The organism is Arthrobacter sp. E70, from assembly GCF_058266945.1.
In genome coordinates this window covers 112,932-168,168 of the sequence record NZ_JBYQFR010000006.1, presented here as the reverse complement: position 1 = coordinate 168,168, position 55,237 = coordinate 112,932, and the positions used below count along the sequence as shown (strand labels likewise).

54 protein-coding genes, 3 tRNA genes and 2 riboswitches (2 of these 59 only partly in view) are annotated in these 55,237 nt (G+C 67.2%); of the genes, 34 read left to right on the top strand and 23 right to left on the bottom strand.

What is annotated here, in order from left to right; translation table 11 throughout:
• From AC3IMC_RS09675 to AC3IMC_RS09665, 3 genes are all read right to left on the bottom strand, one after another.
• Positions 1–385 carry the 5' end (the start) of an HNH endonuclease signature motif containing protein gene (locus AC3IMC_RS09675; protein WP_490918297.1) on the bottom strand. Its footprint begins 1,244 nt before the window's first position, so the window shows 385 of its 1,629 coding nt (coding positions 1–385); it begins with the start codon at positions 383–385; the stop codon falls past the left edge of the window.
• 232 nt (positions 386–617) lie between these two features.
• Positions 618–1,256 (bottom strand): VOC family protein, encoded by a 639-nt coding sequence (locus AC3IMC_RS09670; protein ID WP_490918296.1) that lies wholly within the window; start codon positions 1,254–1,256, stop codon positions 618–620.
• A gap of 122 nt (positions 1,257–1,378) precedes the next feature.
• Positions 1,379–3,385, bottom strand: coding sequence for a S8 family serine peptidase (locus AC3IMC_RS09665; protein ID WP_490918295.1), 2,007 nt, complete (start codon positions 3,383–3,385; stop codon positions 1,379–1,381).
• Positions 3,386–3,619: 234 nt separating this feature from the next.
• Positions 3,620–3,735, top strand: a riboswitch (SAM riboswitch).
• Positions 3,736–3,778: 43 nt separating this feature from the next.
• Between AC3IMC_RS09665 and AC3IMC_RS09660 the strand changes: the two genes are divergently transcribed.
• From AC3IMC_RS09660 to AC3IMC_RS09645, 4 genes are all read left to right on the top strand, one after another.
• Positions 3,779–5,104 (top strand): bifunctional o-acetylhomoserine/o-acetylserine sulfhydrylase, encoded by a 1,326-nt coding sequence (locus tag AC3IMC_RS09660; protein ID WP_490918294.1) that lies wholly within the window; start codon positions 3,779–3,781, stop codon positions 5,102–5,104.
• Positions 5,105–5,198: 94 nt separating this feature from the next.
• Positions 5,199–5,314, top strand: a riboswitch (SAM riboswitch).
• Between the two features lie 12 nt (positions 5,315–5,326).
• Positions 5,327–6,442, top strand: a complete 1,116-nt coding sequence (gene metX / locus AC3IMC_RS09655; protein WP_490918293.1) for a homoserine O-acetyltransferase MetX — start codon at positions 5,327–5,329, stop codon at positions 6,440–6,442.
• Between the two features lie 178 nt (positions 6,443–6,620).
• Positions 6,621–8,003, top strand: a complete 1,383-nt coding sequence (locus tag AC3IMC_RS09650) for an MFS transporter (RefSeq protein WP_490918291.1) — start codon at positions 6,621–6,623, stop codon at positions 8,001–8,003.
• A gap of 11 nt (positions 8,004–8,014) precedes the next feature.
• A complete protein-coding gene (locus tag AC3IMC_RS09645; protein ID WP_490918290.1) occupies positions 8,015–9,157 on the top strand; it encodes a zinc-binding dehydrogenase in 1,143 nt (380 codons plus the stop codon).
• A 3-nt stretch (positions 9,158–9,160) separates the two neighbouring features.
• Here AC3IMC_RS09645 and AC3IMC_RS09640 read toward each other — a convergent pair whose 3' ends face one another.
• Entirely contained in the window at positions 9,161–10,069 is a 909-nt protein-coding gene (locus AC3IMC_RS09640) for a LysR family transcriptional regulator (RefSeq protein WP_490918289.1), read from the bottom strand.
• Positions 10,070–10,206: 137 nt separating this feature from the next.
• Between AC3IMC_RS09640 and mmsB the strand changes: the two genes are divergently transcribed.
• The gene (gene mmsB, locus AC3IMC_RS09635) at positions 10,207–11,127 is read left to right on the top strand and encodes a 3-hydroxyisobutyrate dehydrogenase (RefSeq protein ID WP_490918288.1); all 921 of its coding nucleotides are present in this window, start codon (positions 10,207–10,209) and stop codon (positions 11,125–11,127) included.
• Positions 11,128–11,157: 30 nt separating this feature from the next.
• Complete coding sequence (locus tag AC3IMC_RS09630; RefSeq protein WP_490918286.1) at positions 11,158–12,642, top strand: CoA-acylating methylmalonate-semialdehyde dehydrogenase; 1,485 nt, start codon at positions 11,158–11,160, stop codon at positions 12,640–12,642.
• 99 nt (positions 12,643–12,741) lie between these two features.
• On the opposite strand, the gene AC3IMC_RS09625 is transcribed toward AC3IMC_RS09630, so the two are convergent.
• Positions 12,742–13,284: a hypothetical protein gene (locus tag AC3IMC_RS09625; protein WP_490918285.1), complete on the bottom strand. Its 543-nt coding sequence runs from the start codon at positions 13,282–13,284 to the stop codon at positions 12,742–12,744.
• A gap of 49 nt (positions 13,285–13,333) precedes the next feature.
• Positions 13,334–14,131 carry an SGNH/GDSL hydrolase family protein gene (locus tag AC3IMC_RS09620; protein WP_490918405.1) on the bottom strand — a complete coding sequence of 266 codons (798 nt, stop codon included), beginning with the start codon at positions 14,129–14,131 and terminating at the stop codon, positions 13,334–13,336.
• 134 nt (positions 14,132–14,265) lie between these two features.
• On the opposite strand from AC3IMC_RS09620, the gene AC3IMC_RS09615 reads away from it, so the two are divergent.
• Positions 14,266–14,916, top strand: coding sequence for an alpha/beta hydrolase (locus AC3IMC_RS09615; protein ID WP_490918284.1), 651 nt, complete (start codon positions 14,266–14,268; stop codon positions 14,914–14,916).
• A 36-nt stretch (positions 14,917–14,952) separates the two neighbouring features.
• Here the strand turns inward: AC3IMC_RS09615 and AC3IMC_RS09610 are convergent, their stop codons facing one another.
• Positions 14,953–15,186, bottom strand: a complete 234-nt coding sequence (locus AC3IMC_RS09610) for an RNA-binding S4 domain-containing protein (RefSeq protein WP_490918283.1) — start codon at positions 15,184–15,186, stop codon at positions 14,953–14,955.
• Between the two features lie 32 nt (positions 15,187–15,218).
• On the opposite strand from AC3IMC_RS09610, the gene AC3IMC_RS09605 reads away from it, so the two are divergent.
• The 3 genes from AC3IMC_RS09605 to AC3IMC_RS09595 all read left to right on the top strand — a co-directional run bounded on the left by AC3IMC_RS09605 (position 15,219) and on the right by AC3IMC_RS09595 (position 18,779).
• A complete protein-coding gene (locus tag AC3IMC_RS09605; RefSeq protein ID WP_490918282.1) occupies positions 15,219–16,208 on the top strand; it encodes a DMT family transporter in 990 nt (329 codons plus the stop codon).
• 130 nt (positions 16,209–16,338) lie between these two features.
• Positions 16,339–17,724 carry a glycine--tRNA ligase gene (locus AC3IMC_RS09600; protein ID WP_490918281.1) on the top strand — a complete coding sequence of 462 codons (1,386 nt, stop codon included), beginning with the start codon at positions 16,339–16,341 and terminating at the stop codon, positions 17,722–17,724.
• A 2-nt stretch (positions 17,725–17,726) separates the two neighbouring features.
• Positions 17,727–18,779 carry a GNAT family N-acetyltransferase gene (locus tag AC3IMC_RS09595; protein WP_490918280.1) on the top strand — a complete coding sequence of 351 codons (1,053 nt, stop codon included), beginning with the start codon at positions 17,727–17,729 and terminating at the stop codon, positions 18,777–18,779.
• Positions 18,780–18,876: 97 nt separating this feature from the next.
• On the opposite strand, the gene AC3IMC_RS09590 is transcribed toward AC3IMC_RS09595, so the two are convergent.
• Both AC3IMC_RS09590 and AC3IMC_RS09585 read right to left on the bottom strand, forming a co-directional pair.
• Entirely contained in the window at positions 18,877–19,701 is an 825-nt protein-coding gene (locus AC3IMC_RS09590) for a lysophospholipid acyltransferase family protein (protein ID WP_490918279.1), read from the bottom strand.
• A 5-nt stretch (positions 19,702–19,706) separates the two neighbouring features.
• Positions 19,707–20,474 carry an alpha/beta hydrolase gene (locus AC3IMC_RS09585; protein ID WP_490918278.1) on the bottom strand — a complete coding sequence of 256 codons (768 nt, stop codon included), beginning with the start codon at positions 20,472–20,474 and terminating at the stop codon, positions 19,707–19,709.
• A gap of 121 nt (positions 20,475–20,595) precedes the next feature.
• Here AC3IMC_RS09585 and AC3IMC_RS09580 point away from each other — a divergent pair, with 121 nt between their 5' ends.
• Entirely contained in the window at positions 20,596–22,086 is a 1,491-nt protein-coding gene (locus AC3IMC_RS09580) for a YibE/F family protein (RefSeq protein WP_490918277.1), read from the top strand.
• Positions 22,087–22,173: 87 nt separating this feature from the next.
• On the opposite strand, the gene AC3IMC_RS09575 is transcribed toward AC3IMC_RS09580, so the two are convergent.
• On the bottom strand, positions 22,174–23,388 hold the full coding sequence (locus AC3IMC_RS09575; protein ID WP_490918276.1) for a globin domain-containing protein: 1,215 nt from the start codon (positions 23,386–23,388) through the stop codon (positions 22,174–22,176).
• A 133-nt stretch (positions 23,389–23,521) separates the two neighbouring features.
• Between AC3IMC_RS09575 and dusB the strand changes: the two genes are divergently transcribed.
• The 5 genes from dusB to AC3IMC_RS09550 all read left to right on the top strand — a co-directional run bounded on the left by dusB (position 23,522) and on the right by AC3IMC_RS09550 (position 28,379).
• A complete protein-coding gene (gene dusB / locus AC3IMC_RS09570; protein WP_490918275.1) occupies positions 23,522–24,703 on the top strand; it encodes a tRNA dihydrouridine synthase DusB in 1,182 nt (393 codons plus the stop codon).
• Entirely contained in the window at positions 24,696–25,985 is a 1,290-nt protein-coding gene (locus AC3IMC_RS09565) for a deoxyguanosinetriphosphate triphosphohydrolase (RefSeq protein WP_490918274.1), read from the top strand. Before dusB ends, AC3IMC_RS09565 begins: the two co-directional genes overlap by 8 nt.
• A 52-nt stretch (positions 25,986–26,037) precedes the next feature.
• Positions 26,038–28,008, top strand: coding sequence for a DNA primase (dnaG, locus tag AC3IMC_RS09560; RefSeq protein WP_490918273.1), 1,971 nt, complete (start codon positions 26,038–26,040; stop codon positions 28,006–28,008).
• 76 nt (positions 28,009–28,084) lie between these two features.
• Positions 28,085–28,157 (top strand) — tRNA-Asn (locus AC3IMC_RS09555).
• Between the two features lie 146 nt (positions 28,158–28,303).
• Positions 28,304–28,379, top strand: a tRNA-Asn gene (locus AC3IMC_RS09550).
• A gap of 48 nt (positions 28,380–28,427) precedes the next feature.
• Here AC3IMC_RS09550 and AC3IMC_RS09545 read toward each other — a convergent pair.
• From AC3IMC_RS09545 to AC3IMC_RS09535, 3 genes are all read right to left on the bottom strand, one after another.
• A complete protein-coding gene (locus AC3IMC_RS09545) occupies positions 28,428–28,835 on the bottom strand; it encodes a hypothetical protein (protein ID WP_490918272.1) in 408 nt (135 codons plus the stop codon).
• 62 nt (positions 28,836–28,897) lie between these two features.
• Positions 28,898–29,077, bottom strand: coding sequence for a YMGG-like glycine zipper-containing protein (locus AC3IMC_RS09540; protein ID WP_490918271.1), 180 nt, complete (start codon positions 29,075–29,077; stop codon positions 28,898–28,900).
• A gap of 12 nt (positions 29,078–29,089) precedes the next feature.
• Positions 29,090–30,313, bottom strand: coding sequence for a multidrug effflux MFS transporter (locus tag AC3IMC_RS09535; RefSeq protein ID WP_490918270.1), 1,224 nt, complete (start codon positions 30,311–30,313; stop codon positions 29,090–29,092).
• 181 nt (positions 30,314–30,494) lie between these two features.
• Here AC3IMC_RS09535 and AC3IMC_RS09530 point away from each other — a divergent pair, with 181 nt between their 5' ends.
• The 6 genes from AC3IMC_RS09530 (at position 30,495) to AC3IMC_RS09505 (ending at position 35,853) form a co-directional block, all read left to right on the top strand.
• Positions 30,495–31,346, top strand: a complete 852-nt coding sequence (locus tag AC3IMC_RS09530; RefSeq protein WP_490918269.1) for a phage holin family protein — start codon at positions 30,495–30,497, stop codon at positions 31,344–31,346.
• 152 nt (positions 31,347–31,498) lie between these two features.
• Positions 31,499–32,122: a CDP-alcohol phosphatidyltransferase family protein gene (locus tag AC3IMC_RS09525; protein WP_490918267.1), complete on the top strand. Its 624-nt coding sequence runs from the start codon at positions 31,499–31,501 to the stop codon at positions 32,120–32,122.
• The gene (locus AC3IMC_RS09520) at positions 32,122–33,030 is read left to right on the top strand and encodes a DMT family transporter (protein ID WP_490918265.1); all 909 of its coding nucleotides are present in this window, start codon (positions 32,122–32,124) and stop codon (positions 33,028–33,030) included. Before AC3IMC_RS09525 ends, AC3IMC_RS09520 begins: the two co-directional genes overlap by 1 nt.
• Before the next feature lie 110 nt (positions 33,031–33,140).
• On the top strand, positions 33,141–34,337 hold the full coding sequence (locus AC3IMC_RS09515) for a glycosyltransferase (protein ID WP_490918263.1): 1,197 nt from the start codon (positions 33,141–33,143) through the stop codon (positions 34,335–34,337).
• Between the two features lie 75 nt (positions 34,338–34,412).
• Positions 34,413–34,486, top strand: a tRNA-Ile gene (locus AC3IMC_RS09510).
• Positions 34,487–34,662: 176 nt separating this feature from the next.
• A complete protein-coding gene (locus tag AC3IMC_RS09505) occupies positions 34,663–35,853 on the top strand; it encodes an acyl-CoA dehydrogenase family protein (protein ID WP_490918262.1) in 1,191 nt (396 codons plus the stop codon).
• On the opposite strand, the gene AC3IMC_RS09500 is transcribed toward AC3IMC_RS09505, so the two are convergent.
• Positions 35,850–36,473, bottom strand: a complete 624-nt coding sequence (locus tag AC3IMC_RS09500) for a murein hydrolase activator EnvC family protein (protein WP_490918261.1) — start codon at positions 36,471–36,473, stop codon at positions 35,850–35,852. The two genes, AC3IMC_RS09505 and AC3IMC_RS09500, sit on opposite strands and share 4 nt — an antisense overlap.
• Before the next feature lie 452 nt (positions 36,474–36,925).
• On the opposite strand from AC3IMC_RS09500, the gene rpsB reads away from it, so the two are divergent.
• The 6 genes from rpsB to AC3IMC_RS09470 all read left to right on the top strand — a co-directional run bounded on the left by rpsB (position 36,926) and on the right by AC3IMC_RS09470 (position 41,901).
• Positions 36,926–37,771 carry a 30S ribosomal protein S2 gene (gene rpsB, locus AC3IMC_RS09495; protein ID WP_490918260.1) on the top strand — a complete coding sequence of 282 codons (846 nt, stop codon included), beginning with the start codon at positions 36,926–36,928 and terminating at the stop codon, positions 37,769–37,771.
• Positions 37,772–37,898: 127 nt separating this feature from the next.
• Positions 37,899–38,735 (top strand): translation elongation factor Ts, encoded by an 837-nt coding sequence (gene tsf / locus AC3IMC_RS09490; protein WP_490918259.1) that lies wholly within the window; start codon positions 37,899–37,901, stop codon positions 38,733–38,735.
• Between the two features lie 117 nt (positions 38,736–38,852).
• Positions 38,853–39,590 (top strand): UMP kinase, encoded by a 738-nt coding sequence (gene pyrH / locus AC3IMC_RS09485; RefSeq protein ID WP_490918258.1) that lies wholly within the window; start codon positions 38,853–38,855, stop codon positions 39,588–39,590.
• A 126-nt stretch (positions 39,591–39,716) separates the two neighbouring features.
• Positions 39,717–40,274 (top strand): ribosome recycling factor, encoded by a 558-nt coding sequence (gene frr, locus AC3IMC_RS09480; RefSeq protein ID WP_454483167.1) that lies wholly within the window; start codon positions 39,717–39,719, stop codon positions 40,272–40,274.
• Positions 40,274–41,194, top strand: coding sequence for a phosphatidate cytidylyltransferase (locus AC3IMC_RS09475; RefSeq protein WP_490918257.1), 921 nt, complete (start codon positions 40,274–40,276; stop codon positions 41,192–41,194). Before frr ends, AC3IMC_RS09475 begins: the two co-directional genes overlap by 1 nt.
• A 122-nt stretch (positions 41,195–41,316) precedes the next feature.
• Positions 41,317–41,901, top strand: a complete 585-nt coding sequence (locus AC3IMC_RS09470) for a DivIVA domain-containing protein (protein WP_454483163.1) — start codon at positions 41,317–41,319, stop codon at positions 41,899–41,901.
• 23 nt (positions 41,902–41,924) lie between these two features.
• On the opposite strand, the gene AC3IMC_RS09465 is transcribed toward AC3IMC_RS09470, so the two are convergent.
• From AC3IMC_RS09465 to AC3IMC_RS09450, 4 genes are all read right to left on the bottom strand, one after another.
• Positions 41,925–43,373: a sodium/solute symporter gene (locus tag AC3IMC_RS09465; RefSeq protein WP_490918403.1), complete on the bottom strand. Its 1,449-nt coding sequence runs from the start codon at positions 43,371–43,373 to the stop codon at positions 41,925–41,927.
• Positions 43,374–43,443: 70 nt separating this feature from the next.
• Positions 43,444–43,842, bottom strand: a complete 399-nt coding sequence (locus tag AC3IMC_RS09460; RefSeq protein ID WP_490918256.1) for a DUF485 domain-containing protein — start codon at positions 43,840–43,842, stop codon at positions 43,444–43,446.
• Positions 43,839–44,555, bottom strand: coding sequence for a LytR/AlgR family response regulator transcription factor (locus AC3IMC_RS09455; protein ID WP_490918255.1), 717 nt, complete (start codon positions 44,553–44,555; stop codon positions 43,839–43,841). The genes AC3IMC_RS09460 and AC3IMC_RS09455 overlap by 4 nt, the downstream gene beginning before the upstream one ends.
• Positions 44,556–44,588: 33 nt before the next feature.
• Positions 44,589–45,770, bottom strand: a complete 1,182-nt coding sequence (locus tag AC3IMC_RS09450) for a sensor histidine kinase (protein WP_490918254.1) — start codon at positions 45,768–45,770, stop codon at positions 44,589–44,591.
• Between the two features lie 196 nt (positions 45,771–45,966).
• Between AC3IMC_RS09450 and AC3IMC_RS09445 the strand changes: the two genes are divergently transcribed.
• Positions 45,967–46,347 (top strand): DUF485 domain-containing protein, encoded by a 381-nt coding sequence (locus AC3IMC_RS09445; RefSeq protein WP_490918253.1) that lies wholly within the window; start codon positions 45,967–45,969, stop codon positions 46,345–46,347.
• Entirely contained in the window at positions 46,344–47,960 is a 1,617-nt protein-coding gene (locus tag AC3IMC_RS09440) for a solute symporter family protein (RefSeq protein WP_490918252.1), read from the top strand. The genes AC3IMC_RS09445 and AC3IMC_RS09440 overlap by 4 nt, the downstream gene beginning before the upstream one ends.
• Positions 47,961–48,113: 153 nt before the next feature.
• Here the strand turns inward: AC3IMC_RS09440 and AC3IMC_RS09435 are convergent, their stop codons facing one another.
• The 4 genes from AC3IMC_RS09435 to AC3IMC_RS09420 all read right to left on the bottom strand — a co-directional run bounded on the left by AC3IMC_RS09435 (position 48,114) and on the right by AC3IMC_RS09420 (position 50,529).
• On the bottom strand, positions 48,114–48,758 hold the full coding sequence (locus AC3IMC_RS09435) for a hypothetical protein (protein ID WP_490918251.1): 645 nt from the start codon (positions 48,756–48,758) through the stop codon (positions 48,114–48,116).
• Positions 48,759–48,765: 7 nt separating this feature from the next.
• Entirely contained in the window at positions 48,766–49,170 is a 405-nt protein-coding gene (locus tag AC3IMC_RS09430; protein WP_221383836.1) for a DUF4383 domain-containing protein, read from the bottom strand.
• A gap of 134 nt (positions 49,171–49,304) precedes the next feature.
• On the bottom strand, positions 49,305–49,892 hold the full coding sequence (locus AC3IMC_RS09425; RefSeq protein WP_490918250.1) for a hypothetical protein: 588 nt from the start codon (positions 49,890–49,892) through the stop codon (positions 49,305–49,307).
• A 163-nt stretch (positions 49,893–50,055) separates the two neighbouring features.
• Positions 50,056–50,529 (bottom strand): Lrp/AsnC family transcriptional regulator, encoded by a 474-nt coding sequence (locus AC3IMC_RS09420; protein WP_490918249.1) that lies wholly within the window; start codon positions 50,527–50,529, stop codon positions 50,056–50,058.
• 194 nt (positions 50,530–50,723) lie between these two features.
• Here AC3IMC_RS09420 and pdhA point away from each other — a divergent pair, with 194 nt between their 5' ends.
• From pdhA to AC3IMC_RS09405, 3 genes are read left to right on the top strand one after another with little or no spacing between them, the layout of a single operon-like run.
• Positions 50,724–51,893 (top strand): pyruvate dehydrogenase (acetyl-transferring) E1 component subunit alpha, encoded by a 1,170-nt coding sequence (pdhA, locus tag AC3IMC_RS09415; protein ID WP_490918248.1) that lies wholly within the window; start codon positions 50,724–50,726, stop codon positions 51,891–51,893.
• On the top strand, positions 51,893–52,903 hold the full coding sequence (locus AC3IMC_RS09410) for an alpha-ketoacid dehydrogenase subunit beta (protein WP_490918247.1): 1,011 nt from the start codon (positions 51,893–51,895) through the stop codon (positions 52,901–52,903). Before pdhA ends, AC3IMC_RS09410 begins: the two co-directional genes overlap by 1 nt.
• Positions 52,904–52,911: 8 nt before the next feature.
• On the top strand, positions 52,912–54,294 hold the full coding sequence (locus AC3IMC_RS09405; RefSeq protein ID WP_490918245.1) for a dihydrolipoamide acetyltransferase family protein: 1,383 nt from the start codon (positions 52,912–52,914) through the stop codon (positions 54,292–54,294).
• 35 nt (positions 54,295–54,329) lie between these two features.
• Here the strand turns inward: AC3IMC_RS09405 and AC3IMC_RS09400 are convergent, their stop codons facing one another.
• The gene (locus AC3IMC_RS09400) at positions 54,330–54,974 is read right to left on the bottom strand and encodes an SACE_7040 family transcriptional regulator (protein ID WP_490918402.1); all 645 of its coding nucleotides are present in this window, start codon (positions 54,972–54,974) and stop codon (positions 54,330–54,332) included.
• A 176-nt stretch (positions 54,975–55,150) separates the two neighbouring features.
• On the opposite strand from AC3IMC_RS09400, the gene AC3IMC_RS09395 reads away from it, so the two are divergent.
• Positions 55,151–55,237, top strand: partial view of a carboxyl transferase domain-containing protein gene (locus AC3IMC_RS09395; protein ID WP_490918244.1) — the 5' end (the start) only. Its footprint extends 1,521 nt past the window's final position; only the first 87 of its 1,608 coding nucleotides appear in the window; it begins with the start codon at positions 55,151–55,153; the stop codon falls past the right edge of the window.

Below are 55,237 nucleotides of genomic sequence, written 5' to 3'. Positions count from 1 at the left end.
ACTGGTGGACGAACGCCCCTGCTGCCGCGGAGCTGATGGTCAGGACCCCGGCGATCTCCTCCACCGCGGACATCTCGGCGTAGGTGCGTTCCGGCACGGACGCGTCCGGCGGGGTCATCGCCTGCTGGATCCGGAGGCACTCCGAGGCATCCTGTGCTTTCACCGCGGCGAGCTGGCCCTCCAGGCGGGACACGAGTCCTAGCCGCTCCAGCCGGATCTCGTACTGCCGCTGCAACACATCTACCCCGTCATCGCGACCATCAGCACCAGCGGCAGAACTATCACCGGAACCTAGCCCATCCTCCTCCAGGAACAGCGCATCAAGGGCAGCAACAGAGGCACGAACACCCTCCATCCCCGCCACTGAACCGCCGCTGATTCCCATACGAACATCATCCAGCAGGGGTCCGACATTGTTAGTTGAGCCGCCGCCCGGCCCCAGCAGGACCGTCGCGAGGCAATTTCCCGCAGGCCGCCGTCGTACTCATTGTCTAAATGAATTCGGCCGCCATTTGGTGGTGACGCCGTTGTCACCACCAAATGGCGGCCGAAGCTGGTCCAGGCACAAGCCCGGGTAGCCATCCCCACACGGATGCGGGGATGGGGTGGCAGGAGGGTCAGATGGTGACTGCCCCGTTGGCGGTTTCGAACGTCACGGACATGATCCCCGGAGTGCCGTGCGGGGCAACCCAGTCCACCGCGACGTCTTCCAGCGGCCGCTCCACGGGCTCGCCCAGCCATTCGGTCACGCGTTCTGCGGAACCGGCAATGGTCAGGGAGCTCATCTTGACGTTGCTCGCGTAGGCGTTGGACGGATGCAGTGAGGGGTCGCCCTCCCACTTGAGCATGTAGGGAACCTGGGGGTCGGCGATAAGGCCCAGGATGCCGATCTGCTTCCAGACCAGCTCGCGGCCGTCAGGGAACTTGCGGTTTCCGTTGACGGCGGCGCGGCCCAGGCGCTCTTCGAAGGGGGCGAGGTCGTCCACTTCGACGCACCAGCCCATCCAGCCGCCCCCGGCTGCCGAACGGGCACGCACTGCCTGTCCGAAGGGGGCTTTGTCCGATGCCGGGTGGTCCAGGACCTCCACAACTTCAAGGTACTTGTGCCCGGCGAGCGGGATGATCATATTCCGGGTTCCGAACCGGGGGTGGACCCCGCCCTTCACTGCCTCAACGCCGAGGGCAGATGAAATACGTTCGGTAGTGGCCGCGAGGCCATCGTGTTCACAGGCGTAAGAGACGTGATCCATGCGCATGCCAACATCTTGGCACTTTGTGATCCGGCTCTCAGCTAAGGGTACCCTTACTGGATTCGGCCTCGGTTGCCGGCGCCGGATCTTCCGGCGCCGGCAGCTTTTTGTTGAGCCCGTAGGTCCTGTCAGGCGTACGCGATCCCCACGCTTCCCGAGCGCCAGGTGATCCGGCCGCCCTGGAAGTCCTGGGAATAGGCGCCGCCACCGGCGGGGTATTCTCCGGTGGTCGGGTAGCCGAGGCGGCCGCCCTCGGAGCCCTGGCCCACCCAGGCGGACCTGATGCCGCCGGTAATAACGTGTGCGCCCGCGGCGGGAGACCACACCACCTCTCCGCCCTGGAAGTACTGCTTCGCGCCGCCACCCACGAGGCCGCCGATTTCGTCGGTTGTGGGGTAGCCGAGGCCGCTGGCCGGGCCGCCGGCGTTGTCCCACGTGGCGCCGATGCCGCCCTTGGTGATGTGGGAGCCTGTCGCGGCGTTCCAGGAGATCTTGCCGTACTGGAAGCCCTGCATGACGCCGCCGGGAATCGGTGCATACTCGTCGGTGGTGGGGTAGCCGAGGCCGCTGAGCGGGCCGCCGGCGTTGTCCCAGGTGGCGCCGATGCCGCCCTTGGTGATCCGGGACCCCGTGGCCGCGTTCCAGGAGATCTTTCCGAACTGGAAGTTCTGCATGACGCCACCGGCCATCGGTGAGTATTCGTCCGACGTCGGATAGCCAAGGTCGCCGTCCTGCGCGCCGCTGCCCTTCCACGTCGTGTTGATCCCGTTGACAACCGCGAAGGCAGCCGAGCCGGGCAGGTAAGCGATGATTCCGTGCTCGAACTCCTGGTACGAGCCGCCGAACCGCTGGTTCGTAACCTCATTGGCGATAGGAAGCCCCACGATCCCGGAGACTTCGGCGTACTTGTCCGCTATGGGACCCTGGACGGCGTACGTCCCGGTGTTCGCCGTCGGCGGCACTACATGCAGCAGGCGGTTGGGTGTTCCTGCACTGGCATTGGCGATCGTTCCGGTGACGGACGAGGAATTCAGGGCCGAGGCAACCTGGGAAGGGGTCAGTGACGGGTTCTTCGCCAGCAGGAGCGCTGCTGCGCCGGCCACGTGCGGGGTTGCCATGGACGTCCCGCTGAGTGAAGCGGTAGCGGTTGAGGAGGTGTACCAGGTGGACGTTATACCCACGCCCGGGGCGTACAAATCCACGCAATTGCCGAAGCTGGAGAAGCTTGCCTGCCGGTCCGAGGAATCGCTGGCAGCGACTGTGACGGCCGCCGGCAGGCGCGATGGGGAAGTGGTGCATGCATCGACGGCGCTGTTCCCGGCAGCAACAATCGCAGGAATGCCGTCACTGATGACCGCCTGCACCGCGGCGTCGAGGGTGTTGCTCGCCGGGCCGCCAATACTCAGGTTCACCACGGCCGGCGCTCCGTCGCGGTGGTTTGCAACGACCCAGTCGAGCCCTGCAATCACGTCCGAGTAGAGGCCGCTACCGTCGCAGGCGAGTGCCCGCACCGGAATGAGGGTGGCGGATTTTGCCATACCGTAAACCGAGCCCGCGATGGTCCCGGCCACGTGCGTACCGTGGCCGCTGCAGTCGCTTGTTCCGAGCCCGTCATTCTTCGCGGTCCACCCTTGCGCAACCCGGCCGCCGAAGTCGACGTGCGACGCGAGGATCCCGGTGTCCACCACGTAGACGCTGACGCCCTGCCCGGACGCCGGGGGCGTGTAGGTCCCGGAAAGCGGAAGTGCCATCTGGTCGGAACGGTCCAGTCCCCAGGGCGCATTCCGCTGTGTCTCCGAAACCGTGACGGCATAGTCGGGTTCCACGGCGATCGCCCGTCCGGAACGGATCATGGCGGCGGCCTGCGCGGCCGTCGCCTGGACGGCTGCGCCCTTCAGCACCGTTTCAAACGTACGGACGACGCCGATGCCCTGGGCGCGTAGGGACCGCACCTCGCCGGCAACGTCCGTCCCGGCCGCGAAACGCACGAGGTAGCGCCCGTTGTCGCTGGCTTCGGGTGCGGCAGGAGCCGCCGACGCCGCGGGCGGGGACACCAGCCCGCCTGCCACGGCAACGAGGCCAACAGCCAAGGATGGCAGGACGGTGCGGAGAGCCTGGCGGAACAACTGGGGCAACGGAATCCCGATCCTTTTGTGCGTTGGAGAACTGTGCTGTGGAACTTTCCCACAGCGAATCTATCCGACAGGCCGGGGACAACAGCCGAACCTCGGTGAATCCTGCGGGTTCCCTGTGGAACTTTGGCGAAACTTCCGTGGAGGCAAGGGAAAGACCACATCGGCGGGACGACGCGGGACCATGTTCGTCACAATCCTGTTCCCCACGGCCGCTCTGTTCCTACACTGGGCCCAGGTCATGAGTGCCAGCGCCAAGCCCCGGCTCGCTGGCCGGCAACCCTCCATCCGCGGTGGGGTGCCCCGGGTGAGGACCTGGTTGTCCGGCGCCGGCCGGACAGCAAGCGCGGCCCGAGGTGCTCCCAGCATGCCGGGCCCATGTCAAAGGAGCCTTGAATGTCCAACGGATGGTCCTTCGAAACCCGCCAGATCCACGCGGGGCAGGAAGCGGACAGCGCCACGGGTGCCCGTGCGCTTCCTATCTACCAAACCACGTCCTTCGTCTTTCCCACGGCAGAAAGCGCCGCCAACCGCTTCGCCCTGGCCGAACTGGCGCCCATCTACACCAGGATCGGCAACCCCACCCAGGATGCCGTGGAGCAGCGGATCGCCAGCCTCGAGGGCGGCCTCGCCGCGCTGCTGCTGAGCTCCGGGCAGGCGGCCGAGACCTTCGCCGTCCTGAACATCGCCGAGGCCGGCGACCACATCGTGGCCAGCCCCAGCCTTTACGGCGGCACCTACAACCTGTTCGCCCACACTCTCAAGAAGTTCGGCATCTCCGTTACGTTCGTGGAAGATCCGGACAACCTGGACCAGTGGCGTGATGCCGTGCAGCCGAACACCAAGCTCTTTTTTGGCGAGGTGGTGTCCAACCCCCGCCAGGACGTCCTGGACATCGAAGGCATCTCCGGCGTCGCCCACCAGGCTGGCGTGCCCCTCATTGTGGACAACACCCTGTCCACCCCGTACCTCATCCGTCCCCTGGAGTGGGGAGCAGACATCGTGATCCACTCTGCGACGAAATACCTGGGCGGCCACGGATCGGCCATCGCCGGCGTCATCGTCGATTCCGGCAAGTTCGACTTCAGCAAGGATCCGGAACGGTTCCCCGGCTTCAACACCCCGGACCCCACGTACAACGGCCTCGTCTATGCCCGCGACCTGGGGGAGGGCGGCGCGCTCGGGGCCAACCTTTCCTACATCCTCAAGGCCCGTGTCCAGCTGCTGCGCGACCTTGGATCGGCAGTCTCGCCCTTCAACGCCTTCCTGATTTCCCAGGGCCTGGAAACGCTGAGCCTGCGCGTGGAACGCCACGTGGCCAACGCCACCGAAGTGGCGCGCTGGCTGGAAGGAAGGGACGACGTCGAATCCGTCGCCTACGCGGGGCTGCCCTCAAGCCCCTGGTACGAACGTGGCCGGAAGTACGGTCCCAAGGGGACAGGCGCCGTCGTCGCCTTCAATCTGGCCGGCGGCGCGGAAGCGGGCAAGCGCTTCGTGGACGCCCTGGAACTGCACTCCCACGTGGCCAACATCGGTGACGTCCGCTCGCTCGTCATCCACCCGGCGTCGACCACCCACAGCCAGCTCTCGCCGGAACAGCAGGCGGTTGCCGGTGTGACTCCGGGGCTGGTCCGCCTCTCCGTGGGCCTGGAGCACATCGATGACATCCTTGCCGACCTCGAAGCGGGCTTCCGGGCAGCCAAGGGCGCAGCAGAGGCCTAGCGCACAACGCAAAAACATGCACCGGCAAGCCGGGGAAGTCACAACCAGTCACACTCTTGGTCCGGAGCGGGGTGTATTTCGTACACTCGAACCAGGTCATGAGTGCCAGTGACAGCCCCGGCTTGCTGGCCGGCAACCCTCCTTCCGCGGTGGGGTGCCCCGGGTGAAGACCTGGCCTGCCGGTCAGACGACGGCGGGCAAGCGCGTAGAAGAGGTCCTGCCATGACGGTTACCGTCGCCCGTACCACCATCCCCGAACACGGAATTGTCCGCTACGCCTCCATTGGAGGACTGGAACTGGAAGCCGGGGGCTACCTGCCCGACGTTACGCTGGCCTACGAAACCTGGGGAACACTGAACGCCGACGGCAGCAACGCGGTCCTGATCGAACACGCCCTCACCGGCAGCACCCACGTGACCCGCGGCGACACCGACGAGGAAGGCTGGTGGGAGCAGCTGGCCGGGCCCGGCGCACCGGTTGATACGGACAAGTTCTTCGTGGTGTCCATCAACATCGTGGGCGGCTGCTACGGCTCCACCGGACCATCCTCACCTGCCCCCGACGGACGTCCCTGGGGTTCTCGCTTCCCGCTGGTGACCCTCCGGGACAGCACTGTGGCGGAGGCCCGGCTGGCGGACCTGCTGGGAATCAGCAGCTGGTATGCGGTCCTTGGCGGTTCCATGGGCGGTGCCCGCGCCCTGGAGTGGGCCGTGACCTACCCCGAGCGTGTGCAGCGCTGCGCAGTGATCTCCGTCGGCGCAGCCAGCACGGCCGAACAAATCGCGTTCGCCCAGGCCCAGACCCTCGCCATCCGGCAGGACCCGAACTTCAACGGCGGCGACTACTACGGCGGTCCCTGTCCGGAAGACGGGCTGGCGCTGGCGAGGCGCATCGCCCACATCACCTACCGGTCAGCGGCGGAACTGGAAGGCCGGTTCGGCCGTGCTGCCCAGGCGGCCGAGTCGCCGCTGCAGGGTGAGGTCCTCGCTGCACGGGGCCGCTACCAGGTGGAAAGCTACCTGGACCACCAGGGCAACAAGCTCGTCCGGCGCTTCGATGCCAACAGCTACATTGCGCTGACCGAGGCGCTGATGAGCCACGATGTCTGCCGGGGCCGCGGGACCCTGGCCGAGACGCTGGCCGCCGCCAGCGCCCGCTTCTTCGTGGCCGCCGTGGACTCGGACCGGCTCTACTTCCCGTCCCAATCAAGGGAACTTGCACAGGCACTTCCGGGGGACGTTGACGTCCACGTCATCCAGGCCCCGATCGGGCACGACGGGTTCCTGACCGAAATCGGGCAGCTCGGACACCAGCTGCGGACCACTTTCCTCGTCTAGCGCAGCCCCCGTTTCCCCGCCGCATGTGCAATTATGCAGAGGCCTTCTGCACTAATCGGCGTTGAGGTTGCACCGCAGGCAGACCATACTCGAAAAATCCGGCATTCGTGGTGTGCATCACACCCGGCTGCCTTCGACTGGTCCCAGTGGTGTCGACGACGACGCCGAAGGAGTTCGCATGAGTACGGAAAGCTCCGCCGCAAGGCGCACAGAGGAAACCGATGTCAAGGCCTCAGGCCTGAGGAAAGTGGTAACGGCGTCCATGGCCGGAACGGTCGTGGAATGGTACGAGTTCTTCCTCTACGCCTCCGCCGCCACGCTGGTCTTCGGGAAGGCCTTCTTCCCCAACGCCGGCACGGAACTGGACGGCATTATCGCTGCCTTCCTCACCTACGCCGTGGGCTTCGTGGCCCGCCCCATCGGCGGCATCGTCTTTGGCCATTTCGGCGACAAGTTCGGCCGGAAGCAGCTGCTGCAGCTGAGCATCATCCTGGTGGGTGTTTCCACGTTCCTGATGGGCTGCCTGCCCACGTTCGCGCAGATCGGCTACTGGGCGCCCGCGCTGCTGGTGTTCCTCCGGTTCGCCCAGGGCTTCGCCGTCGGTGGTGAATGGGGCGGCGCCGTCCTCCTCGTCGCAGAGCACAGCCCCAGCAAGTCCCGCGGTTTCTGGGCCAGCTGGCCGCAGTCCGCCGTGCCGCTGGGCAACCTGCTCGCCACCGCCGTGCTGTTCATCCTGTCCTCCACCCTGACCCAGGACGCCTTCCTCGGGTGGGGCTGGCGCGTGGCGTTCTGGCTGTCGGCGGTTATCGTCCTGATCGGCTACTACATCCGCACCAAGGTCAACGACGCCCCCATCTTCCTGGAGGCCCGCAAGGAAGTCGCCGCCGGCCACAAGGGCTACGGCGTGGCCGAAGTGTTCCGGCGCTACCCGAGGGGCGTCTTCACCGCCATGGGACTGCGCTTCGCCGAGAACATCCTCTATTACCTCGTGGTGACGTTCTCCATCACCTACCTGAAGACCGTGGTCCAGGCCGACACCACGCGCATCCTCCTCCTGCTACTGCTGGCGCACGCCCTGCATTTCGCCGTCGTGCCGATGGTCGGCAAGCTTTCTGACCGCCTGGGCCGCAGGCCCGTGTACCTGGCCGGCGCCATCATGGCTGCCACCTGGGGCTTCTTCGCCTTCCCCATGATGGACACCAAGAACGATTTCGTCATCCTCGCCGCCATCATGATCGGCCTGGTGTTCCACGCCTTCATGTACGCCGGCCAGCCGGCAATCATGGCGGAAATGTTCCCCACCCGGATGCGCTACTCCGGCGTCTCCCTGGGCTACCAGGTGACCTCGATCGTGGCCGGTTCCCTGGCTCCGATCATCGCGGCCTCGCTCCTGGGCACCTACAAGTCCTCCCTGCCCGTGGCGATCTACCTGCTCCTCGCCTGTGCCGTCACCGCCGTCGCCGTCTTCTTCCTCAAGGAAACCCGCGGCATCTCGCTCCACGACGTGGACGCGGCGGACGCCCAGGGCACCGCGGACCTGCTCGCCGCCAACAAGAAGTAGGCAGGATCCGCATGAAGGCCGCCGTCCTGTATGCCACCGTTCCCGCCCCCGCGCCGGGGGCAGGATCGGGGCAGCCCCGCTACGCGGCTGCCCACCCCCTGGTGGTGGAGGAACTGGAGTCTCCCAAACCCCGTGCCGGCGAGCTGGGCGTTGCCATCACCTACTCCAGCCTGTGCCATTCGGACCTGTCCGTGGTGGACGGCTCCCGGGTCCGCCCGCTTCCCATGGCGCTCGGCCACGAGGCGGTGGGACGCGTGCTGTCCGTGGGCGAGGGCGTGGTGGACGTGTCCGTGGGCGACCATGTGGTGTTGGTCTTCGTCCCCAGCTGCGGTGACTGCCGGGCATGCCGGTCCGGCAGGCCCGCCCTCTGCCACCGCGCGGCAGAGGTCAATGGTTCCGGTGACCTGCTGCACGGGGAAGCACTGTTGCGGACGCCCACGGGGGAGCGCATCAACCACCACCTCGGTGTCTCGGCCTTCGCCGATTACGCGGTGGTGGCGCGGGAGTCGGTGGTGGTGATCGACGACGACGTCCCGGACACTGTCGCGGCAATGTTCGGTTGCGCCGTGCTCACCGGGATGGGCGCCGTGCTGAACACGGCCGCCGTCCGCCCCGGTCAGTCCGTGGCGGTCTTCGGCCTCGGTGCTGTCGGCCTTTCCGCCGTGATGGCGGCCCGTATCGCCGGCGCCGCCAGCGTGATCGCGATCGATCCGAACCCCGGCAAGCACCAGCTGGCCCGCGACGCCGGTGCCACCGCCGTGGGAACACCGGAGGAGGCTGCCGGGCTGATCGCGGAAGCTGCGGGCGACGGCGTGGATGTTGCCATCGAGGCGGTGGGTTCGGCCGCCGTGATCGCGTCCTGCCTTGAGCAGGTCACCCGCGGCGGGGCGGTGGTCCCGGTGGGACTGCCGCATCCTTCCGCCCAGCTGACGGTGCCGGCCCTGCAGTTCGCCGGTGCCGGTAAACGGCTCCTGGGCTCCTACATGGGCGATGCCGTGCCCGGGCGCGACATCCCGAAATACCTGGGCTACTGGCGGGAGGGCAGGCTGCCGGTGGAACTGCTGCACACCGATACCCGGCCGCTGGCCGAGATCAACGAGGGCCTGGACGCGCTCGCGTCCGGGCAGGTGGTGCGGCGGCTCTTCCAGGCCTGAGGCCTAACCCGCCAGCAGCGCGGCGCGGTCCTTCACTTCCTCTTTCAGAGCGGCGATCACCGCCTGCACTGCGGCCGAGCGGAGCGATTCCGGGCGCGCCACGGCCCAAATGGGCAGCTGCCGCTCGAAGTCGCCGGCCAGCACCGGAACAAAGTCCGGCTGGCCGGCGACCATGAAGTTCGGCAACAGCCCGATGCCCGCGCCTTGCCGCACCGCCTCCACCTGCGCGAACACGCTCGTGGCCTGGAAGCTGGTCCGGGGCATCGGCAGCTGGGAGGACCAGCGGTGCCCCAGCTCCTCCACCTGGAGCGCGGACTCGACGTAGGAGACGAAGCCATGCTGCCCGACGTCGTCGAGCGTTTCCGGCAGCCCATGCCGCGCCGCATACCCGGCGCCGGCATACAGGCGCAGATAGTAGTTGCTGAGGAAGATAGTCTGCGCGGTGGCGACGTCGGCCCGGCCCACCACGATCTCCAGGTCAACGCCGGACCGGTTCTGGCTGACTTTCCGCGTGGCGCTGAGCATCTCGATGTTCAGCTGGGGGTTCTGCTGCTGCAGCCGCACCAGCGAAGGGGTGACGAATACGGCCCCGACGCCGTCCGTGGTGGCCACCCGGACCAGGCCGGCCAGGGCGCTCTGGTCCTGGCTGATCACGCCGGACAGCGAGCCCAGCGTGTTTTCGATCGCTTCCGCCGCCTCCACCGCAGCGGCCCCCAGCTGGGTCAGCTCCCAGCCGTGCGGGCTCCGTTCCAGGGTCCGGCCACCCAGCTGCCTGTCCAGTGCAAGGATCCGGCGCGAAATGGTGGTGTGGGTGGTACCGAGCGTTTCCGCCACAGCGTTGAACCGGCCCAGGCGGGCCACCGTGAGCAGGATGAGCAGGTCATCGGGGCTTGGCAGCCGTCTCGTGTCCACGCGGGACCCTTTCCTCAATGTGCATCAATGCACATGGCGTCTGTGATTTTTCCCCTTGATTGCACTCTAGCAGGGTGTGATGGTTGACACAGAACTGCCGGCAGCAACGCCGGAATGGAAAGCAAAGGAGCTTAGGCATGGCAGTCATCGGTTGGATTGGTTTGGGCAACATGGGCGGCCACATGTCCGTGAACCTGGCGAAGGCCGGGCACGACGTCCGGGGGTTCGACCTGAACCCGGCGGCGTTGGCGGCCGCAGAGGCGGGCGGCGTTAAGCCTGCGGGCAGCATCGCCGAGGCGGTCGAGGGCGCGGATGCTGTGTTCACCATGCTGCCGAAGGGCGAACATGCCCGGGCGGTCTACCTCGGCGAGGACGGCGTCCTGGCCCACGCGGACACCGGCACCCTGCTCATCGATTCATCCACGATCGACGTTGCCTCGGCCCAGGCACTGCACGACGCCGCTGCTGCCGCCGGTTTCCGCTTCGTGGACGCCCCGGTCTCGGGCGGCATGAGCGGCGCCGAAGCCGGGACGCTCACCTTCATGGTGGGCGGTGAAGAGGGTGCGGTTGCGGATGCCACGGGCTACATCGGGCCGATGGCCGGCAACATCATTCCCACCGGTGGAGCAACCACCGGCCAGGCCGCCAAAATCTGCAACAACCTGATGCTCTTCATCAACCTTGCCTCCACCGCCGAGGGTGCCGTGCTCGCCGACCGGCTCGGCCTTGATAAGCAGGTCTTCTGGGACATCGCTTCGGTTTCCTCGGGTGACTCCTGGGCGCTGCGGACCTGGTACCCGGTGCCCGGCGTCGTTCCCACCGCGGCCTCGAACAACGATTTCGCACCCACCTTCACCACTGAGCTGGCCAACAAGGACATCGGGCTGGCCATCAGTGCCGCCGAGGACACCGGCACGCCCCTTGAAATCGGCAAGCACGTCCAGCAGCTGTTCCAGCGGCTCATCGACGCCGGTGACGCGGGCAAGGACTGCTCGATGATCATCAAGCTCGTGGACGGCTCGCTCGAAGCCCCGCAGCAGACCTCCGCCGCCAACTAGACCTCAAGCACCCCAGGAAAAGAGACTCCCTTGGAAACCATTCCCCACTACATCAATGGCGCCCGCGTCAGCGACGCCGAGCGCTTCGGTCCCGTCTACAACCCCGCCACCGGCGAACAGGAGAAGCAGGTAGCCCTCGCCTCCGCGGCCCGGACAGAGGAAGCCATCGCTGCCGCGCGTGCAGCGCTTCCTGCCTGGCGGGCCACCAGCCTGGCCAAGCGCACCACCATCTTCTTCCGCGTCCGCGAAATCCTGACCCAGCGCAAGTCCGAACTCGCCGCGATCCTCACCAGCGAACACGGCAAGGTCCTCTCCGACGCGGAAGGCGAAATCTCCCGCGGCCTGGAGAACATCGACTTCGCCACCGGCCTGTCCCACATGCTCAAGGGCGAGCGTTCCGAGCAGGTCTCCAGTGGCATCGATGTCCACTCGGTCCGCCAGCCGGTGGGCGTCGTCGCCTGCATCACCCCGTTCAACTTCCCGGCCATGGTGCCGCTCTGGATGATCGGCAGTGCGCTGGCCTGCGGCAACACCGTGCTGCTGAAGCCCAGCGAGAAGGATCCGTCAGCCGCCGTCTTCATCGCGGAGGCCTTCGCCGAAGCGGGACTGCCCGCCGGCGTGCTGAACGTGGTCCAAGGTGACAAGGAAGCCGTGGATGTGCTGCTGGAGCATCCTGACGTCAAAGCGGTGAGCTTCGTCGGCTCCACGCCCATCGCCCAGTCGATCTACCGGCGGGCAGCGGACCACGGCAAGCGCGTGCAGGCCCTCGGCGGGGCCAAGAACCACATGGTGGTGCTTCCCGACGCCGACCTGGACATGGCAGCCGACGCTGCGGTGTCCGCCGCCTACGGCTCGGCCGGCGAACGCTGCATGGCCGTCAGCGTCCTGGTGGCCGTGGGCAACATCGCGGACGACCTGGTGGGCGCGATCACCAGCCGCATGGCCGGACTCACGATCGGCCCGGGAACCGACCCGGCCTCCCAGATGGGCCCGCTGATCACCGCGGAACACCGGGAGCGCGTTGCCTCCTACATCGCGGGGGCAGAGGACGAAGGGGCCACCGTTGTGGTTGACGGGCGCTCGCAGCAGTTCGATTCGAACGGCTTCTTCATCGGCGTGAGCCTGGTGGACCACGTCAAGCCCGGGATGAAGGTGTACGACGACGAGATCTTCGGCCCGGTCCTGTCGGTCGTCCGCGTCGACACCTACAGCGACGCCGTCCGGCTGGTCAACGAGAACGAATTCGGCAACGGCACGGCCATCTTCACCCGCGACGGCGGGGCGGCGCGGCAGTTCGAGTTCGACGTCGAGGCCGGCATGGTGGGCGTCAATGTCCCCATCCCGGTCCCGGTGGGTACCTTCTCGTTCGGCGGCTGGAAGAACTCGCTGTTCGGCGACACCCACATGTACGGCCCGGACAGCATCCGTTTCTACACCCGTGGCAAGGTGGTGACCACTCGCTGGCCGGACCCGTCCACCTCGGTGATCGACCTCGGCTTCCCGCAGGTGGACTAGCTTCCCGCAGGTGGATTGAACAGGCCTGATAAGCGGGTCGGTTAAACAGATCGGGGACCGGAAAAGCCGGTCCCCGATCTGTTTAACTCGTCAGCGTGGCTAGCCGTTCATGATGTCGCCACGGCGCTGCATGTACTCCTCCATTGACAGCTCACCGTTGCTGTACTGCTGGTCGAGTTCGGCCAGCTTCCGCGCCCGGAAGCCCTGCGGGGCGGCAGGCGTCGGGGGAGTGGCCGGTCCCTGCTGCTGGAACGGTGCCTGCTGCTGGAACGGTGCCTGCTGCTGGAACGGCGGCTCCTGGGGAACGCCGTACTGCGGGTCCGGCATCGGCGGCTGCCCGTACTGGTACGGCGGCGGTTGCGGAGCGTCGATCGGCCGAGGTTGGCCTGGCTGGCGGAAGCCGCCGGAGAAGTAGTCCTGCTGGGTGTAGCCGTCGCGGGGCTGCTTGCTCTGCGGCCCCGCCGAACCCGGGAACTGGCCCGAACCCGGGAACTGTCCTGGCCCCTGGAATCCGCCCGGCCCCGGGAACTGGCCGGGGAAGCCCTGGTCCCGGTCCCGCCGGGCCATGGAGCGCCGGTACATGCGCATGGCCATGGGGACGACGAAGGACAGGATGATGATCCAGAAAAACAAGCTGCTCACGGTGCCGCGCCTCTCGTGTGTGGTCCTTCCAGCCTAACCCCGCAGCGCCCTACCGGCGGCTGGGCTCAGAGGTTCCCACCGGACCTTCGCCCGAACCCAACGGAACACCCGGGCCGAAGACGGGACCCGGCGTCGGACGTTTTGCGGTGATGCCGTCACCGGAGGACTGGTGGCGCAGGCGGCGCAGCACCCACGGGACGAAATATTCGCGCGCCCACACCAGATCCCCGCTCCGTGCCTCGCGCCACGTGCGCGGCGGCAGCGGCTTGGGCTGGAGCGGCTCCAGGGAGTGGGTGACGTTCAGGGCATCGAGCACCATGGCCGCAATCGTGTGGTGGCCCAGCGGGGAAAAGTGCAGCCTGTCCAGGTCCCACATCTGCGGGTCGCCCAGCTGCCGGAGCGACCACATGTCCGCGATGACGGCGTCGTGCCGTGCGGCCACGGTCCGCAGGTTCTCGTTGTAGATGGCCACCTTGCTGCGGATCCTGCTGAGCACGGATGACCCCGTGTCCGGGCCGTTGAAGAGGACCACGGTGGCGCCGCCCATGGACAGGATCTGCACCACGGAATCGAGCTTCTCGGCCAGGGCGTCGGGGTCGCCGCCGGGGCGGATCAGGTCGTTGCCGCCGGCGGACAGCGTCACCAAATCCGGCTTCAGTTCCAGGGCCGGGGCGAGCTGCTGGTCCACGATCTGCTGCAGCAGCCTGCCCCGCACCGCAAGGTTCGCGTACGCGAAGTCCGGCTGGGTCCGGCCCAGTTCCTCCGCCACGCGGTCCGCCCAGCCGCGGAAGCCGCCGGGGCTTGAGGGCTCGGGATCGCCGATGCCTTCGGTAAAGGAGTCACCCATTGCCACGTACCGGGTCCAGGGGTGGGAACCGGCGGGAGGGGTGCTTGCGTCAGTCACGGTCCTATCCTGCCTTCCGGTTTGCTGGCTACGCCAACGTAGGTTGCTACTTTCCGGTAACTGTAAGAATGGAAACCATGACTGAAGCCCAAGTATTTCCTGCCCCCGTTGTCCTGTGGTCCCACCCGGAAGACCAGCGTGACGGCAAGCCGCTGCTGGTGCTCCTGCACGGCTACGGCGCCAACGAACAGGACCTCCTGAGCCTGGCGGACCTGCTGCCGGGGGACTTCGCCGTCGCGTCCGTCCGCGCACCCATCGCCATGGGGCCGGGCTTCACCTGGTTCCCGCTCACTGCGTCCATCGACTATTCCCTGGAGCAGGTCAAGAAGGCATCCGCCTACGTCCTCGACTGGATCGACACCATCAGGGCCGGCCACCCTTCGGTTACGCTGCTCGGGTTCTCCATGGGCATGGCCATGGCGACCACGCTGCTGCGGCAGCGGCCCACGGACTTCGCAGCCGTCGTCGGACTCTCAGGCTTCGTGGTGGACGCGGAGGGCGACCCCTCATTCAAGGACGATGAACTGGACGGCACCATCCCGATGTTCTGGGGCCGGGACCAGCAGGACCCCGTCATCACTCCGGACAAGATCGAATACACCATGGGCTGGGTCCGCAAGCACGTCAAGCTCACCAAGGTGCTCTATACGGGCATGTGGCACGGCATCAACCAGCAGGAGATCGGGCACGTGGGCGAGTTCCTCACCCACGAGGTGCTCAAGAAGTAGGAAGAACGACAGCGGACGGCCGGCTTCCGGGGAACGTCAGCCGGCCTCCGGCGCGACGACGCGGACGCTTTGGCCGTTCACGGTGACGATGTCGCCGTTGTGCAGCTGGCGGCCGCGGCGGTCCTCGATCCCGCCATTGACCTTGACCAGCCCGTTCTTGATGAGCTCCGCCGCCTCCACGCCATCCTCCACGAGGTTGGCTAGCTTCAGCAGCTGGCCCAGCCGGATCATGCTGTCGCGGATGGGAACGTCGTCGATGGGGTTGCTCATAGAGCAATAATGCCTGAACTAAGGTGGATCCAATGACTTCCCCTTCGCGCCTGCCGGTACTCGCAGGCCTGCCCCTGGCCGTGGGCTCCGGCCTTGCCATTCCCGTCCAGGGGCGCATCAACGGGGCGCTGGGTGCCCGCCTCCATGACGGAATCGCCGCCGCGGCCGTGAGTTTCAGCACAGGGTTGCTGGTCATGATCATCATTTCCCTGGTGCTGCCACGCGGCCGGGCCGGCCTGGCCAACATCCTTCCGGCCGTCCGAAACCGTGCTTTTCCCCGCATCTACGTGATGGCCGGCGCTATTGGTGCCCTGTTCGTGTTTGCCCAGTCCTTCACGGTGGGCATCCTCGGCGTGGCCCTGTTCACCGTAGCCACGGTCACCGGACAGACGGTCAGTGGGCTGCTGGTGGACCGGCTGGGCATCGGGCCGGCCGGGAAGAAATCCGTGACGGGCATCCGCATCATCGGCTGCATCCTGACCATCGCCGCCGTGGCCTGGGCGGTGTCGCCCCGGTTCAGCAGCGGAGGCACAGGAGACGGAGCGGCCGGGCTGCTGCTTCCCCTCCTGCTGCCGGTGGCGGCCGGCTTCCTCATGAGCTTCCAGCAGGCCATGAACGGCACCGCCACCGTGCACTACGGCACCCCGATCACTGCCACGCTGGTCAACTTCGTCGCCGGCTGCATCGTGCTCTGGACGGCGCTCGCCGTGAAGACGGCGGTGGCCGGCCCCGGAAACCCCCTGCCTGCCGACTGGTGGTACTACCTGGGCGGTCCCATGGGATGCGTCTTCATCGGCCTCGGGGCGCTGCTGGTCCGCAGCCTCGGAGTTCTGGTCACCGGCCTGGGCATGATCGCCGGCCAGCTGCTGGGCTCGCTGGCCCTGGACCTCGTGCTGCCCGCGCCCGGCACCGTCGTGGCCCCCGCCACCGTGCTCGGCACGCTGCTCACGCTGGGTGCCATCGTCCTGGCCACCCTGCCCTGGCCCCGGGGAGCGCTGCGGAGGCGCCGGCCGGTAGGCTAGGACACGCAGCTTTTGACGCATCTTCCCCGAGCCGCCCCGCCCGTTGCCCCTGTGCCGCAGGCATGCAGCAGCCGGGGCCTGACAACCGCGGACCGCACCCAGCGGCCCTGTAGAAATTGGAGTTACCCCCATGGCAGCAAAATCCGTCCTCGACCAGGTCATTTCCCTCTCCAAGCGGAGGGGCTTCGTGTTCCAGGCCGGTGAGATCTACGGTGGTTCGCGTTCTGCCTGGGACTACGGGCCCCTCGGTGCCGAACTGAAGGAAAACATCAAGCGCCAATGGTGGCAGTCCATGGTCCGCGGCCGGGAGGACGTGGTGGGCCTGGACTCTTCCGTGATCCTGCCCCGCCAGGTGTGGGAAGCCTCCGGCCACGTCGAGGTCTTCTCCGACCCCCTGGTGGAATGCCTCTCCTGCCACAAGCGCTACCGCGCCGACCACCTCGAGGAAGAATACGAGGAAAAGAAGGGCCGCCCCGCAGAGAACGGCTTGAAGGACATTGCCTGCGCCAACTGCGGTACCCGCGGTGAATGGACCGAGCCGCAGGAATTCTCCGGCCTGCTCAAGACCTACCTGGGCCCCGTGGCCAGCGAGGAAGGCCTGCACTACCTGCGGCCCGAAACCGCCCAGGGCATCTTCGTGAACTTCAACAACGTGCTCACCACCTCCCGGAAGAAGCCGCCGTTCGGCATCGGCCAGATCGGAAAGTCCTTCCGCAACGAGATCACGCCCGGCAACTTCATCTTCCGCACGCGTGAATTCGAACAGATGGAAATGGAATTCTTCGTCGAGCCCGGCACCGACGAGGAATGGCACCAGTACTGGATGAAGGAGCGCATGGCCTGGTACACCGGCCTGGGCATCCGCGAGGAGAACCTCCGCTTCTTCGAGCACCCCAAGGAAAAGCTCAGCCACTACTCCAAGGGCACCACGGACATCGAGTACCGCTTTGGCTTCCAGGGCTCGGAGTGGGGCGAGTTGGAAGGCATCGCCAACCGCACCGACTTCGACCTCTCCACCCACGCCAAGGCCTCCGGCACGGACCTGAGCTACTTCAACCAGGCCACCAACGAGCGCTACACCCCGTACGTCATCGAGCCCGCGGCCGGCCTCACCCGCTCCTTCATGGCGTTCCTGGTGGACGCCTACACCGAGGACGAGGCCCCCAACGCCAAGGGCGGCGTGGACGTCCGCACCGTGCTGAAGCTTGACCCGCGCCTGGCCCCGGTCAAGGCCGCCGTGCTGCCGCTGAGCCGCAACGAGGACCTGTCCCCGAAAGCCAAGGACCTCGGCGCACAGCTGCGGAAGAACTGGAACATCGACTTCGACGATGCAGGAGCCATCGGCCGACGCTACCGCCGCCAGGACGAAATCGGCACCCCGTTCTGCATCACCGTGGACTTCGACACCCTTGAGGACCAGGCCGTGACCATCCGCGAGCGGGACACCATGAGCCAGGAACGCGTCTCCCTGGACAAGGTGGAAGGCTACCTGGCCGCACGGCTGATCGGCGCCTGAGCATGGCCATCGACTACCGCGAATGGCGTGACGGCGACGACCTCGCCCTCCTGGAAATCTGGGGCGACCCGGACACCGCACAGGCCCGCCAGTTCCGCGGCGCCCTCGCGCCGTCCTCCAACGGGACGGGCGGGACCCCGTGGCGCCGCTGCATCGTGGCCGAGGACGTCATCGACGGCGTCGGCATTCCCGTCGCCGCCGGCGTCGTCTATGAGGCGTCCCTGCACCCGGAACGCCTGTGGGCCTACGTCGAGGTGGCGCGCGACCACCGCCGCACCGGCATCGGCGCCACGCTGCTGACCATGCTGCGCCGCGAGGCCGCCGATGCGCCGTCCGGCGTCACCAGGCTGCGGGCCAAGGTGGAGCCCGGCACCGCCGGCGCCGCCTTCGCTGAAGCCTTTGGGCTCAAACCCATCCAGCGCTCCCGCCTGGTGATTGTGGAACCCGGCGCCCTGAAGCTTCCCGTGTTCCCGGACAAGGACTACGGCGGCCGGCCCGTCAGCGGCGAAAACGCGGGCTCCGACGTCGTCATGGACCTCGCCACCGGCTCCGTTGAGCTGACCGATGTGGTGGGGCGGTACTACACGTCCGTCCACACCTGGGATTCGCCCGGTGTGCTGTCCGTGGGCCAGGTGCAGAAACTGTTCCTCGACGAGCTGACGGGAGCCCACGGTGCCATCGTGCTGCGGGCCCAGCCGGAGTCGGCGTTCGGCGCGGGCGTGGCGCCGGGGAAGAAGGGGCGGATCCGCGCGTTCGCCGTCAGCTATGCGGCGCCTGCGGACCCCGATGCAGCACCACCCCACCTGGAAAGCCACGCCGCAGAGGGCACGGGTGCCGAAACGCCCACGGATGTCTTCGTGGGGCACGAGCCAGCCCTGGCTGCTGACGACGCAGCCGAGGCCGTCCGCGACATCCTGGCGCTCATCGCGTACCAGCACCCTGTGATGCTGGAACTGGACGACGCCATGACCGCCCTGCGTGCCGCCGTCGAACCGCTGCTGGAAAGCGGCAAGGCCCACCTGGCCGGCCCGGAAACCCTGGTGGTCTCGGACTAGAAGGCCAGGCTGGCACCAGCCCCACCCAACCAGGTAGCGCCAGGTGTCGTTGTGAACCGTCACAACGGCGCCTGGCGCTACCTGCCTGGGGCGGGGGCTATCTTCTGCGCGGCCCACGACGGCGGCCGGCCAGCACGTCTTCCGCGTCCAGGAGCTGCCGCTCGGCTTCCGTGGGGGCGCCCCCGCCAAGGTGCGCGGGCATCCACCAGGCCCCCGGTTCCGGATGCAGCGGGAAGCCGGCGATGCAGCGGTCAATCCCTGCCTGGAGGCTCCTGCGCAGTGTGCTGGTGGCCGCCTCCACGTCGACGTCGGGCTGGAACAGTGTGGGTGCGCCCACCTGGACGCATACTGGTGCCCGCCAACCGCGCCGGACCGAAAATCCGTGGCCGCGGGTCAGCAACCGGTGCCCGCCCCAGATGGATACCGGGATGAGTGGGACGCCTGCTTCCGCCGCCATCCGGACTGCCCCCGTTCTGCATTCGCGGACCGTGAAGCTCCGGCTCACCCCGGCCTCGGGAAACACCGCCAGGTATTCGCCGGCCCGCAGCTTCGCCACCGCCGCATCGTAGGCGCCGGAATGGTCGGTGTAGCCCACCACGATGTGTCCGCTGGCGCTGATGGCCGGGCCCGCGAGCCAGTGGTCCGCCGCGCCCTGGTGGACCAGGAACCGCAGCTGTGCCCCGGAGTGCTTCCACAGGAGCAGCTCGGCGACAGCGAAGTCCAGGTAGCCGAAGTGCGTCATGGCAAAGACGGCACCCGAGCCGGGCACCGGCACGCGGGAGGGGCCCTGCCTTGCTCCGGGCGGGGGAAGGTGTTCGGTGCCGGAGCTGTGCACCCGCACGCGGAAAGCCCGGCGCAGGAACTCCGCAGTCCGAACCATGGACCGGTAGAAACGGTCGTTCGACGGGGGATGCCAGGGCATAAGGGTTACAGGGTGACGTGGACCGACGATTCCGGCAGCAGCTGCGGGAAGGCCCGGGGCGGCCGGACACCCGCCCCGGTACTCTCGGCGAAGGATTTGATGACAAACCCGGTGGTGAGCGTCTCCCAAATCCGGATCCTGCGGAGCATGAAATGGCCGACGCCCTTGAGCGCCACGTACTGCATGCTTGCCGCGTCCGCTGAGGCGCGGCGTGCGAAGGCGAGGGACTGCGCCGGGCTGGTCATATGGTCGGTGGTGCCGTGCACCACCAGGACCTTCTTGCCCGCCACGCGGGCGGCCGGGGTCTCGGGACCCAGCCACGGAGCCAGGGCCACCACGGCGTCCACCTGCGGATGGTCGGCGGCGCAGACGGCGGTCAGGCCGCCCATGGAGTGGCCCACCAGGAACACCGGCACGCCCGGGTGCTGCTCCTCGATCTGCCGCAGCGCCCAGCGCGCATCCTGCAGGGCGGACATGTCCGGGCCGTTCCAGCCGCGGACGCTGTTGCGCAGCGACCATACCGCCAGGCCGTGCTTCCGGCCCGCCCGATGAATCCGCCTGGCAAAAGGAACCATCCTGGCCGGGCTCAGGTGCCGGGCCTCCACGGGTTCGCGGCTGTGCGCCTTGCCGCCGTGCAGCACCAGCGCCACTCCGCGGGTGGGTCCTGAGGCCTGCAGTACGCTGAGCACCGGCCGGTGGGCGGGGACTGCCGGTACCTGCCCGGCGGCCACCGCGCTGCTGTCCCGGGTACCGCTGCCCTGTGTTCCATGCATGCCTGTTCCGTGCATGCCTGTTCCATGCTCGCCCATGCCTGGCACCTCCCCGTCCCGATGGTCCATTTATCAAACCCTATGGCGCCGCACGTAGAGTTCAATACATGAGGTTCAACTGCTGATGGGCGCCGGTCACTCCCACGCCTCCATGGAACATTCGGAGCCGAGCCCCCAAGCGATGGCCGCCCGCAGGAAAGCTAACCGCATCCTCGCGGCGATACTCATCCCGCTGGCGCTGCTCACCCTCGCCGGTATGGCCGCCCTGTGGCCCTCCGGCAGCAAGGAAGGAATCTCCCTCGCAAACCCCTACTCCGCGGCCGCGGGGGTGACCTTCGATACGGGCACCATCCAGAACGTGGTGACCGAAGGCTGCATGCAAGGCAGCCAACAAAGTTCGGGCCAGCAAAGTTCCGGCCAGCAGGGTTCGGGCCAGCAAAGTTCGGGCCAGCAGCAGCCAGGGCAGAAGGGATCGGAGTGCACCTTCGCCTTCACCGAGCCGGACAAAGGCGGGAGTCCGGTCAAGGTGGTCATCAACCCGGACGTTGCCTCCTCCCACGGCGTCAAGCCCGGGGACCAGATCCGGTACCTGAACCTCTCGAACGCGCAGGGCGCCTCCGGTGCACAGGGCTCGCCCGCCTACATCTTCGTGGACTTCGTCCGCACCCTGCCGATCGTCCTGCTTGCCGTGCTCTACGCCGTGGTGGTCATCGCCGTCGCCCGGTGGCGGGGCCTGCGCGCTCTGGTCGGCCTGGTGGGCGCCTACTTCGTGCTGGCCAGCTTCATGCTTCCCGGACTCGTCGAGGGGAAGCCGCCCCTGCTGCTGGCCTTGGTGGGCTCGATCGTGATCATGATCGGCGTGCTGTATTTTGCCCACGGTTTCTCCGCCCGCACCTCCACCGCGCTGCTGGGCACGATCTTTGGCCTGGGCATCACGGCGCTGCTCGCCGCGTGGGCCACCGATGCCGCCAACCTCGCCGGGGTGGGCAGCCACGACGCCGCCACGCTGGTCAACACCTCCGCCAACATCTCCATCTCGGGCGTGATCCTGTGCGGGCTGATCATTTCCGGGCTGGGCGTGCTGAACGACGTCACCATCACGCAGGCCTCAGCCGTGTGGGAGCTCTACGAACTGGCACCCGGCAGCAGTGCCCGCAAGCTGTTCACCTCGGCGATGCGGATCGGCCGCGACCACATCGCCTCCACCGTCTACACCATCGCCTTCGCCTACGCCGGAGCCGCGCTTCCCATCCTGATCATCGTCATGCTGTACGACCGGCCGCTGATGGATACCCTCACCAGCGCCGAGCTCTCCGAAGAGGTCATCCGGACACTTGTGGGTTCCATCGGGCTGGTGCTCGCCATTCCGGTCACCACACTGATCGCCGTGCTGGTGGTCAAAGCCACGAGGATCGAGGCCACCGGGACAACAACAGCAACGGCGAGCACCGCATCGGGGCGCGCGGAGCACGACGACGGGCACGTCCATTCCGACGACATCGCGGACACCGGCGCGCTCGCCGCAGCCGCGCTTGAGGAACGCAGCCGGCGCGCCGCCGTCGAACCTCCCGCTGACCCGGCTACCCGGCGGGGCCGCCGGGCTGACCGCGGCTGACGCGGGGCAAGCGGGACAGGGCCGGGGGATGGGGCCGGGGGACGGGCTGTGACCGGAGGCCCGGTGCCTGGGGTACCGGTAACCGGCCTACTGGTAGTCCGCTAGCCAGAGGTCCGGGCCGAAGACTTCGTACTGGATGTCCTTCGCAGGGACCCCTGAAGCGACCAGGGCACTGCGCACCGACTGCATGAAGGGGACCGGACCGCACAGGTAGTATTCGGCGTCGGACGGCAACTGGACGTCACGGACGTTCATGAAGCCCGAATGCACCGTTCCCTCGGCGTCGCCCATGGAACCCGCCCCGTTATTGAGGAACCAGGTGGCCATCGACGCGCCCGGCAGTGCTGCGAGGTCCGCCCTTACCTGGTCCCGGAGGGCGAAGGTGTCCGGGGAATCGTCCGCGTGCAGGAACACCACTTTCCGCTGCGAATTGGACTTCACCAGGTGTGACAGCATGCCGGCCATCGGGGTGATGCCGATTCCCGCGCTCGCCAGCACCACCGGCCGGTCGGTGTATTCCAGCACCACATCCCCGAACGGTGCCGAGAGGGTGACTTCGTCGCCCACGTTGACGTGGTCGTGGAGGAGGCTGGACATCTCGCCGTCCGGAGTCCCTTCGCCGCGGACGCGCTTGACCGCGAACCGGCGGTGCCGGCCGTCATCGGCCTGGGTGAGGCTGTACTGGCGGGGCTGCAGGACGCCGTCGGGCATCTCCATGCGGATGGTGACGTACTGTCCCGGGAGCGATGGCTTCACCTCGCGTGGATCGGTGCGCTCGACGACGAAGCTCACCGCATCGGCCGTCTCCTGGACCTTTTGGGCCACCCGCCATGTGCGCCAGATGGTGTCAGGTCCCAGCCGGACGGCGTCATAGAGCCCGCGCTCCTTGTTGATGAGCATGTTGGCCATCAGCCAGTACACCTCGTCCCAGGCCGCGGCGACCTCCGGAGTCACGGCGTCGCCCAGGACATCCACGATGGCCCACATCAGGTTGTCGTGGACCACCTGGTACTGGTCCGGGGCCAGCCCCAGGGACACATGCTTGTGGGCGACGCGGGACACCAGGTGGTCCGGCAGGTGCGTGGGGTCATTGACGAGGAAGCCGGCGAAGGCGGCAATGGACCCGGCCAGCGCCTGCTGCTGCCTGCCGTCGGCCTGGTTGCCGCGGTTGAAGAGGCCGTTGAGCAGTTCGGGATGCTCCTGAAACATGTGCCGGTAGAAGCGCGAGGCGATCTCCTGGATGCTCTCGCCGACGACAGGAAGGGTCGCCTGGATCACGGGGTATGAGGTGTCCGAAAGCATGCCTGTGTCTCCTTCTAACGTCTTGCCTGGGTGGCCGTTCCCGCGCCACGCTAGCACCGGCCCAAACCCTGCAACAGGTCTTTTGGCACTCGACGGAAATCACCGATTTGCCCGGCTTTGCAACAATGGACAGGTGACTGTTGCAGCAACTCCTCCCGCCCCCAAGCTGGAACTCCCGCCCCTGAAGCTGGGTCCCATCACCGTGGACACGCCGGTGATCCTGGCTCCCATGGCCGGCATCACCAATTCCGCCTTCCGCAGGCTCTGCCGAGAATACGGCGGAGGCATGTACGTGGCGGAGATGGTCACCTCGCGCGCGCTGGTTGAACGGACCCCCGAGTCCCTGCGGATCATTTCCCACGACGACGACGAAAAGGTCCGGTCCGTCCAGCTGTACGGTGTGGACCCCGTCACCGTGGGCGCCGCCGTGCGAATGCTGGTGGAGGAGGACCGGGCCGACCACATCGACCTGAACTTCGGGTGCCCCGTCCCCAAGGTCACCCGGCGCGGCGGCGGCTCCGCGCTGCCGTGGAAGATCGACCTCTTCACCGCCATCGTCCAGACAGCCGTCAGGGAAGCCTCCAAGGGCAACATCCCGCTGACCATCAAGATGCGCAAGGGCATCGACGACGACCACATCACCTACCTCGACGCCGGCCGGATCGCCCGCGACGCCGGCGTGGCCGCCGTCGCGCTCCACGGCCGCACAGCCGCGCAGTTCTATTCGGGACAGGCCGACTGGTCAGCCATCGCGCGCCTGCGCGAGGCGCTGCCGGACATACCCGTGCTGGGCAACGGCGACATCTGGTCTGCCGAGGACGCCGTCCGGATGGTCCGTGAGACCGGCGTCGACGGCGTGGTGGTGGGCCGCGGCTGCCAGGGCAGGCCTTGGCTGTTCGGCGACCTGCAGGCCGCGTTCGAAGGCAGCGACGTCCGGCACCGGCCCAACCTGCGCCAGGTGGCCGACGGCGTTTACCGTCATGCCCAGCTCATGATCGAGACGTTCGGCGGGGACGAGTACAAGGCGCTGCGGGAAATCCGCAAGCACATGGCGTGGTACTTCAAGGGCTATCCGGTGGGCGGCGACCTGCGCGCGAAGCTCGCCACAGTGCCAACCCTCGAGGTCCTGCGGTCCCTCCTGGACGAACTCGACCCGGACGTGCCCTACCCGGGGGTGGACTCGGAGGGCCCCCGCGGCCGCGCCGGCACCCCGAAGAAGCCGGCCCTGCCCAAGGACTGGCTGGATTCGCGGGCGTTGAACGACGAGCAGTCCCGTGACATCGCCGCCGCCGAACTGGACGTCTCCGGTGGCTGAGGCCCGTACGGCGGCGGCCGTGCTCCCGGGCTACGACGCCCACGACTCCGCCCGCTGGGTGGAGGAGCCGCCCAAGAGCACCTACCGCTCCGACTTTGAGCGGGACCGCGCCCGCGTGCTGCACTCCTCGGCCCTGCGCCGGCTGGGCGCCAAGACGCAGGTGGTGGCACCGGACACGGACGACTTCGTCCGCACCCGCCTCACCCACAGCCTGGAAGTGGCACAGGTTGGCCGCGAACTGGGGCGGGCGCTGGGCTGCGACCCGGATGTGGTGGATACGGCATGCCTGAGCCACGACCTGGGCCACCCGCCCTTCGGGCACAACGGCGAATCCGCCTTGAACGAGGTGGCGCACGCCATCGGCGGTTTCGAAGGCAACGCCCAGACCCTGCGCCTGCTCACGCGGCTCGAACCCAAGGTGCTCACGGCCGGCGGGCAGCCCGCGGGGCTGAACCTCACCCGCGCAAGCCTCGACGCGGCGTCGAAATATCCCTGGTCCGCCCTGGAAGCGCCGGTGATCCACGGCCAGCGGACCAGCAAGTTCGGCGCCTACGAGGACGATCTGCCCATCTTCACGTGGATCCGCGAAGGGGCCCCCGAACGCAGGTCCTGCCTCGAGGCCCAGGTGATGGACCTGGCGGACGACATCTCCTACTCGGTGCATGACGTGGAGGACGCGATCGTGGCCGGCCACTTCCAGTTGCGCTGGATGGACAACCCGGACCACCGCGCCCGCGTGGTGGGCTACGCCAAGCAGTGGTACCTGCCGCACAACGATCCCGCCGCCATCGATGCCGCCCTGGCCCGGCTGGAAGCGACCGACGTCTGGGTCCGTGAAGCTGACGGCAGCCGCAAGTCCATGGCCGCGCTGAAGAACATGACCAGCCAGCTGATCGGCAGGTTCTGCCAGAGCGCTTTGGAGACCACGCGCGCCGTGTACGGGCCGGAGAAGCTCACCCGCTACAACGCCGAACTCATGGTCCCGGACGAGACCGTGATGGAGATCGCGGTCATGAAGGGCCTGGCGACCACCTTCGTCATGACCACCGAACACCGGCAGCCGATCTACGAGCGCCAGCGCGAAGTGCTGCACGCCCTCGTCACCGCCCTGAGCGCCACCGGCGACCGGCACCTGGAACCCATGTTCGCTGCGGACTGGCGTGCCGCCGACGACGATGCCGCCCGCCTGCGGGTGGTCATCGACCAAGTGGCTTCATTGACCGACGGGTCCGCCCTGGCCATGTACGAACGCCTGGTGGGGAGCCTGCCGTCGCTGTGGTGACGGGCATTACCTGCCGCGACCGGGCGTCAAACCGCGGGACTAGGATTACTCTGTGGCTGGGCTGATTAAACGTGAAGATATCGATGAAGTACGCCAGCGCACGGACATCAAGGAAGTAGTTGACGGCTACGTCACGCTCAAGGGCGCCGGGCTGGGGACATTCAAGGGCCTGTGCCCCTTCCACGACGAGCGCTCGCCGTCCTTCACAGTCCGTCCCCAGGTTGGCCGTTACCACTGCTTCGGCTGCGGCGAGGACGGCGACGTCATCGCGTTCGTGCAGAAGCAGGACCACAGCTCGTTCCAGGAAGCCGTGGAAAAGCTCGCTGCCCGCATCGGCTACGAGCTGCGCTACGAGGACGGCGGAACCGGGCCCAACCGCGAGGAAGTGGGCCGCCGCCAGCGGCTGCTGGATGCCCACAAGATAGCGGACGAATTCTTCCGCGCCCAGCTGCTCACGCCCGGAGCCGGCGAGGCGCGGAACTTCCTGTTCGGCCGGGGCTTCGACAGGGCAGCCGCGGAGCACTTTGGCTGCGGCTACGCCCCGCAGGGCTGGGACGCCCTCCTGAAGCACCTGCGCGGCCGCGGCTTCACCGACGCCGAGCTCAAGCTCACGGGGATGTTCAGCGAGGGCAACCGGGGCATTTACGACCGCTTCCGCGGCCGCCTCATCTGGCCCATCAAGGACATCGCCGGCGACACCATCGGCTTTGGCGCCCGGAAGCTCTACGAAGAGGACCAGGGCCCCAAATACCTCAACACCCCGGAGACCACGCTCTACAAGAAGTCGCAGGTCCTCTACGGCATCGACCTCGCCAAGCGCAGCATCGCCAAGGACCGCCAGCTGGTGGTGGTGGAGGGCTACACGGACGTCATGGCCTGCCACCTGGCAGGAATTACGACGGCGGTGGCCACCTGCGGGACGGCGTTCGGCACCGAGCACATCAAGATCGCCCGGCGGCTTTTGTCGGACGATGGCACCGGGGGAGAGGTGGTGTTCACCTTCGATGGCGACGCCGCCGGGCAAAAGGCCGCCCTGCGTGCCTTCGAGGAGGACCAGCGTTTCACCGCCCAGACGTACGTGGCCGTGGAACCCAGCGGCGCCGACCCCTGCGACCTCCGCCTCAGCCGGGGCGACGAGGCCGTGCACGCCCTGATCCAGTCCCGCCGGCCGCTGTTCGAATTCGCGATCCGCACCACCCTGAAGCAGTTCAACCTGGACACCGTCGAAGGCCGCGTCCAGGGCCTGAAGGCCTCCGTGCCGGTGGTGGCGGCCATCCGTGATGCCTCAACCCGGACGGGCTACTGCCAGGCGCTGACGGGCTGGCTGGGCATGCCGGACCCCAACGAGGTACTCCGCCTCGTCACCGCGGAAGTGAAGAACGCAGCCAAGCGCGGGGACCAGGGGCGGGGAACGGCGCCAGGGGCCCAGGGTGCCGGTGCACCCGGCCCTGGCGCACCAAACCGTCCCGGCGCCTACCCCGCCACGGGCCCTGCCGGCGGTCCGGGCGTGGCTGACGGGCCGTCCTCGGGCGCTGTACCGTCCTTCCACCGCCCGGACCCGCGGGACCCTGTGGCGTCCATGGAGCGGCAGGCGCTGGAAGTGGCGCTGCAGCAGCCCTCGCTGCTGGCCGGCGCGGTGTGGGACCGCTTCGCTGCCGCCCGGTTCGCCACCCCTGCCTTCCAGTCCGTGCACGACGCCATGCGCGCCACCGGCGCCGGGCTGACGGTGGACCCCGTGCGCTGGGTGGAACAGGTCATGCATGAGGTCCCCGAGCCCTTGCGGCCCCTGGTCTCCGAGCTTGCCGTGGTGCCGCTGCCGGCCCACACCGAGGAAGCGGTGCAGAAGTACTGCCGCGATATCCTGTCCCGTCTGTTTGAACTCCAGATCACCCGCGTCAAGGCGGACAAGATGGGCCAGTTGCAGCGCCTGGACGCCGCGGCGGACCCGGACACCTACCAGCGGCTCAACCGTGAACTGATGATGCTGGAAATGGAACGCCGGGCGCTGCGGGCAGACGCCTAGGCAGGCGGGAAGACTGCGCCGCCGGCCCCGATTTCGTTTCCGGCCCAGGTGTTTGCTAGGCTAATACCCGCTTCATTCCTCCTTAGCTCAATTGGCAGAGCATTCGACTGTTAATCGAAGGGTTGCTGGTTCAAGTCCAGCAGGAGGAGCTTCCAATCCCCGTTCCGGCCTTCCGGAGCGGGGATTTTTTCTTGCCCCCGCAGCGCGTTTCCCGGGCTGGCGGTCCCCGTTCCGCCCCGGAAATCCGCCGATTTCCCTTGGCGTTAATCGTTTGCTAATGTCGTACCTGCTTCATTCCTCCTTAGCTCAATTGGCAGAGCATTCGACTGTTAATCGAAGGGTTGCTGGTTCAAGTCCAGCAGGAGGAGCCAACGAAAAATCCCCGTTCCTCCACTGTGGAGGAACGGGGATTTTTTGGTTCAGACGAAATCCATTTCCACCTGCAGGAACCGTTCGGCCTCGGCCACTGCCGCCAGGAAAGCCTCCTGCTCGGTGGGGGACTTCCGCGGCTCGCGCGGGTTCCACTCGTGCGGGGCCGAATGGATCCGGACGAAGCCGGAGCCCGGCGGCGCGTAGAAGATGCCGAAGCGCTGCACCGGCCATTCCGGCGAGGTCTCAGGGGCCACCAGCAGGGCGGCATCGTAGGCGGGATTGAACCACTGGGCGATGGGCCTGCGGCGGTCCTCCGTGAACAGCCCTGCGGCGTACAGCGCGGCGGACTGCTGCCCTGCCTGCGCACACAGCCGGTCCCACCACAGTGGCAGAATCCGGGCGTCGCACCGTTGCCATGTGGCCGGAAGTGGCGGTCTATCCTGCCAGTTGGGCACGGACATATTTTATCGCGCGATGGCGCCGGACGGCAGGTGAAGAGCCCGGCGCGGCACAACAATCAGCGGCGTCTCCGCGGCCCCGGATTGACGCGGTACAGCAGCGCGGCACCCGCCAGCAGGCCCAGCACCATGCCGATGGCCGGGTTGCCGAGGGCGCGGCCGGCGAAATAGCCGACGACGGCGCCAAGCACGGCCCCGAGGAACAGTCCCCGTCCGTTGCGGTGCGGTTTTCGGTTCATGGCAGGCACGGACTAGTGGATGGACGGGACGGTGCGGGGACGGACCACCAGCCACAAAGCGGCGATCGCGAGCAGGATGCAGGCAGCCTGCACCGCTCCCATCGGCATGGCGCTGGTGATTCCAAGCCAGCCCACGACCGGGGAGATCAGGCCCGCCATCAGGAAGGTTGCGGCACCCAGCAGGGAGGCGGCCGTTCCCGCCTGCGACGCGTGGCTTGCCAGGGCCAGCACCTGGACGCAGGGGAACATGAAGCCGGTGCCCATGATGTAGAACCACAGCGGCACCATCACGCCCCAGAGGCCCATGCCCAGGCGGTCGAACACCACGATCAGCACGGCCATCAGGAACAGCCACGCCGTGGCGAATGCCAGGATCCATTGCGGCGGCACAATCCTGATCAGACGGGAACTGGTCTGCACGCCCGCCACGATGCCCAGGGAATTGATCCCGAACAGCAGACCGTACTGCTGGGCCGAAAACCCGAAGACGTCCTGGAACAGGAACGGGGAGGCGGAAAGGTAGGTGAAGAGGCCGCCGAAGTTGAACCCGGCAACCATCAACAGTCCCACGAAGATCCGGTCACTGAAGAGGACCTTGTAGCGCTGCCGTGCCGTCATGCCGTTGTGCCCCCGCTTCTCCGGCGGAAGCGTTTCGCGCACCAGCAGCAGGGCCGCCACGATCACCAGGCTTCCGTAGGCGGCCAGGAACACGAAGATCCCGGGCCACGGCATCACCAGGAGCAGCTGCGATCCGATCACCGGGGCCAGGATGGGCGCCAGTCCATTCACCAGGGACATCCGCGAGAACATCCGCACCATGGCATATCCGGAGAACAGGTCACGCACCATGGCCATGGCCACCACGCCGCCGCCCGCAGCGCCGACGCCCATGAGCACGCGGAAGATCCCCAGCGTGGTGATGTCCGTGGAGAGGGCCGCCCCCAGGGAGGCCGCGATGTGCAGCGCGGTGGCGAGGATCAGTGGCGTCCTGCGGCCGAACTTGTCGCTGAACGGGCCCACCACCAGCTGGCCGAAGGCAAACCCCACGGTGGTGCCGGCCAGGGTGAGCTGGACCTGCGCCTCAGTCACTCCCAGGCTCGCCTCCAAGGCAGGGAAAGCCGGCAGGTAAAGGTCGATGGTGAAGGGGCCAAGGGCGGTCAGGGCACCGAGGAGGAGGATGTACAAGAGCTTCCGGCGGCGGCTGAGGAGGTCGCCCGGATTGGCGGGAGTGGTCACGGACAACAATCCTAGGCCCGGGCCGGGCTGTTTTTTCATCGTTGTAGGCCGCGCCGTCCGGCAAGCCCGGAAGTCCGCCCTGAACCTGAATGGTAGTTTGGGTGGCGTGGACTGTGCGGCTGCACATTTCCGCGGCACAACGGAAGCAATATCGACCCATCAGACCAGTAAGGCGGCACCGATGAGCGGACGTCACAGCGGGCGTACCAGCCCGGGATTGCGCTTCACCGCGCTGCCCGGGACGCTAAAACTCCTTTTCCGGTTGGCGCCCCGCCAGCTCAATGACGAGATCGCCTTCGCCAAGTTCGAACTGAAGCGCAAAGGTGTCCAGGTCGGAGTTGCCGCCGCCTTCCTCGCCGTGGCCCTCATCTTCCTCCTCTTCCTGGTGGTGGGACTGATCGTTGCCGCCATCATGGGCCTGGCCACCATCATGCCCGCCTGGCTGGCAGCCCTCCTGGTCTCCGCAGCCTTCCTGCTGATCGCGCTCATCGGCGGCCTGGTCGGCGTCGGCAGGTTCAAGAAAGCCATGCCCCTGCTGCCGGAGGAAACCATCCGGGGGATCAAGTACGACATCGGCGTTGCCAAGGAGGGCTCCGCGTTCAATCCGGCGGTGCTCGACCCGGAAAGCCCCGAAGGCAAAGCCGCGAAGGCGGCCAAGGCCGAAGCCGCTGCCAAGGCCAAAGCCGAAAAGGAGGCCAAGGCCGCCCAGCACGACCAGGAGTACCCGCACGCCTCCGAGGCTGAACTGGCACGCCGCCTGAACCAGCGCCGCCACCACCTGACCGAAGTCCGGGATGAACTCGGTACGGAACTGGACCTGAAGACCCAGGGCCGGTACCTGCTGGCCGCCGCGCAGCAAAAGGCACGCGAAGGCCAGGTGCTCGCCGTGCGCAGCAAGGACGCCGCGGCGCAAAAGCTGGCAGGCCTGTCCGGTTCTGCCAGCCTCCGGGAGCGCTGGAAGCCACTGGCAGCCCTCGCGGCTGCCGGGACCGTCCTGGTGGTCCTGCTCCGGCGGCTCCTGCGCACGTACTAGCCCCAGCCACCGGCGCCAGCGGCACGCAGCACGCAGCACGCCACCACGGCGCAGCATCACAGGAGGCGGACCATCACACGGCGCGCACCATCACACAGTGCGCCTTATTACACAGGGCGCGACAGGAAGCGGCAGGAAGGAAAGGGGGACGGGTGAAGTTCATCGGTGCAGGCGCGCGGCCTGGCCGTCCCCAGGTGGACCACGACGCCGTGTTCACCATCCCCAACCTGCTCACCGTGGTGCGCTTCATGGGCGTGCCGCTGTTCATCTGGCTTGTCCTGGCGCAGCGGGAATACGGGGCAGGAGTCGTCGTCCTGGCAGTCATGGCCGGAACCGACTGGATTGACGGCTACGTTGCCCGCCGCTTCGACCAGGCTTCGAGGCTGGGCCGGGTACTGGACCCCATCGCCGACCGGCTGGCAATGATCGCCGTCGCCGTCACCCTGGTGATCGCCGGCGTCGTGCATTGGCTGTACCTGGCCGCACTCGTGGTCCCGGACGCCGTGCTGCTTGCCATGTCACTCTTCTTCTTCCGTGGGCACCCCGACCTTCCGGTGAGCGTCGTGGGCAAGGTCAGGACCGGCCTGCTCCTGCTGGGGACACCGCTGCTTGTCCTGTCCCGGCTGGACACCGGGTTCTCGGCCCAACTCTTCGCCGTCGCCTGGGTGGTGCTGGGCCTGGGCCTGGTAGGCCACTGGATCGCCGCCTACAACTACTTCTGGGCCATCCTGCGCAAGGGCCGGGAACACCAACAGCACGACGGCGGGACCGCCTGATGGTGTGGGTAGCCGTCGGCCTGGCGGTCCTGGGCGCGTTCTGCCTCGCCCTTGGCGCGCAGCGGCAGGGCAGCGCGGTGAAAGCGGACACGGGCGGCCTGGCATTGAGCTCCAACGGTTTCCTCCGCCTGTTGCGCAACCCCCGCTGGATGTTCGGCCTCCTCCTGTTGTGCACCGGAATGGCCATGAATGCCGTGGCGCTGGTATCCGCCCCGCTCACGGTGGTGCAGCCTATCGGGGCCATAGCCCTCGTCATCACCACCATCATTAACGCGCGGGACCAGGACCTCACCATCAACCGTGCCACTGCCGTGTCGATCGCCGCCTGCGTGACGGGATCCGCGCTGTTCGTCCTGCTCGCGGTCAACGTGACCCAGGAAAGCCACCATGTCAGCCTGGAGGACGAACTGACCATCGTGCTCCTGCTTGCCCTTGCAGTGGGATTGTTTGGGACCCTGGCGGTGATGTTCAAGCACCGGATGAACTCCTTCGTCTACATCCTGGGTGCCGGCATCCTCTTCGGTTTCGTGGCGGTGCTGACCCGGATCATCGGCAAACACCTCCTGGACCCCAACGGCCTCTTCCTGCTGAATGTGCAGTGGTACTCGGTGTTGGCCATCATCGCCGCCGGCGGCCTGGGATCATGGTTCGTCCAGAGTGCGTACTCCACCGGGCCGCCGGACCTGGTGATCGCCGGGTTGACCGTGATCGACCCCATGGTCGGCATCGCCATCGGCATCATCATCCTCGGCGAACTGCGCCCCGATGTGCATGCGGTCATGGCCATTGCAATGGGAACGGCGGCCTGCCTTGCTATCGTTGGGGTTATCGCCCTTTCCCGGCACCACCCGGAGGTCACCAAGCGCAAGAAGGACGCGCGGAAGGCCGCCGGCAGGCCGTCCCACTAGCCCGATCCCGCCCAACACCCAGCAATTCCACGAGGCCGCATGCCAATGCACCGCAGCCAGCCGTGCTGCCAGTTCCATGCTGTCCGCACCGTGACCATCAGGAGTACTCCATGACCACGCCAGCCGACCAGCGCCCCCTCACCATCCTGATCGCCGCTGACACCTACCCGCCCCACGTCAACGGTGCTGCCCAGTTCGGATACCGCCTGGCCAAAGGAATGACCGCCAGGGGGCACAACGTCCACGTCCTGGCCTGCCGCGACGGCAAGGGAAAGAGCTTCACCGAATTCCGCGACGAGGCAACGGTCCACCGCCTCCGCTCCCACAGCGTCCCCACCCACGACACCTTCCGCATCTGCTTCCCCTGGGAAATCAAGAAGGAAATCAGTCTCCTGTTCGACCGGGTGAAGCCCGACGTCGTGCACATCCAAAGCCACTACATGATTGGCGAGCACGTGCTCTACGAGGCCGTGAAGCGCGGCGTGCGGGTCGTTGCCACCAACCACTTCATGCCGGAAAACCTCAACCCGTTCCTGCCCTTCCCGCAGTGGTTCAAGGACATCATTGGACGGATTTCCTGGAAGGACATGGGCAAGGTGATGGGCCAGGCGGACGTGATCACCACGCCCACCCCGCTGGCGGCCAAGGCCATGCATGAGCATGCCTTCCTGCGCAAGGTCCTGCCCCTCTCCAACGGCATCGACTCGGCAGCCTACGAACTCCTGCCCGGCGAGCACATCGAGCCGCACCCTCACCCCACCGTGCTGTTTGCCGGAAGGCTGGCGGAAGAAAAGCACGTGGACGTCCTGATCAGGGCCATCAGCAAGACTCCCCGGGAGCTGAACGTGCACCTGCAAATCGTCGGCGGCGGCGAAGTGCGTGAGTCCCTGGAGGAGTTGGTGCAGCGGCTCGGGCTGGGGGACAGGGTCGCATTCCTGGGCCTCGCCAGCGACGCCGACCTGCGCCGTGCCTACATCCGGGCCGACTTGTTCTGCATGCCGGGAACGGCGGAGCTGCAGTCCCTGGTCACGCTGGAAGCCATGTCCGCCTCCACCCCTGTGGTGCTTGCGGACGCCATGGCACTGCCGCACCTGGTGCGCGATGGCCAGAACGGCTACCTCTTTACGCCTAACGACAGCGACGACCTGGCGAAGAAGATCACCCAGGTCCTCGAGCTTCCCAAGGACGAACAGCGTGCCATGGGCCGCGCCAGCCGCGAGATGGTGGAGCCGCACAGCATCCAGGGCACCCTCCAGACCTTCGAGGACCTGTACCGCGGCGCGTCCTTCGAGGACAAAGTGGTCTAAACCCTTTCCCGGGTTTGCTAGAGTGTTTTTGCCCTGCCGCACCGCAGCGTTTCCACGCCGCCCGCCGCGGGCATTGGGGCTATAGCTCAGCTGGTTAGAGCGCGGGACTCATAATCCTAAGGTCCTCGGTTCAAGTCCGAGTAGCCCTACGTGCGCGCAGCAAGCCGCATCAACCGCGGCCGACGATTACGTCGGCCGCGGTTTCTTGTTTAACGCGGCAATTTATTGGTTCCCGGGGCATCCTGCGGTATGTTACTGGTCAGTAACATACCGTGCGTCGACCTTGGTGCATGGTGAGCGCTGATCATCATCGAAGAAGGTATCCATGGCCACCTCTGCTGCCGATCCCCAAGATCTTCCGTACGCCGACGGCGACTTCTACGCCTTCGAGCAACTCCTCCCCGACAAGGAGCGGGACCGGCTTGCCGAGGTCCGGGACTTCCTGGCCCGCGAAGTCCGCCCCATCGCCGTTGACTGCTGGAACCGTGCGGAGTTCCCGATGGACCTCGTGCCGAAGCTTGCCGGCCTGGACCTGGTTAGCCCGGTCCGGCGCCAGGGCTACTCGAACCTCTTCGCGGGCATGCTGCACGCAGAAGTCACACGGGCGGACGCCTCCATCTCCACCTTCCTGGGGGTGCACGACGGGCTGTTCACCGGCTCCATCGAGGCGCTGGCTTCCCCGGAACAGAAGGATGAGTGGCTGCCGGAGATCTATTCCCTGAAGAAAATCGGCGCCTTCGGGCTGACGGAGCCGCTGGGCGGCAGCGATGTCGCCGGTGGAACCCGGACCACGGCCCGGAAGGACGGCGGCAACTGGGTCCTTAACGGGGCCAAGAGGTGGATCGGCAACGCCACCTTCTCCGACTGGGTAGTGGTCTATGCGCGCGACGTGGCGGACAACCAGGTCAAGGGGTTCCTCGTTGACACTTCGCTGGCGGGCGTAAGCACCGAAAAAATCGAAAACAAGATTTCGCTCCGCACGGTCCAGAACGCCGACATCCTCCTGGCGGACGTGGTGGTCCCGGACTTCTTCAAACTGGCAAACGCCAACAGCTTCCGGGACGTCAACAAGGTCCTGAAGGTGACGCGGCTGGCTGTCGCGTGGCAGGCAGTCGGCCTGCAGCTGGCGGCGTTCGACGTTGCCCGGCGCTATGCCGTGGAACGCCACCAGTTCGGCCGTCCCCTGGCATCCTTCCAGCTCATCCAGGACCAGCTGGTGCGGATCCTGGGCAACGCCGTCAGCTCCATGGGCATGATGGTGCGGCTGTCCCAACTGGAGGACGAGGGGAAGGCCAGGGATGAGCAGTCCGCGCTGGGCAAGGCCTTCGCTACCGCCCGCATGCGGGAAAGTGTTGCCCTCGGCCGCAGCATCCTGGGCGGCAACGGCATTGTGACCGACTTCGAAATGGCCAAGATCTTCGCTGACGCGGAGGCTATCTATTCGTACGAAGGCACGGCCGAAATCAACACCCTGGTCACTGGACGGGCCATCACGGGCATCTCTGCCATCGTCTAGCCGGGATGGGCCCGCCCGGCTGCGCCTGAAAGGGGCAGCAATACGGACGGGCGAAGGTCCACGACGAACTGCAGCGGATTGACGTACTCTTCACCGTCCCGGACAGCCCAGTGGATGCAGCTGCCGGCGGCCGGGCAGTGCCCGGGCAGGACGGTGCCGATCACCTCGCCGGCGGCCACCGCGCTGCCCGGCGCCAACGCGCTGTCCACCGGCTCGAAGCTGCTCCGCAGGCCGCCGCCATGGTCGATGGTAATGACGGGCCGGTCCACCACCACGCCGACGAAACTCACCGTGCCGGCGGCGGGGGACGTGACCTGCGCTCCGTCGCCCGCGGCGCCCAGGTCCACGCCCCGGTGCCCGCTGAGCCACGGTTTGGGCGGGGGGTCGAAGCCGCGGAGCACGGGCGGCCGCGGAGCCAGCGGCCAGCGCCAGGAGGGTGCGGCAACCATCCCGCGGGCCGCCGTCGTTATCCCCGGACCCATGGACATTGTCCGCCCGGATGCCGCACTGCCAGGCAGGCGGGGCGGCCCATCGAGGGGAAAACCTGCGGGCGGGTGGCCTGCCGACGCCACGGAGGCGGGCAGCAGCAGAAGGGCGGCCAGGAGGACTGGGGGTTTCATCACGCCAGCATGTCCCGGAACGGGGACTTTCGGCAGGCCATTTTCCTGCTATGTGGACAACGGCTGCGGGCCCCGCGGCCGGTCCGCCGGACGCGGGTGCCTGTAGTACACTTGACGGAGCAGTTTGCTGCGCCCTCTACGCTTCCCGAACCAGTGGTCAACGCCAATGGTGTTTTCCCTTGTCCGGACCGCGTCAACACATCTCATTCAGGAGTGTGGGGGAGCAGTGGCTGACTACGCGCATCCAGCCCTCCGGCAGCCAACGCACCAGCGTTCGCCCAAGGAGGATCGCGCTTCCTGCGGTCCGTGCCACGCGGCACGGATGGGAAGGGCGATGGATGCCAGGAGCACGGCCCGAACCCGGGCCACGCTAATCAACCGTCAACTATTTGGCAGGGTAAGAAGCCTCCGGGCTCTCTCATGAATGACCTGCCGGGAAAAGGAGCGTCGGCATGCCCGTCGTAACCATGCGCCAGCTGCTTGACAGCGGCGTCCACTTTGGACACCAGACCCGCCGTTGGAACCCGAAGATGAAGCGCTTCATCTTCACCGAGCGCAACGGCATCTACATCATCGACCTTCAGCAGTCGCTGTCCTACATCGACCGCGCCTACGAGTTCGTCAAGGCCACTGTTGCCCACGGCGGCACCGTGCTGTTCGTCGGCACCAAGAAGCAGGCCCAGGAAGCGATTGCCGAGCAGGCAACCCGCGTCGGCCAGCCCTACGTCAACCAGCGCTGGCTCGGCGGTATGCTGACCAACTTCCAGACGGTTGCCAAGCGTATCCAGCGCATGAAGGAACTCGAAGAGATCGACTTCGACGACGTCGCCGGTTCCGCTTACACCAAGAAGGAACTGCTGCTCCTCAAGCGCGAGCTCACCAAGCTGGAGTCCAACCTCGGCGGTATCCGCAACCTGACCAAGGCTCCGTCCCTGCTGTGGGTCGTGGACACCAAGAAGGAACACCTCGCCGTTGACGAGGCCAAGAAGCTGAACATCCCCGTGGTTGCCATCCTGGACACCAACTGCGACCCCGACGAAGTCGACTTCCCGATCCCGGGCAACGACGACGCCATCCGCTCCGTGAACCTCCTGACCCGCGTTGTTGCCGACGCCGTTGCTGAGGGCCTCATCGCCCGCAACAACCGCGGCACGGGTGCAGCCGAAGCTCCGGAAGAGCCCCTGGCCGAGTGGGAGCGCGAACTCCTCGAAGGCAGCAAGGCAGAAGCTGCAGCCGCTCCGGCAGCAGAGGCCGAAGCCCCGGCAGCTGCCGAGGCTCCCACCGAAGACGCCAAGTAAGACAAGTAAATCCGGATTCTCCGCGCTGTCCGCAGCCGGAGCTGCTGACAGGATGGCAGCCCACCAACGTGGGCTGCTGTCCTGTCGGTCCGTACACCACCACACATTTCTAGACAGAGGGGTTCACATGGCGAACTACACTGCCGCGGACATCAAGGCCCTGCGCGAGCGCACCGGCGCCGGCATGATGGACGTCAAGAAGGCTCTTGACGAAGCCAACGGTGACGCCGAAAAGGCCATCGAAATCATCCGCATCAAGGGCCTCAAGGGCGCTACCAAGCGTGAAGGCCGCTCCACCGCTGAAGGCCTCGTGGCCGCCAAGGTCAGCAACGGCGTCGGCGTCATGATCGAGGTCAACTGCGAGACCGACTTCGTTGCCAAGGCTGAGAAGTTCATCCAGCTGGCCGACAAGGTCCTGGCCATCGCCGTCGAGTCCGGCGCTGCCGACCTCGAGACCCTGCTCGCCACCGACGTTGACGGCAAGCCGCTGTCCGAGGTCGTCGTCGAAGAGGGCGCCATCCTGGGCGAGAAGGTTGTTGTCCGCCGCATCTCCCGCATCGAGGGTGCAACGGTCGACGCTTACCTGCACAAGACCTCCAAGGACCTCCCGGCCCAGGTTGGCGTGCTGTTCGCTGTTGACGGTGAAGGCGAAGCCGCTGCCACCGCCGCCCACGACGTCGCTGTCCACATCGCCGCGATGGCTCCGAACTACCTCACCCGTGAGGACGTTCCGGCCGAGCTCGTCGAGTCCGAGCGCCGCATCGCGGAAGAAACCGCCAAGGCCGAGGGCAAGCCCGAAGCCGCCCTCACCAAGATTGTCGAAGGCCGCGTGACGGGCTTCTACAAGGGCGAGGTCCTGGTTGACCAGGCATTTGCCAAGGACGCCAAGAAGTCCGTGGCACAGGTCCTCGAAGAGGCCGGTGTCAAGGGAACCGCGTTCACGCGTTTCCGCGTCGGCTCCTAGTCGAACTTGCGAGGGGTGGCCACTTCGGTGGCCGCCCCTTTTGCATGCAACGGGGACGGTGCAACCACCGGCCCCGGCAGGATACCCTTTTTTCAGACTCATCAACGGGAAGGCATCATGGAAGCCGTCAACACTGTCAGCCATTCAGACAAGAGCAGGCGCCGGGTCCTCCTGAAGCTCTCCGGCGAGGTCTTCGGCGGCGGGAAACTGGGTGTCGACCCCGAGACCGTCCGCGACGTCGCCAAGCAGATCGCTGCCGCCGTCCCCGAAGTTGAAGTGGCCATCGTAGTGGGCGGCGGGAACTTCTTCCGCGGCGCCGAGCTGTCCCAGAGCGGCATGGACCGCTCCCGCGCGGACTACATGGGCATGCTGGGAACCGTCATGAACTGCCTGGCGCTGCAGGACTTCCTGGAGCAGGCGGGGGTGGAAACCCGCGTCCAGAGCGCCATCACCATGGGCCAGGTCGCCGAGGCCTACATTCCGCGCCGGGCCATCCGGCACATGGAAAAGGGCCGCGTGGTCATCTTCGGCGCCGGCGCCGGCCTCCCGTACTTCTCCACCGACACCGTGGCCGCCCAGCGCGCCCTTGAGGTCCACGCCGACGTAGTCCTCATGGCCAAGAGCGGCGTGGACGCCGTCTACACGGCCGACCCCAAGAAGGATCCCACCGCGGAGCGGCTCGAAACCCTCAGCTACGACGACGCCCTGCGCCGCGACATCCGGGTAATGGACCAGACCGCCATGACCATGTGCAAGGACAACAACCTGTCCATGGTGGTCTTCGGCATGGAGGGTGAAGGAAACGTCACCCGCGCCATCCTCGGCGAGAAGCTGGGCACACTGGTCACCGCCTAGCTGCGGCTAGGATGATTCCAGGACAGTTCCGTCCCCGCCCCCAGGCGGGGACGGAACCAGCAACAGAGAACCGCGTGTGTGCATGGACCGGTGCCCGGGACCGCACCAGAACCGTCAGGAGAAACCGTGATCGAAGAAACCTTGCTCGAGGCCGAAGAAAAGATGGACAAGGCGGTTGAGGTTGCCAAGGAAGACTTCGCTTCCGTCCGCACCGGCCGCGCCAACCCCGGCCTGTACAACAAGGTCCTGGTGGACTACTACGGGTCGCCCACCCCGCTGCAGCAGCTGGCCTCGTTTGCCATCCCCGACGCCCGCACCATCCTCATCACCCCGTTCGACAAAACCGCCATGCGGGACATCGAACGCGCCCTGAGCGATTCCGAGGTCGGCGCCAACCCCTCCAACGACGGCAACGTCATCAGGATCACCATTCCTGAACTGACCAAGGAACGCCGCAAGGAGTACGTCAAGATCGTCAAGACCAAGGGTGAGGAGGCCAAGATCTCCATCCGCAACATCCGCCGGAAGGCCAAGGAGACTTTGGACCGCCTGGTCAAGGACGGCGAAGCCGGCGAGGACGAGGGCAGCCGGGCCGAAAAGGAACTGGACAGCCTGACGAAGGCGCACGTGGACGGCATCGACGAGCTGCTCAAGCGCAAGGAAGCAGAGCTGCTCGAAGTCTGATGGGCCAGGCAGAACAGGCCCCGGCAGCACGGGCGCGCACACGGGGGAAGCAGCCCAGGAGCAACCCGACACCTAAGGCCGGGCGGAACCTGCCCGCCGCCGTCGTCGTGGGCCTGGCCATGCTCATCGCCGTCCTGGGCGGGCTGTTGTTCCTCCCGCTGGGCTTCGTAGCCATCGTCACGGCCTTCGCCGTCTTTGGCGTGTGGGAGATCTACCGGGCGCTGGAAGCCAATGGCACCAGGATGCCCATCGTGCCGGTGATGACCGGCACGGTAGCCCTGCCCTTCGCCGCCTACTTCGGCGGAATCGAGAGCCAGCTGTTCGCCCTGCTGCTCAGTGCCGTTGCGGTCCTGCTCTGGCGGTCGATCGAGAGCGCAGCCGGATCGGCCAACAGTATCTTCGCCGGTGTCTTCACCTTGGGCTGGGTGCCGTTCTTCATCAGCTTCGCCGCCCTGCCTCTGCATGCCGCCGGCACAACGCCCCTGGGCCTGTGGCCGGACGGCATGGCCCCCATCGGGGCGTGGGAGATCGCCGTCATGCTGCTGCTGGTGGTCTCTAACGACACCTTCGGCTACTTGGTGGGTGCATCCATTGGAAAGCACCCCATGGCGCCGAAGATCAGCCCGAAGAAATCCTGGGAGGGCTTTGCCGGGTCGGTCGCCGGCGCCACGGTGGTCGGCGTCCTGGCAGCGCTCTTCGTGCTGGACAAACCGTGGTGGGTGGGTGTTGTGCTGGCGGTTGGCACCGTGGCCGCCTCCACCGCCGGTGACCTTGCCGAGTCCATGGTCAAGCGGGAACTCGGCGTCAAGGACATGAGCAGCATCCTGCCAGGACACGGGGGAGTGATGGACCGGCTGGACTCCATCGTGTTCAGCGCGCCGGTGGCCTTCATCCTCTACGGGCTCGTCGCAGGGGCTTGACCCCCTCCGCCTGGGCCGTGCCCGGGCACCTGACACGCAATGGATCCCGGCGGCCAGCGCCGGCCCGGTCACCCTAAACTGGTGCGGAAGCACTACGGCTGAAGAGCATTGAAGGAATCGAAGTGGCATTGGACATTCATCGGCAGATCCCTGCGTCCTTTGAGCGCGTACACCGCGGCGAGTACGGCTACAACGCCAAGCAGGTGGACGAGTTCCTGCGGCGGGCGCGCGTCTCGCTCGAGACTCCCGAGGCAGCCACCGAACCTGTCAACAGCTCCGACGTCAGGGCCGTCTCCTTTGACCCCGTCAAGGGCGGCTATTCGGCAGCCGTGGTAGACGCCGCACTGGACCGGCTGGAGGACGCCTTTGCCCGCCGGGAGCGGGATGAGCTGATTGCCGCGCGCGGCGAGGACGCCTGGCTCCGGGAAATCGGAAACCTCTCAGGCATCCTGCGGGGCCGGCTGCACCGGCCGGACGGCGAACGATTCCGCAGGCCGGCCAGGAAGAAGGCCCGCAGCTACAACACTGACGACGTGGACCGGCTGTGCCGGGAACTTGTGGCCTACCTGGAACAGGACAAGCCACTGAGCGTGGACAGCGTGCGCCGTGCGGTCTTCCGCCCGGCCGTGGGCCGCGACGGCTACGAGGAGTCACAGGTCGACGCGTTCCTGGACCGTGTCGTGGAACTCATGGCGGCCATCGACTAGCACGCCCCTGCAGTAGCTCCCGGTCACCGTTCCGTTGCCAGGGGCCGTTCCGGGGTGTGAAGCCGGGTCATGATCCGCGGCATCGATGCGGGTATGCGGTGGACGGTGGCGCGGGAAACCAGGACCATGACGGCGAACGCCGCGGGCACGGTCCAGGCTGCGGGCTGCGCCAGCCACGGGGGAGTCTGGCCGGTGCCGGCGACGGCGCCGATGACCATGGCCCCGCCGCACAGCATTCCGCCGGTCAGCATGCCGGCAATGGCACCGGCGTCCGTCAGGCCCCGCCACCAGATGCCCAGGAGGAGCACCGGGCAGACAGTGGAGGCGGTGAAAGCAAACACCAGTCCGACGCTTCCGGCCAGGGCAAGCGAGTCGGTCATGAAGGCAAACCCCAGCGGAACGACGACGGCCATGACGGCTGCGAGCCGGAACCCGCGGACGCTGCCGCCCAGCACGTCCTGGCTGATGACGCCGGCCAGGGACACCACCAGGCCAGACGTGGTGGAGAGGAACGCGGCGAACGCCCCGGCCACGACGAGGGCGGAGAGCAGGTCGCCGGCCACCCCGCCCAACAGTTGTCCCGGCAGGAGCAGCACCATGGCGTCCGGCTGTCCGGCGCGGGCCAGGCCGGGCGCGAACACGCGGGCCACCAGCCCGTAGGCGGTGGGGAACAGGTAGAAGACGGACAGCAGTCCCAGCACGATCAGGGTGGTACGGCGCGCTGAGTGCCCGTCCGGGTTGGTATAGAAACGGACCAGCACGTGGGGCAGCCCGAGCGTGCCGAAGAGCAGGGCCACCAGCAGGGACACGTTCTGGTACAGCCCTGCGGGCGCGGCGCCGGTGGGGTTGGCGGCGGGAGCCGCCACCGGCTCCGTCCCGTTCCCGGCGAGCACGAAAATGATGAAGAGGATCGGTACGGCCAGGGCCGTCAGCTTGAGCCAGTACTGGAACGCCTGGACGAAGGTGATGGACCGCATCCCGCCGGCGACCACGGTCAGGCACACCACCACCACCACTGCCACCGAGCCGACCCACGACGGCAGGCCGGTGGCGATGCGGACAGTCAGCGCCGCCCCGTGCAGCTGCGGCACGATATACAGCCACCCCACCGTCACCACCGCCAGGCTCGTGACCCTTCGAACGGCCGGCGATGCCAGCCGGGCTTCGGTGAAGTCGGGGATGGTGTAGGCCCCGGAACGGCGCAATGGCGCGGCAACGAAAAGCAGCAGCATCAGGTACCCGGCGGTGTATCCCACAGGAAACCAGAGCGCGTCCGTTCCCGAGAGCAGGATAAGTCCTGCCACGCCCAGGAAACTGGCGGCGGAGAGGTACTCACCGCCGATTGCCGAGGCATTCCACCACGGCCGGACCGTGCGTGAGGCAACGTAGAAGTCGCTCGTGGTCCGCGAGATGCGCAGCCCGTAGAAGCCAATGACGGCGGTGGCTACGGTCACCACGGCTACGGCGGCCATCGCGACGCCGGCACTCACCGGTTCCCCGCCGCCCGCCGGTTCACTGTCCCCCGGTCAATTGTTCCCCGGTTCATTGTTCGCCGGCCAGGTCGCGGTAGCGCGCCTCATTGCGCGCCGCCGTCCGGACGTACAGCCATGCACTCAGCCCGATCACGGGGTAGGTCCCGACGCCGAGCAGCAGCCATCCGAAGGGAATGCCGGCAATTCCCGACTCGGCAAGGCCCGGGACCAGGACCAGCACCAGCGGGAACGCGGCGAGGATCAGCAGGAAGCCGCCGGCCACCACCAGGGCCAGCCGCAGCTGGGACCTGATCAGGGACCGGACGAACACCTGGCCCACCTCCGAGTCCTGCGCGGCTTCCCGGGATTCCAGCGGCCCTGCCATGCGCTGGCCCGGGGTGCGCTGGCCCGGTGTCCGCCCGGGAATACCCTGTGACGTGTGCGGGGCGGTCACCCGGACCCGGGTCATGAGTGCGGCCTGATCCTGGTGGCTTCCAGCTTTTCCCGCACCGTGGGCAGGTGGCGCCGGCTGATCGGCAGGCCCGCGCCGGCCACGGTCACGCGGGGCGCGTCGGCGGCCAGCTTCATGGAAGACACGTGCTTAAGGGCCACCAGGTAGGAGCGGTGGGTACGGATGAAGCCTGCATCCGCCCATTGCTGCTCCAGGTCTGCCAGCGGCACGCGGATGAGGTAGCTGGCGTCGGCGGTGTGGAGCCGCGCATAGTCACCCTGCGCCTGGACGTAGGTGACGTCGTCCCGCCGGATCATCCTGGTGGTCCCGCCCTGGTCCACGGTGATCATCTCCGGCGCGGCCCCGCCGTCGCGCAGTTCACAGATCCGGGCCACGGAACGGGCCAGGCGTTCGGAACGGACCGGCTTGAGCAGGTAGTCCACGGCAGCCAGCTCAAACGCCGCCAAGGCATGCTCCTCATCCGCGGTGACGAAGACCACCACGGGCGGATTGCTGCTCCTGGCGATGGCGGCGGCGATGTCCAGCCCGGACACGGCCGGCATGTGGATGTCCAGGAAGACGGCGTCGATGCCGCCCGCGGACAGCGCAAGGAGGGCTTCGCTGCCGGAGGTTGCCCGCTGGATCCTGCCGACGCGCTCATCCTTGCCCAGCAGGAAGGCAAGCTCCTCCACGGCTGGCAGCTCATCGTCAACGACGAGGACGTTAATCATTCTCCTAGGGTACGTCCAGGGGCGGGCAGCGCCTTACGCGTCGTGGCCGGGCTGGGATTTTGGCACCCGCATGGTGATCAGCGTGCCTTCGCCGGGCGCCGTTTCAATCACCAGTCCGTGGTCGTTGCCGTATACCTGGCGTAGCCGCGCATCCACGTTCCGCAGACCCACGTGGTCCCCGTCGGTATGGCCCGCCAGCATGGACCGCACGTGCTCGGGGTCCATGCCCACGCCGTCGTCCTCGATGGTCACCTCGGCGAAGGCTCCGGCGTCCTCGGCCGTGATGCTGATGTGCCCGGGCCCCTCCTTGGCCTCGAGCCCGTGCCGGACGGCGTTCTCCACCAGCGGCTGGAGGCTCAGGAAGGGAATGACCGTGCCCAGCACTTCCGGGGCCACCCGCAGGCTGACCTGGACGCGCTCACCGAACCTCGCGCGTTCGAGCAGCAGGTAGCGGTCGATGCACCGGAGCTCTTCGGCAAGGGTGGTGAAGTCGCCGTGCCGGCGGAAGGAGTAGCGGGTGAAATCCGCGAACTCCACCACCAGCTCCCGAGCCCGCGCCGGGTCGGTATTAATGAAGGAAGCGATGGCGTTGAGCGAGTTGTAGATGAAGTGGGGGCTGATCTGGGCCCGGAGGGCGCGCACCTCGGCTTCCATCAACAGGGTCCGGGACGCGTCCAGTTCCGCCAGTTCCACCTGCGCCGCCACCCAGTCGGCTACCTCTCCCGTTGCCCGGACCAGGCCCGCGCCGGCCGAGGGTGCGAACGCCGCGACGGCGCCGGCCACGCGGCTGCCGGCCCGTACCGGGGAGATCACCGCGGCCAGCGCACCGCCCGTTCCTTCCGGACCGGCGGGGAGCACGGCTGCCCTGCCCGAGGCCAGCACGCTCGAGGCCAACTCCATCAGGTCCGTCCCGGCGTCGTCCTGGGGCCCGTCCCATGCCAGGACTCCGTTGGTGTCCGTGATGGCCAGGGCCTCGCAGCCCAGCAGGGCCCGGAGCTGCCGGCTGGCTTTTGCGGCACCTGCAGGGTTGAGGCCGCGCCGCAGGTGCTGCCCCGCCTGCGACGCGGCGTGGAGCGTATGGTAGGTGGCGCGTTCAGCGTCGGTGCCCAGCTCCCGGAAGGAGCGCAGCACCTTCAGGCCCACGGCGACGACGACGGCAATCGACATCGCGATCACAGCCACGGCCGCGGCGGTCAGGAGGGGGGAGTCCGGCATGGTGCCCAGCGTAGCCGCGGGAACCGCTTGCCGCAGCATCGCAACCGTTGAGCGACCACCGGCCCTGCAACTCTGGAATACACCGCAGCCCGGCCGCAGAGTGATTGGAGTCACATCAGCGGTGCGTCCTGGGAAGTGTCCCTGTTCCAGGTCCTGCCGCCGGGTGTGCACAGGCAAGTCTCAATGAGGAGGAACGATGGGTCACGATGCCCACACTCCGGACGCAGCGGCGTCCGTGGACTTCGAGCAGGTCCAGTCGACCGGGCAGTTCCAGGAACTGCGCAAGCGTCACCGCAGCTTTGTCTTTCCCATGGCAGTGGCATTCCTGCTGTGGTACTTCGCGTATGTCCTGCTCGCCGACTATGCGGTGGGATTCATGTCCACCAAGGTCTGGGGCAACATCAATGTCGGCCTGATCCTGGGCCTGCTCCAGTTCGTTTCCACGTTCGCCATCACCGGCTGGTACGTGCACTACTCCAACAAACGGCTGGACCCCATCGCCTCCGAGATCAGGCACGAAATCGAGGGGCACGAATTCGATAAGAACGGAAACCGAGTGGGCGGAGCCAACAAATGATCGGAATTGCCACCGCGGTGGACGTGGCCGCACTCAAGGAGACCACGCTCCTCAACATGGGGATCTTCGGCCTGTTCGTGGCCGTGACCATGGTGATCGTGTTCCGCGCCAGCCGGAACAACAAGACCGCCGCCGACTACTACGCCGCCGGCCGGTCGTTCACGGGCTCCCAGAACGGCACGGCAATTGCCGGGGACTACCTGTCCGCCGCATCCTTTTTGGGCATCACCGGTGCCATCGCCATCAACGGCTACGACGGGTTCATGTACTCCATCGGCTTCCTGGTGGCCTGGCTGGTGGCCCTGCTGCTGGTGGCTGAACTGCTGCGCAACACCGGCAAGTTCACCATGGCCGACGTCCTGTCCTTCCGGCTGAAGCAGCGTCCCGTCCGGATCGCCGCGGCCATCTCCACCCTCGCGGTCTGCTTCTTCTACCTTCTGGCCCAAATGGCCGGCGCAGGCAGCCTGATCTCCCTGCTGCTGGGCATCAGCGACTGGGGCGGACAGGCCCTGGTGATCATCGTCGTCGGCGCCCTCATGATCATGTACGTCCTCATCGGCGGCATGAAGGGCACCACCTGGGTCCAGATCATCAAGGCCATGCTCCTGATCGCCGGCGCAGCCGTCATGACCCTGTGGGTCCTGGCCATCTACGGCTTCAACCTCTCCAGCCTCCTGGGCGGCGCCGTCGAGACGGCCAACAACCCGGCAGTGCTCAACCCGGGCCTGCAGTACGGCAAGTCCGATACCTCCAAGCTCGACTTCATGTCCCTGGGCCTGGCCCTGGTGCTAGGCACCGCAGCCCTGCCGCACGTCCTGATGCGCTTCTACACCGTCCCCACGGCCAAGGAAGCGCGCAAGTCCGTGGTGTGGTCCATCTGGCTCATCGGGCTGTTCTACCTCTTCACCCTGGTGCTGGGGTACGGCGCCGCGGCCCTGGTGGGGGCGGACACCATCAAGTCCGCACCCGGCGGAGTCAACGCAGCCGCACCGCTGCTGGCGTTCCACCTGGGCGGACCGTTGCTGCTCGGCTTCATCTCCGCCGTCGCCTTCGCCACCATCCTGGCGGTGGTTGCCGGCCTGACCATCACGGCGGCGGCTTCCTTCGCCCATGACATCTACGCCAACGTGATCGCCAAGGGCAAAGCCGACGCCGCCACCGAGGTCCGCGTGGCACGGCGCACCGTGGTGGTCATCGGCGTGCTGGCCATCCTGGGCGGCATCTTCGCCAATGGGCAGAACGTCGCCTTCCTCGTGGCGCTGGCCTTCGCCGTTGCCGCTTCGGCCAACCTGCCCACCATCATCTACTCGCTCTTCTGGCGGAAATTCACCACCCAGGGCGCCGTGTGGAGCATGTACGGCGGGCTGGCGGCCGCGATCCTGCTCATCGTCTTCTCGCCGGTGGTGTCCGGGGCTAAGACCTCGATGATCCCCGGCGCCAACTTTGCGCTCTTCCCGCTCAGCAACCCCGGCATCGTGTCCATTCCGCTGGCCTTCTTCCTCGGCTGGCTGGGCACCACCCTGGACAAGAGGAGCGAGGACCCGGCAAAGCAGGCCGAGATGGAAGTCCGGTCCCTGACGGGAATCGGCGCCGAGAAGGCAGTCGACCACTAGGGACGCTGTCCTGCAGGGGCACCGCCCACCAGGGCCAACAGCAAGAGGACCAACAGGAAGAGCCTTCGTGCCGCGGGAAGCGGTACGGAGGCTCTTCCGCTGCACAGGTTCTTTCGCTGCACAGGTTCTTTCGCTGGGCCGGCCGGGCCTTTCCTAGCGCTGGTGGTGCCCGGTGCCTGGCAACGTGGGACCGTGGCTGCCGTGCGGCACAGCATGCTGGCCGGCCGCTGATGCGGCGAGTCCCGGCGTCGCAATTCCCGCCACCAGGACCGCCCCGGCGAACGCGCCGAGGAGCAGGCGCGCCGGACGCCCTGTACCTTGTGGCATTGCTGTCCGTCCTGCTCCCTGCCGTGCAGCGTCCCGGCCCAGCCACGCCAGCGACGCGATAACCATGAGCGTCAGCAGCAGCGCCGAAAGCTGTGTCAGGACAAGCCCCGGAGCGCCGGGCGTTCCGAAGGCGACGGCGGCAGCGTGCAAGCCCGCTGCCGCACTGAGGGCAGGCCGGGCCCGCCGGTTCCCCGCCAGGCTGCCCCTGGCGAGGAACGCGATGGTTGCTGCCAGCAGCACAGCACCCCAAAGCCCGGCGAGGCTACCGGCCAGGAACGCCGCCGGTTCCCTGAAACCGGCGCCACCGGTCAGGATGCTGGACGAGATGGCCAGGTTCACCGAACCGGCGCCAAAGCCCGCGAACCCGGCGACCAGGCGGACACAGGCACCTGGCGGGAACACTGCCGGGGCCGGGGCTTCCGCCTGCGCCGGAGGCGCTGACAGGGCTGTCGGGGATGCTGGCCGGAACATGGCCATACTAGGCCCGGGCAGCGGCCGGAGACTTGTCCAGGGACAGGCCCACGCCCAGCAGGAGTACGGCGCTGGCGAGGTGGAGCACGTTGTCGGCACCGTTCAACGCGATGATGTTCAGCGGCGAGTTCAGCAGGAACAGCCCCAGGATGCCGACCAGCAGGTAGACGGCGCCCACGGAGGCATTCACCGTGCGTGCAGTGTCCGTCCCGCGCAGGCCTGCGAAGAGCAGCGCGGCGCCGATGGCCAGGTGGATGACGTTATGCAGCGGGTTGACTTCGAAGATGATGAGGTTCGCGCCTTCCGTGGCCACGAATCCGACGCCGGACGTGACGGCGAAACCCAGGAGGCCCACCAACAGGTAGACGGCTCCGAAAATGGTGGCGACAAGGCGGTTGGGTGAAGTGCGCATGGCCCGAATCCTTCCGGTTGGGCGGGTTTTTCCCGCCGGGTTGCGGATCCCCGGTGGGACCCTCGGAAGCGATTCGGACCGAGGCAAGGGGCGGATGGGTAAAAAATCAGCACCCTTGCTAGTTGCGCCGGGGGTCAGGACGCGGGCCGCAGCTTGATGCTGGTCATCCGGAGTTGGTCCTTGCCTTCAAACCGGTAGGCGAGGTCCACGTTCTTCCCGGTGCAGGCTATCTGGCCTGCCACTTCGGCCGATTTCACGCCGTTGTCCGTGGCCACCTTGACGTCGTTGTAGGCGGGGCGGCAGGACCCATCCATCCCAAGGCTCCGGACCCCCGACATGAAGGCCTCCTTGGAGAGCTGCTCCTGGAGTGCGGGGTCCAGGTAGTCGTCGTACGCGGCCGAGGTGTCGCCGGCAATGACCTTCCGGGTGAAGTCGTCGGCGAGTCCCTTGGCCTGGCTGGCGGCGCCGCCCACCACGTTTACCAGGATCACGACGCCGAGGACCACCAGCAGCAGCACCGCGCCGATGCTGCCCAGGATGATCCACAGCTTCCGCCGGCTCCGTGTGCGCGGGCGTTCGCCTGGCAGCTGCCCCGCCCCCGGCCATCCCCCTTCAGTGCCCCCGGCTGGACCAAACGGTGCCGGCTGCTCCGGCAGCGGGGGCAGCTGCCGCGGCAGGGAGCCCGGCGGGCCAGGCTGGTACGAATCCTGGGGACTGCTCAAGGGGAACCTTTCGGGAAGGTGCGCGGCACCGGGGGTGGCCAAGGGCTCTGCCGGCCCCGCACGTGACTGCACCAAGCCTATAACCCGGCCCGCCGACGTCGTACTTCTGCCTGCTCCATGCCGCCCGGTGAACTGCGCGAGTGCTGGACTGGGGCTGCGGTTGTCAGTTGCCCCCGGATCCGCGCTCCAGCAGGGGTTGCACCCGAAAGGGAATGAGCTCACCCATGGCCAGGGCGGTGTCGGCCCGTTCCACCCCGTCGCAGGCGAGGATCTTTCCGTTGATGCGGAACAGGTCTTCGGCGTCCTGGGCCACGACGCGCAGCAGCAAATCGGCGGACCCGGTCAGGCCGAAGCCCTCAAGGATCTCCGGGATGGCGGCAAGTTCCCCGGCCAGCCGGCCAAGTTTCTGCTGCTGGACGTGCACGGAGATGAACGCCATCAGCGGGTACCCCAGGGCCGCCGGGTTGATGCGGCGCTCAAAAGACAGGAAGACGTGTTTCTTCTCGAGTTGGGCCATGCGTGCCTGCACCGTGTTCCGGGACAATCCGAGCTTCTGCGCCAGCGCCACCACCGTCCGGCGCGGATCTTCAGCCAGGGCCGAAAGCAGGCGGGTGTCAGTGCCATCCAAAGCTTGCATAATGCGCAACGCTAGCACGGTGTAGGAGCCGCCAGTAGGGCATTTTGCTCAGTAGGAGCGGCGGTGGTTGTACCCCTTGGGCATTGTGAGTAGGGTCACAATTATCCGGGGCAATGGCGCCCGGAAGGCCTGCGGAGGCTGGGGCCAAAAGCCCTGGAACCGCTGGTCAACGACGTCAGAAGGTTGCGGCTATCGTGTCTACAGACCAAACGGGCCAGGGCGGCATAACGGCCCCGGGCAGCTCCGGAAAATCCGCCGGACCGGACCATGAACTTCTTCAGCTGATCACCCCCGCCGGCGAACGGATCAGCCACCCCGAATTCGATGTCTGGGTCAAGGACATCACGGATGAACAGCTGTGTTCCCTGTTCGAGGACATGACCGTCATCCGGCGCATCGATGTCGAGGCCACGGCGCTGCAGCGCCAGGGCGAGCTGGGCCTGTGGCCCCCGCTGCTGGGGCAGGAGGCAGCCCAGATCGGCTCGGGCAGGGCGCTGCGCGGAGACGACTTTGTCTTCTCCAGCTACCGCGAGAACGGTGTGGCCTACTGCCGCGGCGTGGACCTGACGGACCTCCTGCGGGTATGGCGCGGCAACGCCTCCGGTGGCTGGGATCCGTACACCGTCAACATGGCAACGCCGCAGATCATCATCGGTGCCCAGACCCTGCACGCCACGGGGTACGCCATGGGAATCCAGAACGACGGCGCCGACTCCGTGGCCGTCACCTACTTCGGCGACGGTGCCACCAGTGAAGGCGACGTTAACGAGGCTATGGTGTTCGCCGCCAGTTTCCAGGTCCCGGTGGTGTTCTTCTGCACGAACAACCATTGGGCCATTTCCGAACCGGTGCGGCTCCAGTCGCACATCCAGCTTGCGGACCGGGCCACCGGCTTCGGCATTCCCAGCCTGCGCGTGGACGGCAACGACGTCCTTGCCGTCATGGCGGCAACGCGGGTGGCGCTGGACCGGGCACGCCGCGGCGGCGGCCCCACCTTCATCGAAGCCGTTAGTTACCGGATGGGCCCCCACACCACCGCCGACGACCCCACCCGCTACCGCGATGCCAACGAGCTGGAGGACTGGGCCGCGAAGGACCCCATCTCGCGCCTCGCTTCGCTCCTGGAGCGGAAAGGCCTCCTGACCGAGGCGCTGCAGCAGCAGGTGGCGGACAAGGCTGACGCCGTGGCATCGGAACTGCGCCGGGGCTGCGTCAGCATGCCGGACCCCCAGCCGATGGATATCTTCAAGCACGTCTACAGCACTCCGAATTCCTGGCTGGAACGCCAGCAGGACCACTACGCCCGTTACCTGGCCTCCTTCGGCGACCCCGCAGGAGCCGTTTCAGAAGAAGGTGCACGCTGATGACCCAGATGACCTTTGCCCGTGCCATCAATGCCGGGCTGCGGAAGTCCCTGGACAATGACTCCAAGGTGGTCCTCCTGGGCGAGGACATCGGCACCCTCGGCGGCGTGTTCCGGGTGACGGACGGGCTGCAGAAGGACTTCGGCAAACACCGCGTGGTGGACACCCCGCTGGCGGAGTCCGCCATCGTGGGCACCGCCGTGGGCCTGGCCTACCGGGGCTACCGTCCGGTGGTGGAAATCCAGTTCGACGGGTTCATCTACCCGGCGTTCGACCAGATTGTCAGCCAGGTGGCCAAGCTGCACTACCGGACCCGCGGGGCGGTGAAGATGCCCATCACCATCCGCGTACCGTTTGGCGGCGGCATCGGCTCGCCCGAGCATCATTCCGAGTCCCCGGAAGCCTACTTCACCCACACCTCCGGCCTGCGGGTGGTGACGGTCGCCAACCCCCAGGACGCGTACACGGTCATCCAGCAGGCCATCGCGTGCGACGACCCGGTCCTGTACTTCGAACCAAAGCGCCGGTACCACGACAAGGGCGAGGTGGACGAGGCCGCAGACGCCGGGTCCGCCCTGCCCATGGACAAGGCGCGGGTGCTGGCCAACGGCAGCGACGTCACCCTGGTGGCCTATGGCCCCCTCGTCAAGACCGCCCTCGACGCCGCCTCGGCCGCCGCTGACGAGGGCATCTCCATCGAGGTGATCGACCTGCGCTCGCTGGCTCCCGTGGACTACGAATCCGTTGTGGCTTCGGTCCGGAAGACCGGGCGCCTGGTGGTCACGCATGAGGCCGGGCAATCCGGCGGCCTCGGCGCGGAGGTGGCGGCGAGCATCACCGAGAGGTGCTTTTACCACCTCGAGGCAGCGCCGGTCCGGGTCACGGGATTCGACATCCCGTACCCCTACTCCAAGCTGGAAATGCACCACCTGCCGGGCCTGGACCGGATCCTGGACGGCGTGGACCGGGCCCTGGGCCGCCCTAACTCCCTGAGCGGGCTGGAAGGATGAGCGGCACCATGATCAAGGAATTCCGGCTCCCGGACCTGGGCGAGGGCCTCACCGAATCCGAAATCCTCAGCTGGAAGGTAGGCGTAGGCGACACCGTCAGCCTGAACCAGGTGATCGCCGAAGTGGAAACCGCCAAGGCAGTGGTGGAGCTTCCGTCGCCGTTCGCGGGGGTCGTCAAGGAACTCCACGAACAGCCCGGTTCCGTCGTGGAGGTTGGCAAGCCCATCGTGTCATTCGAAATACCGGACGACGGCGGCGCAGCGCCTCCGGAGTCAGCCGGCCTTTCGTCCGGCGCGGGTGAGCAGGCGGTGGAAACACCGAAACGCGAGCCAAACCTGGTAGGTTACGGCGCCGTCGTCGAAAGTTCCGGACGGCCCACCCGCCGCCCGCGGACCTTTGCGGCGGCGGACTCTCCGGAAACCGTGCCTGCCCCGGCAGTTGGGCCGCTCGAAACCAAACCGGTCGAAACGAAGCCGGTCGAAGCCAAGCCGGCCGAAGCCCGCCCCACCGAACGGCCCCGGTCCACGCCGCCGGTCCGGAAGCTGGCCAAGGACCTCGGCCTGGACCTGGCCCAGGTGACCGGCACCGGCCCCGGCGGGTTGATCACGCGGGAAGACGTCCATGAATTTGCCGGGCACGCGGCGGAACCGGCCGCGGTACCTTCCGCAGCCGGGGCAGGCCAGGTGGGGGAGCGGGAAACCAGGACTCCCATCAAGGGCGTCCGGAAGCACACTGCGGCGGCGATGGTGCGCAGTGCCTTCACCGCGCCACATGCCACGGAATTCCTCACCATTGATGTCACGCCCGGCGTCGAACTGTTGGACAAGCTTCGCGGCAGCAGGGAATTCTCCGGCATCAAGCTGACGCCGCTGACGCTGGCGGCAAAAGCGGTACTCGTCGCCCTCCGGCGCAGTCCAGCCCTGAATTCGCGGTGGGACGAGGAAAACCAGGAAATCGTCACGTACAACTACGTGAACCTGGGCATCGCCGCGGCTACGCCCCGGGGACTCACTGTCCCCAACATCAAGGACGCCGATGCGCTGTCCTTGCCGCAGCTCGCCCAGGCCCTGACAGCGCTCGCCGAGACGGCGCGGGCCGGCAAGAGCACCCCGGAGGACCTGTCGGGCGGCACCATTTCCATCACCAACATCGGCGTCTTTGGGATCGACGCAGGCACCCCGATCCTCAATCCAGGAGAGGCCGCCATCCTTGGATTGGGCGCTGTCCGGACCATGCCGTGGGAGTACCGCGGCGAGGTGGCGCTCCGCCAGGTCCTCACCCTGAGCCTGTCCTTCGACCACCGGCTGGTGGACGGTGAGCAGGGCTCGCGGTTCCTCGCGGACGTCGGCGCTGTCATGGCCGAGCCGGGGATGGTCCTGGCCATGGTTTAGCGGCCGCCACCCGCCCCCTGGCTCGGTTTACCCGGCTAGGGGGAGGGCGCGCTGTCCACCATCAGGGCGGCCAGCGCCATGCGCTCGAGCAGGGGGCGGGCAGCCCCTGCAGTGATCCGCCGGCCATGGCTGCGGACCGAATGCGGGGTGGAATTGATCAGGCCGAAGGTGGCGTGGGCCCGCATGCGGAGTTCCGCCGCGTCCAGGCCGGGATGGACCTTCGCCAGGACATCGACCCAGACCTCCACGTAGCTGCGCTGCAGGGTGCGGACCGCGGACTGGTCCTGTTCTGAGAGGTTGCTGAAGTCCCGGTCCTGCACCCGGATGACGTCCGGCTTGCCGAGCGCGAAGTCCACCTGGAACTCCACCAGGCGACGCAGCGCGGCAAGGGGATCGGCATTGCCCGCCACCACCTGGCGTCCCCCGTCCAGCAGTTCCTGGCTCACGGTCACCAGCAGGTCGGCCAGGACTGCCTGCTTGCCGGAAAAGTGGCGGTAGACGGCGGGCCCACTCACGCCGGCGGCAGCGCCCAGGTCCTCAAGGGACACGCGGTTGAAGCCATTGAGCGCGAACAGCGCAGCCGCAGCAGAGAGCAAGGCCTGCCGCCGGTTTTCCTTGGCCTTGCCGCGCTGCGTTGTGGGCGTCTGGGCTGTGGGGGTCTGGGTTGTGGGGGCCTGCACGGCAGGTGCCGGCCCCACTGTATTGCTGGACACTTCTCCTCCTCGGACCCGCAGATTCTAGCAAGGACGCCTGGTGTTGGACATCACAGTTAATCGAGACTAACCTGAATTTCAGTTATGAGTGACTAACCGAGTTGGCTGCAGGCCAGCCCGGCCCGGACAGGAACGGATCGTCAATGGAGACCCTGGTCAGCCGGCTCGACACGGCAAGCGAGTCCTTCCGCGCCAACCGGGAGGCTCAGCTGTCCCTGGCCGAAGACCTG

Excerpts from the sequence above, each read along its gene's own strand:
- AC3IMC_RS09670 (WP_490918296.1), bottom strand. The coding sequence starts at position 1,256 with ATGCGCATGGATCACGTCTCTTACGCCTGTGAACACGATGGCCTCGCG.
- AC3IMC_RS09660 (WP_490918294.1), top strand. The coding sequence starts at position 3,779 with ATGTCCAACGGATGGTCCTTCGAAACCCGCCAGATCCACGCGGGGCAG.
- metX (WP_490918293.1), top strand. The coding sequence starts at position 5,327 with ATGACGGTTACCGTCGCCCGTACCACCATCCCCGAACACGGAATTGTC.
- AC3IMC_RS09650 (WP_490918291.1), top strand. The coding sequence starts at position 6,621 with ATGAGTACGGAAAGCTCCGCCGCAAGGCGCACAGAGGAAACCGATGTC.
- AC3IMC_RS09645 (WP_490918290.1), top strand. The coding sequence starts at position 8,015 with ATGAAGGCCGCCGTCCTGTATGCCACCGTTCCCGCCCCCGCGCCGGGG.
- mmsB (WP_490918288.1), top strand. The coding sequence starts at position 10,207 with ATGGCAGTCATCGGTTGGATTGGTTTGGGCAACATGGGCGGCCACATG.
- AC3IMC_RS09620 (WP_490918405.1), bottom strand. The coding sequence starts at position 14,131 with ATGGGTGACTCCTTTACCGAAGGCATCGGCGATCCCGAGCCCTCAAGC.
- AC3IMC_RS09615 (WP_490918284.1), top strand. The coding sequence starts at position 14,266 with ATGACTGAAGCCCAAGTATTTCCTGCCCCCGTTGTCCTGTGGTCCCAC.
- AC3IMC_RS09610 (WP_490918283.1), bottom strand. The coding sequence starts at position 15,186 with ATGAGCAACCCCATCGACGACGTTCCCATCCGCGACAGCATGATCCGG.
- AC3IMC_RS09605 (WP_490918282.1), top strand. The coding sequence starts at position 15,219 with ATGACTTCCCCTTCGCGCCTGCCGGTACTCGCAGGCCTGCCCCTGGCC.
- AC3IMC_RS09600 (WP_490918281.1), top strand. The coding sequence starts at position 16,339 with ATGGCAGCAAAATCCGTCCTCGACCAGGTCATTTCCCTCTCCAAGCGG.
- AC3IMC_RS09595 (WP_490918280.1), top strand. The coding sequence starts at position 17,727 with ATGGCCATCGACTACCGCGAATGGCGTGACGGCGACGACCTCGCCCTC.
- AC3IMC_RS09590 (WP_490918279.1), bottom strand. The coding sequence starts at position 19,701 with ATGCCCTGGCATCCCCCGTCGAACGACCGTTTCTACCGGTCCATGGTT.
- AC3IMC_RS09585 (WP_490918278.1), bottom strand. The coding sequence starts at position 20,474 with ATGCATGGAACACAGGGCAGCGGTACCCGGGACAGCAGCGCGGTGGCC.
- AC3IMC_RS09580 (WP_490918277.1), top strand. The coding sequence starts at position 20,596 with ATGGGCGCCGGTCACTCCCACGCCTCCATGGAACATTCGGAGCCGAGC.
- AC3IMC_RS09575 (WP_490918276.1), bottom strand. The coding sequence starts at position 23,388 with ATGCTTTCGGACACCTCATACCCCGTGATCCAGGCGACCCTTCCTGTC.
- AC3IMC_RS09540 (WP_490918271.1), bottom strand. The coding sequence starts at position 29,077 with ATGAACCGAAAACCGCACCGCAACGGACGGGGACTGTTCCTCGGGGCC.
- AC3IMC_RS09530 (WP_490918269.1), top strand. The coding sequence starts at position 30,495 with ATGAGCGGACGTCACAGCGGGCGTACCAGCCCGGGATTGCGCTTCACC.
- AC3IMC_RS09520 (WP_490918265.1), top strand. The coding sequence starts at position 32,122 with ATGGTGTGGGTAGCCGTCGGCCTGGCGGTCCTGGGCGCGTTCTGCCTC.
- AC3IMC_RS09515 (WP_490918263.1), top strand. The coding sequence starts at position 33,141 with ATGACCACGCCAGCCGACCAGCGCCCCCTCACCATCCTGATCGCCGCT.
- AC3IMC_RS09505 (WP_490918262.1), top strand. The coding sequence starts at position 34,663 with ATGGCCACCTCTGCTGCCGATCCCCAAGATCTTCCGTACGCCGACGGC.
- AC3IMC_RS09500 (WP_490918261.1), bottom strand. The coding sequence starts at position 36,473 with ATGAAACCCCCAGTCCTCCTGGCCGCCCTTCTGCTGCTGCCCGCCTCC.
- rpsB (WP_490918260.1), top strand. The coding sequence starts at position 36,926 with ATGCCCGTCGTAACCATGCGCCAGCTGCTTGACAGCGGCGTCCACTTT.
- tsf (WP_490918259.1), top strand. The coding sequence starts at position 37,899 with ATGGCGAACTACACTGCCGCGGACATCAAGGCCCTGCGCGAGCGCACC.
- pyrH (WP_490918258.1), top strand. The coding sequence starts at position 38,853 with ATGGAAGCCGTCAACACTGTCAGCCATTCAGACAAGAGCAGGCGCCGG.
- AC3IMC_RS09475 (WP_490918257.1), top strand. The coding sequence starts at position 40,274 with ATGGGCCAGGCAGAACAGGCCCCGGCAGCACGGGCGCGCACACGGGGG.
- AC3IMC_RS09465 (WP_490918403.1), bottom strand. The coding sequence starts at position 43,373 with ATGGCCGCCGTAGCCGTGGTGACCGTAGCCACCGCCGTCATTGGCTTC.
- AC3IMC_RS09460 (WP_490918256.1), bottom strand. The coding sequence starts at position 43,842 with ATGACCCGGGTCCGGGTGACCGCCCCGCACACGTCACAGGGTATTCCC.
- AC3IMC_RS09455 (WP_490918255.1), bottom strand. The coding sequence starts at position 44,555 with ATGATTAACGTCCTCGTCGTTGACGATGAGCTGCCAGCCGTGGAGGAG.
- AC3IMC_RS09450 (WP_490918254.1), bottom strand. The coding sequence starts at position 45,770 with ATGCCGGACTCCCCCCTCCTGACCGCCGCGGCCGTGGCTGTGATCGCG.
- AC3IMC_RS09445 (WP_490918253.1), top strand. The coding sequence starts at position 45,967 with ATGGGTCACGATGCCCACACTCCGGACGCAGCGGCGTCCGTGGACTTC.
- AC3IMC_RS09440 (WP_490918252.1), top strand. The coding sequence starts at position 46,344 with ATGATCGGAATTGCCACCGCGGTGGACGTGGCCGCACTCAAGGAGACC.
- AC3IMC_RS09435 (WP_490918251.1), bottom strand. The coding sequence starts at position 48,758 with ATGTTCCGGCCAGCATCCCCGACAGCCCTGTCAGCGCCTCCGGCGCAG.
- AC3IMC_RS09430 (WP_221383836.1), bottom strand. The coding sequence starts at position 49,170 with ATGCGCACTTCACCCAACCGCCTTGTCGCCACCATTTTCGGAGCCGTC.
- AC3IMC_RS09420 (WP_490918249.1), bottom strand. The coding sequence starts at position 50,529 with ATGCAAGCTTTGGATGGCACTGACACCCGCCTGCTTTCGGCCCTGGCT.
- AC3IMC_RS09410 (WP_490918247.1), top strand. The coding sequence starts at position 51,893 with ATGACCCAGATGACCTTTGCCCGTGCCATCAATGCCGGGCTGCGGAAG.
- AC3IMC_RS09405 (WP_490918245.1), top strand. The coding sequence starts at position 52,912 with ATGATCAAGGAATTCCGGCTCCCGGACCTGGGCGAGGGCCTCACCGAA.